A 57671-nucleotide genomic window follows, 5' to 3' on the forward strand; every position below is an offset into this window, starting at 1 on the left:
TAAAGAGCGGTTGGTTAAGCAATTTCGTCTCAACCGAGGCGCGCATTCTACAGCAGCCTCATTTGCTGTCAAGCGGTTATTTTTCGAAGTTTTCAAAGTTTCCTCTGCAACTTCAACCACTTGCGCTGTCGATCTCTCGTCAGCGGGAGGCGAATTCTACAGCGTTACTCGCTGCTGTCAACACCTCTTTTTCAACTTCCTTCGGCTTCGATGACCTGAAGCAACCTGCTGCCGAAAACTACGTAACTCATTGTTTACCAAGGAGTTTTCCGTTTCGACTGCGCCGGAAGTGGGGCGAATTATAGGCTTCTAAAATTCGCCGTCAACCCTTTATTTCAGGTTTATTCGGATTTGAGCGTAATGCGCGCAAATGCCTTCTTCCCCGCCTGGCAAACATGGGTCGCCCCAAGCTTATATATAAAGTAGCGATCAACAACCTCACCATCTATACGCACACCACCAGAACCCAGAAGATCTCGTGCAACGGCCGAATTCTTCACCAGCCCCGCCTTATTAAGAACGGCAGCGATTGGCATATCTTCGGCAGCGGACAATTCGATCTCAGGCAGATCATCCGGCAGCTCGCCATCTTTCATGCGATTACCTGCCGCACGATGAGCATTGGCAGCAGCCTCTTCACCATGGAAACGCGCAACAATCTCTTCAGCCAGCTTGATCTTGATGTCACGCGGATTGGCACCCGCCTCCACATCAGCACGCAGGGCATTGATTTCATCCATGGAGCGGAAACTGAGCAATTCGAAGTAGCGCCACATCAACGCATCAGGGATGGAAACCAGTTTGCCGTACATCACGCCCGGCGCTTCCTGGATACCTACGTAGTTGCCCAAGGACTTGGACATCTTCTTCACGCCATCCAGACCTTCAAGCAATGGCATCGTCAGAATGCATTGAGCTTCCTGACCATAACTGCGCTGCAGCTCGCGCCCCATCAGCAGGTTGAACTTCTGATCGGTACCGCCTAACTCGACATCAGCACGCAAGGCGACCGAGTCATACCCCTGAACCAGCGGATAGAGGAACTCGTGAATGGCGATTGGCTGATTGGTCGTGTAGCGCTTGTCGAAGTCATCGCGCTCGAGCATGCGTGCGACCGTGTACTGCGAGGTCAGCCGAATGAAGTCGGCCGGCCCCATCTGGTCCATCCAGGTGGAGTTGAAAGCAACTTCGGTTTTAGCCGGATCAAGAATCTTGAAAACCTGAGTCTTGTAGGTCTCGGCATTCTCAAGAACCTGCTCGCGAGTCAATGGAGGACGCGTCGCACTCTTGCCACTCGGATCACCGATCATCCCGGTGAAGTCGCCAATCAGGAAGATCACCTGATGACCCAGCTCCTGGAACTGACGCAGCTTGTTAATAAGCACGGTATGGCCCAGGTGCAAATCCGGCGCAGTCGGATCGAAGCCCGCCTTAATACGCAGCGGTTGGCCGCGCTTGAGCTTCTCAATCAGCTCGGACTCGACCAACAGTTCTTCCGCACCACGTTTGATCAGCGCTAGCTGCTCTTCAACCGACTTCATAACAGACCCGCAAGGCTCGAATTCAAAGGGAAACAACCATACAAGATCGCACGTCAAATACAAGGTTTGCCCGGCACACGGACACCAATCCGCAGACCGAGTATCCACAGACTTGCTTCAGAGATGATTTGGTTATATTTTATACAGTTATTTCATATTCATCATGTCATTCATCTTTTCCAATTCATCTTTTTCAAAGTCAAAATTACTTATGACCAAAGAATCGTCTAAAGCGCCGCCGCTTTACCCGAAGACCCACCTGCTCGCTGCAAGTGGCATCGCCGCTCTTCTGAGCCTGGCGCTTCTGGTATTTCCTTCCAGTGATGTTGAAGCAAAAAAGACGACACTGAGTCTCGAACTGGAAAGCCCTGTTGAACAACTGACACAAGATCAAGACGCTGCCGAGGCCGTCCAAGCCACAAATGAACCCGCAGCGTCTCCTTTCGCGCAGATCGATAACAGTGCAGAAGTCACTCAGGAAACCGCTCAAGCCGCACCCGCGCCGGTTGCCGAACAAAAGAAGGCGCCAAACCACAGGGAAGTGATCGTCACCAAGGGCGATACGCTCTCCACGCTGTTCGCGAAGGTTGGTCTTCCGACCACTTCGGTGCATGAAGTGCTGGCCAGCGACAAGCAGGCCAAGCAGTTCAGCCAGCTCAAGCACGGACAGAAACTCGAATTCGAACTGAACCCGGATGGACAGCTGACAAACCTGCACAGCAAGGTCAGCGACCTCGAAACCATCACGCTGACCAAGAATGACAAGGGCTACACGTTCAACCGCGTTACCGCAAAGCCGACCGTGCGCTCCGCCTATGTTCACGGCGTGATCAACAGTTCGCTGTCGCAATCTGCCGCTCGTGCCGGCCTGTCCCACAGCCTGACCATGGATATGGCCAGCGTATTCGGCTATGACGTCGACTTCGCCCAGGATATTCGCCAGGGTGACGAGTTCGACGTGATCTACGAACAGAAAGTCGTCAACGGCAAGGCGGTCGGCAACGGTCCGATCCTGTCCGCGCGCTTCACCAACCGCGGCAAGACTTATACCGCCGTGCGCTACACCAACAAACAAGGCAACAGCAGTTACTACACGGCTGACGGCAACAGCATGCGCAAGGCGTTCATTCGCACCCCGGTAGACTTCGCCCGCATCAGCTCGAAGTTCTCCATGGGCCGCAAACACCCGATCCTGAACAAGATCCGCGCCCATAAAGGCGTCGACTACGCAGCGCCACGCGGCACTCCCATCAAGGCGGCCGGTGACGGCAAAGTATTGCTGGCTGGCCGTCGCGGCGGTTACGGCAACACCGTCATCATCCAGCACGGCAATACATATCGCACGCTGTACGGCCACATGCAGGGCTTCGCCAAAGGCGTCCAGACCGGTAGCAATGTCAAACAGGGCCAGGTGATTGGCTACATTGGCACCACCGGCCTGTCTACCGGCCCGCACTTGCACTATGAGTTCCAGGTCAACGGCGTGCACGTCGACCCGCTGGGGCAGAAAGTGGCAATGGCCGATCCGATCTCGAAGGCAGAACGCTCGCGCTTCCTCGCGCAGAGCCAGCCATTGATGGCGCGCATGGACCAAGAGAAAGCCACCATGCTGGCTTCGAAGCGCTAAGCCATGACGCTCTATATAGGTGTGATGTCCGGAACCAGCCTCGATGGCCTGGACATTGCGCTGATCGAACTGGCCCCGGCGATCAGACTGATCGCGACGCACTACATCCCCATGCCCGAATCCCTGCGCGCCGAGCTGCTTGGCTTGTGCGCCAGCGGTCCGGATGAGATAGCCCGCTCCGCCATCGCCCAGCAGAACTGGGTGAAACTGGCCGCACAGGGCATTCACGCCCTTCTCGCAAAACAGCAACTCACACCTGACGACATTCGCGCGATTGGCAGCCATGGGCAGACTATTCGCCACGAACCGGCGCGCGGTTTTACGGTGCAGATCGGCAACCCGGCCTTGCTAACCGAGTTGACTGGCATCTCAGTCGTCAGCGACTTCCGCAGTCGCGACGTTGCTGCTGGCGGACAAGGCGCGCCTCTGGTCCCGGCTTTTCACGAAGCCTTGTTCGAAGAACAGGCCGGCAACCGAGCCGTACTGAACGTCGGCGGCTTCAGCAATCTGAGCCTGATCGAACCCGGCCAGCCTGTCGCCGGCTTTGACTGCGGCCCGGGAAATGTATTGCTCGACGCGTGGATTCACCAGCAACGCGGCGACAACTTTGACCGCGATGGCCAATGGGCTGCCAGTGGCAAGGTTGAACCGGTACTGCTGAAGGCACTGCTCAGCGATCCGTTTTTCATGACCCAAGGCCCGAAAAGTACCGGTCGCGAAGTATTCAACCTGCCGTGGCTGATGCAGCACCTGACCCGGCTACCGACCTTTGCCGCCGAAAACGTACAGGCAACGCTACTTGAATTGACCGCACTGACTATCGTCGAATCACTGCAAAGTGCTCAGTCGAATACTCAGGAAGTGCTGGTCTGTGGTGGTGGCGCGCACAACACAACACTAATGAATCGCCTGGCCAGCCTGCTGCCGAAGGCAAACGTCAGCAGCACATCCGCGTACGGTGTAGACCCGGACTGGGTCGAAGCCATGGCCTTCGCCTGGCTGGCCTACTGCTGCCTCGAGGGCATTGCAGCCAATCGCCCAAGCGTCACTGGCGCCCGTGGCTTGCGTGTACTCGGCGCCATCTACCCCGCTTGATTGCTCCAGACAGCAAAACGCCGCAGGGCCTTGAAGCCACGCGGCGCTTTGATGATACCGGCGCGCTGATCAGATCGAGAACGACGAACCACAGCCACAGGTAGTGGTCGCGTTCGGGTTCTTGATGACGAAACGCGAACCCTCCAGACCTTCCTGGTAATCCACCTCCGCACCTGCCAGATACTGGAAGCTCATCGGATCGACAACCAGACTCACACCTTCGCGCTCGACGATGGTGTCGTCATCGGCCACTTCTTCATCGAAGGTAAAGCCGTACTGAAAACCTGAACAACCGCCGCCCGTAACGAATACGCGCAGCTTCAAGCGATCATTCCCCTCTTCATCGACCAGGCTCTTCACCTTGTGCGCGGCACCGTGGGTGAATTGCAAAGCCGTGGGGGTGAAGGATTCGACGCTCATGCTGACTATCTCCCGGCGTTACGCCGCCATAATGCGTGATGACGCGCATTATCCGCTTGTCCTAGAAAATCGGTCAACTATTGTTATGGTATATCAACCATCCCAATCGTCAGCCCGGAATGCAAAAAGGCCCGTTCAACGGGCCTTTTCACTGTGTGCAGTAAAGTCTTACGGCAACATGCCGGCGTGGGACAGGCCCAGACGCTCATCCAGCCCGAACAGGATGTTCATGTTCTGTACCGCCTGGCCCGACGCACCTTTGACCAGGTTGTCGATCACCGACAACACAACCACCAGATCACCGTCCTGTGGACGATGAACCGCGATACGGCACACGTTGGCACCCCGTACACTACGGGTTTCCGGATGGCTGCCGGCCGGCATGACGTCGACGAACGGCTCATTGGCGTAACGCTTTTCAAACAGCGCTTGAAGATCGACCGAGCGATCCACAACGGTTGCGTAGAGCGTCGAGTGAATGCCACGGATCATCGGTGTCAGATGTGGAACGAAGGTAAGACCAACGTCCTTACCTGCGGCACGACGCAGACCCTGGCGGATTTCCGGCAAGTGACGGTGTCCTTTGACGGCATAGGCCTTCATGCTTTCCGACGTTTCGGAGTACAACGACCCTACAGATGCGCCGCGACCAGCACCGCTGACGCCGGATTTGCAGTCAGCGATCAGGCGCGAAGCATCGGCCAGACCAGCCTCAAGCAATGGCAGAAAACCCAACTGCGTTGCGGTCGGGTAGCAACCCGGCACAGCAATCAGGCTCGCCTGTTTGATCTGCTCGCGGTTGACTTCCGGCAGACCGTAGACAGCCTCCTCCAGCAACTGCGGCGCACCATGCGGCTGGCCGTACCATTTGGCCCATTCATCGGCATCCTGCAGACGGAAGTCCGCAGACAGGTCGATGACCTTGGTTCCGGCCGCCAGCAGTTCACCCGCCAGGGCATGCGCAACGCCATGAGGTGTTGCAAAGAACACCACATCGCAAGCGCCCAGGGTTTTGATGTCCGGAACGCTGAATGCCAGGCCGTCGTAGTGGCCTCGCAGGTTCGGATACATGTCGGCAACGGCGAGGCCGGCCTCGGATCGGGAAGTGATGACGACCACTTCTGCTTGCGGATGCTGTGCCAACAGACGCAGCAGTTCGACACCGGTGTAACCCGTGCCGCCGACGATACCGACCTTGACCATAAACCTGCCCTCAACGAACCCACTGGAAAGCCGTCGATAATAGGGGCCGCGCGCCCCTGCGACAACCGGCAAGGTGACGATCGGAGGCTCAAGCCTCTACTATCCGGGCTACCGTGAACCTGGGAATAACCAAAATGCTTTATCTGTGGCTCAAAGCTTTTCACATCATCAGCGTCGTATGCTGGTTTGCCGGCCTGTTTTACCTGCCGCGCCTGTTCGTTTATCACGCCCAAAGCGAGGACACTGTCAGCAAGGAACGCTTCAGCATCATGGAGCGAAAGTTGTATCGCGGCATCATGGGCCCGGCGATGATCGCTACGCTGATTTTCGGTGGCTGGCTGATCAGTCTTAATCCGGGAGCCTACTTCAGCCAGGGTGGCTGGATGCACGCCAAGCTGACCCTGGTGGTGTTGCTGATCGGCTACCACCACATGTGCGGTGCTCAGGTGAAGCGTTTTGCCCGTGGCGAAAACACCCGCAGCCATGTCTTTTATCGCTGGTTCAATGAAGTGCCGGTTCTGATATTGCTGGCAATCGTCATTCTGGTCGTCGTTCGGCCGTTCTAAACCAACAGGAATAACTCACCGGGGGTCATCCTATGTCACTGCCCGCTTTGCTTGAACAATGTTTACGTCTGCCCGTGGTGGCAGCGCCAATGTTCCTGATTTCCAATCCGCAACTGGTGCTTGCCTGCTGCCGAAATGGCGTGGTGGGCAGCTTTCCGGCGCTGAACCAGCGCGAGAGCAGCGGCTTCAAGGCATGGCTGGAAGAAATCGAAGCCGGACTGGCGACACTGGAGAATCCCGCGCCGTACGCGGTCAACCTGATTGTCCACAAAAGCAATCCACGATTGCAGGCGGACCTGGAAATCTGCATCGAGCACAAAGTGCCGATCGTGATCACCAGCCTTGGCGCCGTGAAAGAAGTGGTCGATGCCGTCCACAGCTATGGCGGCCTGGTGTTTCATGACGTGACGACACGCCGCCATGCCGAGAAGGCCGCCGAAGCCGGTGTGGATGGTTTGATCGCGGTCGCTGCAGGTGCCGGCGGGCATGCCGGGACCTGGAGCCCATTCTCGCTAATCGCCGAGATCCGCCAATTCTTCGACAAGACGCTGCTGCTGGCCGGGTGCCTGAACCATGGTCACGAAATACTCGCAGCGCAACTGCTCGGTGCGGATCTGGCCTACTTCGGCACGCGATTTATCGGCACCACCGAAAGTCACGCGCCTGAGGCCTACAAAGAGATGCTGCTGACATCCAGAGCGGCAGACATCATCCATACTCCTGCTGTATCGGGCGTACCGGCGAGCTTCATGCGCCAGAGCCTTGAGGCCGCCGGTTTCGATATGGCCGCACTGCAAAACAAGGGTGAAGTCAATTTCGGCTCGAAACTCAAGCCGTTGAGCGACGAAGCCAAAGCCTGGAAAACCGTTTGGTCCGCGGGCCAGGGTGTGGGTGAAATCGATGATTTGCCGAGCGTCGATCAACTGGTAGCACGCCTCGACGCCGAATACCGCAAGGCACTGGAACAGTCCGGGCAACTGCGGCAACGCTGGCCACGCTGAAAAATCAGGGCCGGCCATCCTTGGTCGGCCTTACACTGAATCTACTCAAACACGCGCGACAAGGATGCCTCGGCAATGAGCGAGAACCGGTACAAGATCGTATTCGACGGCACGCTACTGCCCGGTGTTGATATCACCACTGCGAAGCACAATCTCGCCGCACTGTACAAAAGCGAAGTAGCCGCCATCGAGCGCCTGTTCAACGGCCAACCGGTCACGCTCAAGCGCGAACTGTCACAGGCCGAGGCGCAGGCCTATCTGCAAGCCCTGAAGAATACCGGCATCGACGCCCGAATCGAGCTCGAGCCTTCAATCGAAATGCACCTGTCTGACATTCACCCTCACACCCCGGTGGACACTCCAGCAGAACCCGAATCCCCTTACGCCCCACCGCGAGCCAGTGTTGGCGAACGCGTACCCGAGTTCTCAGACCTCAAGCCGTTCAGTGTCGATGGGCGGATCGGCCGCCTGCGCTTTCTCGCCTGGACCATGGTGCTGAGCCTGATCACCCTGCCGATTGTCGGCGTGTTCGCGCTCATCGGCCTCGGGCTTGTCAGTGGTGACTCCACCGCAGGCCTGATCATCGGCGGCATTTTTGCGTTCTTCCTGTTCCTCGCGTTCGTGATTGTCAGCGCTCTGTTCAGCGTGCAGCGCCTGCACGATATTGGCTGGTCTGGGTGGCTCTGGTTGCTGAACTTCGTCCCCTTCGTGGGCAGTTTCTTCCCGCTGGTGATCATGGTCATGCCAGGCAACGCAGGTGCCAATCGTTATGGCCCGCCTCCCCCACCCAACAGCACGGCGGTCAAAGTGCTGTGCTCATTGTGGATCGTATTTATTGGTCTGGTTTTTGTCGGTGCAATGCTCGGAGGGATCTCTGCAATCCAGCAGGAATACGAAAGCAGCCTGGAAAGCAGCTACGAAAGTGGTTCGGGGATCACCGATGAAATCGACGTTGAGACCCAATCACCTGCAAATTCAACCGACGATGCAGCCGAAGAAGCCCAGCCCCCTGTAGACTCTGCGCAAGAATGAACAGCGCTCCCTGCGCGCGACACCTGCGTCGCGGCGCGGAGCTGTTGCGATGGAGAACTGCATGACCCGTTACGCTCTGATCACCGGCGCTTCCAGCGGCATCGGCCTGGCGATGGCCGAAGCGCTGGCCCGGCGAGGCCGCAGCCTGATACTGGTGGCCCGACAGCGTGATCAGCTGGAAAGTATTGCGATTGAACTGACTCAACGTTTTGGCGTGGAAGTGTTGTTCCGTGCCTGCGACCTGGGTGAACCGCTTCGGCTTTCAGGGTTTCTGCTGGAGCTGGAGGAAGGCGACCGACAGATCGACCTGCTGGTCAATTGTGCCGGCATAGGTACTTGCGGACCGTTCCTGGCGCAGGACTGGATGACGGAGCAGGACCTGATTGAAGTAAATATTCTGGCGCTCACCCGTCTGTGCCACGCCATTGGCAACAGCATGGCATTGCAAGGCGGCGGACAGATTCTGAACGTCGCGTCCGTAGCAGCCTTCCATCCTGGTCCATGGATGAGCACTTATTACGCGAGCAAGGCCTATGTGCTGCACTTTTCCGAAGGTTTGCGCGTCGAGCTGAAAAAATGTGCGGTCAAGGTTTCGGTGCTCTGCCCCGGCCCGACCCGCACAGCGTTTTTCCGCACCGCGCAGTTGAACGCAGACAAACTGGCCGGCAGCAAACTGCTGATGAGTCCGGAGGAGGTCGCGCTCTATACCGTTCGGGCCCTGGAGAAAAATCGCGCAATCATTATTCCCGGGCGGCGCAACCGCTGGTTCGCCGCCCTGCCCCGGTTCGGCTCGCGCTGGCTGATCCGGACCATCACCGGCATGGTCAACAAGGCTTACTGCCCACGCTGACCGGCCTGGTAAAAAGCTGGGCTCGGGCATAAGCCCTGAGTACACTCAGGCCAGCCCAAACAACGGAGAAAACAGCTGTGGATACTCTGTTCACCAAGATCATCAACCGGGAAATCCCGGCGAAGATCATCTACGAGGACGACCAGGTACTGGCCTTCCACGACATCGCCCCACAGGCGCCAGTGCATTTTCTGGTGGTACCGAAAAAACCGGTGCGCACCTTGAACGACCTGACCGAGGACGACAAGGCATTGGCTGGACATATTCTGTTCACCGCCCAGCGCCTGGCCCTGGAATTGGGTTGCGAAAAAGGCTTCCGCGTCGTCATGAACTGCAATGAAGAAGGTGGACAGACCGTCTATCACATTCATATGCACGTACTTGGGCAACGTCAGATGCACTGGCCGCCGGGCTGATTTGAACAAACCCTGCGGGAGCGGCGCAACGCCGTTCCCACAAAGGCATCACGGCATTGTCATGGCAACGGCTGCACAATGACCCAGCGCAAACCTTCCCCGGCCGATTGGGTTAAACTGGCCGCCGAGATTCCTCCGGAGGTCAACATGACTACCCAACGTCACTACTCGCCGATTGACCGTCTTCTGCTGCAAGCCGATGCGGCGATGCGTACCTTGTTGCCCTTCAGTGGTCAGCCGTACCGTCCGTCGCCGGCCATCGTGCAGCCGGATGCAAAAATGAGCGACGAAGACACCCGCCACGTTGCCGGCCTGATGCGCATCAACCACACCGGTGAAGTCTGCGCCCAGGCGCTCTACCAGGGCCAGGCCCTGACCGCAAAGTTGCCCCAAGTCCGGGCTGCCATGGAACATGCCGCCGAAGAAGAAATCGACCATCTGGTCTGGTGCGAGCAACGCATCCATCAGTTGGGCAGCCATACCAGCATTCTCAATCCGCTGTTCTACGGCATGTCGTTCGGGATTGGCGCGGTTGCCGGGCTGATCAGCGACAAAGTCAGCCTGGGGTTTGTCGCGGCAACGGAAGATCAGGTGTGCAAACACCTGAACGAACACCTTGAGCAACTGCCGGCGGAGGATGAAAAGTCCCGGGCGATCCTTGAGCAGATGCGTATTGATGAAGAGCAACATGCCGAAAGTGCACTGGAGGCTGGCGGTTTCCGTTTTCCTGCGCCGGTGAAGTTCGGGATGAGTTTGATGGCCAAGGTGATGACCAAGAGTACTTATCGGATCTGATAAAGCGCTCTTGTGGGAGCATGGCTTGCCCGCGATGGCGATCTCCAGGACGCTATCGCGGGCAAGCCTTGCTCCTACAGGGGTTCTGTGTTGGCAATAAAAAAGGCGACTGCCGTGAGGTAGTCGCCTTTTTTTGTTCGAAAATCTTAGTTCGACATGTTGCGTGCGTAGAAGATTTCGAGCATTTCGTGTTTCACACGCTCGGTCACCTGAGCACGTTGCTCGGCAGACAGGTTGCTGGTGGCATCACCGAACAGGTAGTTATCCAGTTCGAAGTTCTTCAGCAGCATTTTGGTGTGGAACAGGTTTTCCTGGTACACGTTCACGTCGGTCATCTGGTACGCGTCGTAAGTGTCTTCGGAGAGGTAGTTCTGAATCGAGTTGATCTCGTGGTCGATGAAGTGCTTCTTGCCTTCGACGTCACGGGTGAAGCCGCGCACACGGTAATCCACGGTCACGATGTCCGAATCGAACTGGTGAATCAGGAAGTTGAGCGCTTTGAGCGGTGAAATGACCCCGCACGTCGACACGTCGATATCCACACGGAAGGTGGCAATACCGTCATCCGGATGGATTTCCGGGTAGGTGTGCACCGTGATGTGGCTCTTGTCGAGGTGGGCCAGGATGATTTCGGGCAATGGACCCGGGGACTCTTCGATCTGGCTGTCAGTCGGGGTCACCGGCTCTTCCGAGATCAGAATCGTGACGCTGGCGCCCTGCGGCTCGTAGTCCTGACTGGCGATGTTCAGGATGTTGGCACCAATGATATCGACAACTTCTGTGAGGATCTGCGTCAGGCGCTTGGCGTTGTACTCTTTATTGATGTACTCGACGTAAGCCTGTTGGTCTTGCGGGGTTTCCGCATAGCAGATGTCATAGATGTTGAAGCTCAAGGTCTTTGTCAGGTTATTGAACCCGTGGAGCTTGAGTTTGCTTTTCACCGTTAAAAACTCTCTATGTATTGCGGCCCGGCCGCGTGATCAAGCATGCCCGTCAGATGCGAACGACGCACCTGCGTAGGACGGTTAACACCTCTTCGCGATGGCGATTTTGGTTGTCTGTTCGGGTATGCGGCCTGTCGGCTGACGGGCCACTACCCTGAAAAAAGTGGCGCATTATGCAGACGTCAGCTGGGGATCGCCAGAGTCTGCACTGCTTTTATGATAGTTGAATGTCGATTCAACCGAGTTCGATGATTTCGTAGTCGTGGGTGATCTCGACACCGGCGGCGCCAAGCATGATCGACGCCGAGCAATACTTTTCGGCAGACAGCTCGATGGCGCGCTTGACCTGGGCTTCTTTCAGCCCACGTCCCTTGACCACGAAGTGCATGTGGATCTTGGTGAATACCTTCGGATCTTCGGTTGCACGTTCGGCTTCGAGGAAGGCTTCGCAGCTCTCGACTGCCTGCCGGGATTTCTTGAGGATGCTGACCACATCGAAATTGCTGCAACCGCCTACACCCAGCAGGAGCATTTCCATCGGCCGGACACCCAGGTTACGACCACCGGCATCGGGCGGACCGTCCATGACCACGACATGACCGCTGCCGGATTCGCCGAGGAACATGGCTTCGCCAGCCCATTGGATGCGTGCCTTCATCGCCAAGACTCCACTGTCTAAAAAAGGGTCGCCAGCTTAGCACAGGCCTCTTGATTGACAGCGCTCGCCTTCCTGGGACTTAACCATCCGCCTCGTAGGTAAATGCTCGAATGTTGCAGGAAGTGTCTGTTAAGCTGACGCCAATTCGCTGGCGCATAGCCAGCTTTGCCGCCGCTACCGCAATTCATAAAAAAACCAAACATACCGTGCAGTCTTTTCGGGATACAACCATGGTTGCTATTGCCCCCACACCCAAAATCAAGAACCTCGACAAGCTGCTGATGCATTGCCAACGCCGTCGCTATCAGGCCAAGAGCAACATCATTTGTGCCGGCGACCGCTCGGAAACGCTGTTCTTCATCATCAAAGGTTCGGTCACGATCCTGATCGAGGACGACGACGGTCGGGAAATGATCATCGCCTACCTGAACGCCGGGGATTTTTTCGGCGAGCTGGGTCTGTTTGAGCAAGCAGGCCTGGAACAGGAGCGCAGCGCCTGGGTGCGCGCCAAGGTCGAATGCGAAGTCGCGGAAATCAGCTACGCGAAGTTCCGCGAACTGTCGCAGCAGGATCCAGACATTCTTTACGTGTTAAGCGGACAAATCGCACAACGCCTGCGCAACACCACCCGCAAAGTCGGTGACCTGGCGTTTTTCGACGTGACCGGTCGCGTGGCCCGCTGCCTGTTGGAACTGTGCAAGCAGCCCGATGCGATGACCCACCCCGACGGCATGCAGATCAAGGTTACCCGTCAGGAAATCGGGCGAATTGTCGGCTGTTCGCGGGAGATGGTCGGTCGCGTGCTCAAGGATCTGGAGGAGCGCAACTTGGTGAATGTCAAAGGCAAGACCATGGTGGTCTTCGGTACGCGCTAGGTTCGAAGGCTCATGCGCCGAACATCAGCGCGAGCATTTGTCGGTAGAGTTCGTCGAGACGTGCCAATGCGTCTGGCGCCGTGAACTTCTCATGCAGGGCGATGTGGCTTTCGGCACGCACCCGTTGCTCCAGGCCGCAAGCCTCGTTGAAGCGATTGACCGCGGCAACCATCGAATCGCGCTCGTTATCCAGCAGCATTGCACCGTGCACCAGCCCCACCGGGCGCTGACCGCCCTGACTCTGGCGCCAGCGCTGGGCGGTGCCGACCATCTTGCGTCCATCCAGATTGACGTTGAATCGGCCATCGCAAAACGCGCCTTCGATTTCACCCAGCGACGAAGTACCACCCAATTCGTCCAGCAGCTCACAGATCGGATCGCACAAACGCCGGTAACCGGACTCGATGCGGTTCAGATCACCCTCGCTGCGCGGCGGTGCGTAAACCAGTGCGATGTTGATTGTCGAAGCAGATTGCGGCACCGGCTCGCCACCGGTTTCGCGTAGAAGCACTGGCCAACCGGCAGCGGCCGACACTTCACAGGCGTGATCGAATCCGGGCAGACGATTTAAACGGCGCGGCATGACCAGAGCCCGATCGCTCGGCTGCCAGAACAGCAGGCCGAATTCAGCGTGGCCGGCACAGACTGACGCCAACAAATCCTGTTCGGCTTGCAGGCCGGCTTCGATGGTCAGTGAGGTTGGCAGCGACATGGACTACTCCGGCAGACTCAAGGTCATTGGGAAATTTGAGGGCCTCATCGCGGGCAAGCCCGCTCCCACAGGGAATCGGGTTGCCTGCAAACAGGTTTTCAGTCGAGGGTTGAGCCGCTGACAGGAACGCCACGCTCAGGGAAGAACAACCGCTGCAACTCGGTACCCGGGCTCTCGGCGCGCATGAACGCTTCGCCAACCAGGAACGCATAAACGTCGCTGATTTCCATCAGCTCGACATCGGCACGATTGAGAATGCCGCTTTCAGTGATCACCAGGCGATCACGAGGAATGCGCGGCAACAGGTCGAGGGTGGTTTCCAGACTGACATCGAAGGTGTGCAGGTTGCGGTTGTTCACGCCGACCAATGGCGTGTCGAGGGTTTTCAAGGCCCGCTCCAGCTCGTCACCATCGTGGACTTCCACCAGCACATCAAGACCGACGCCTTTGGCCACCGACGCCAGTTCGGCCATTTTCACGTCGTCCAGGGCGGAGACGATCAGCAGCACGCAGTCGGCTCCCAGGGCGCGGGCTTCGACGATCTGGTATGGATCGATCATGAAGTCCTTGCGGATCACCGGCAGTTTGCACGCTGCGCGGGCCTGTTGCAGGTACGCGTCGGCACCCTGAAAGTAATCGACATCGGTCAGTACCGACAGGCAGGTCGCGCCGCCCTTCTCGTAGCTTTTGGCGATGTCGGCGGGAATGAAGTTCTCGCGGATCACACCTTTGCTCGGCGAAGCTTTCTTGATCTCGGCAATGACTGCCGGCTGCTTCAGTTTGGCCTGAGCCAGCAAGGCCTTGGCAAAACCACGGGGCGCATCGGCCGCCTTGGCCAGACTTTCCAGCTCGGCAAGGCTTACGCGAGCGCTACGCTCGGCAACTTCCTCGACTTTGCGCGCCAGAATTTTTTCCAGAACCGTCGGTACACTCATCCCTCATTCTCCACTTTGAATACCGCGGTAAAGGCACCCAATTCTTCGAGCTTTTCCCGAGCCAGGCCGGTGTGCAGCGCATCATGTGCCAGGGCAACGCCTTCTTTAAGGCTGCTGGCATGGTCAGCGGCGTACAGTGCGGCACCGGCATTGAGCATAATCATTTCGGCAGCTTTCTGACCGTTTTCAGTCTTGCGCTTACCCAAGGCATCGCGAATCAATTCGAGGGACGCCGCCGGACTTTCCACCGCCAGGCCATGCAGGCTCTGGCTCTTCATGCCCAGGTCTTCCGGCTCGACCCAGTACTCGGTGATCTGGTCGTTTTTCAGTTCTGCCACAAAAGTCGGCGCGGCCAGGCTGAACTCGTCCAGGCCATCCTTCGAATGCACCACCAGCACATGCTTGCTGCCCAGCCGCTGCAGAACCTCGGCCAACGGCCGGCACAATGCCTGGGTGAACACGCCCACCACCTGATGTTTCACGCCAGCCGGATTCGTAAGCGGGCCGAGCATGTTGAACAAGGTACGCAAGCCAAGATCCTTGCGTGGGCCAGCGGCGTATTTCATGGCACTGTGATGGGTCTGGGCAAACATGAATCCGATGCCGACGTTGTCAATGCAACGCGCCACTTGAACCGGGGTCAGGTTCAGATAGATACCAGCCGCCTCCAGCAAGTCGGCACTGCCGCTCTTGCCCGAGACCGCGCGGTTGCCGTGCTTGGCCACGGTGCAACCGGCCGCCGAAACCACGAAGGCCGAAGCGGTCGACACGTTGAAAATATTGGCACCGTCACCACCGGTGCCCACCACGTCAACTACACCGTCGAGGGTCTTGAGTTCGACCTTGTCCGCCAGTTCGCGCATGACAGAGACGGCGCCGACGATTTCATCGATGCTTTCGCTTTTCATACGCATGGCCATCATGAACGCGCCGATCTGCGCGTCCGTGCATTGCCCGGTCATGATTTCGCGCATCACATCGCGCATTTCATCGGTGCTGAGGTCGAGCTGGTCGACGATACGGCTCAGGGCTGTCTTGATATTCATGAAAGGTCCTTAGCGCGTGCCGCCGGTTTGTTTGAGGAAGTTCGCGAACAGTTCGTGCCCCTGCTCGGTCAGGATCGACTCGGGGTGGAACTGCACACCTTCGATGTTCAGGGTCTTGTGGCGAAGGCCCATGATCTCGTCGACCGAGCCGTCTTCGAGCTGGGTCCAGGCGGTCAGTTCGAGGCAATCAGGCAGAGTTTCACGCTTAACGATCAATGAATGATAGCGAGTAACCGTCAGCGGATTATTCAGACCTTCAAAAACACCCTTGTCCTCATGGAAAACCGGGCTGGTCTTGCCGTGCATGACCTGGCGAGCGCGGACTACATCGCCGCCAAAGGCCTGGCCGATGGACTGATGGCCAAGGCACACGCCGAGAATCGGCAGTTTGCCGGCGAAGTGCTTGATGACGTCAATCGAGACGCCGGCTTCGGTCGGGGTGCAAGGACCGGGAGAAACAACGATGCGCTCAGGGTTGAGGGCTTCGATTTCGGCAACGGTCAATTCATCGTTGCGCACGACTTTAACCTGGGAGCCCAGCTCACCAAGGTACTGCACAACGTTGTAGGTAAAAGAGTCGTAGTTATCGATCATCAGCAACATGGCGTTAAGAACCTCTTGAATTCACTGACTTCTAATGCAGCCTTCGAACGAACATCCCGCCGCGGCCTGCGCTTGATCGATCAAGGCGGCCTGCAGGCGGGTCAGTTCATGGCTCAGCCTTGTGGAGTTTGTTCAGCCAAGGCAACGGCGCGGAACATTGCACGGCGTTTGTTCAGGGTTTCTTCCCATTCCAGCGCCGGCACCGAGTCGGCGACGATGCCGCCACCGGCCTGCACGTGCAGTTCGCCGTTCTTGATCACCGCCGTGCGGATCGCAATGGCGGTGTCCATGTTGCCGTTCCAGGCGAAGTAGCCGACGGCGCCGCCGTAGACACCCCGCTTGACCGGTTCCAGTTCGTCGATGATTTCCATTGCACGAATTTTCGGTGCGCCGGACAACGTGCCCGCCGGCAGAATCGCCCGCAGTGCATCCATCGCCGTCAGGCCGGCCTTCAATTGGCCGGTGACGTTGGACACGATGTGCATCACGTTTGAATAGCGCTCGATGACCATTTTTTCGGTGAGCTTCACCGAACCGACTTCCGACACTCGACCGGTATCGTTGCGGCCCAGGTCAATCAGCATCAAGTGTTCGGCGATTTCCTTGGCGTCCGACAGCAGGTCTTTTTCCAGCGCCAGGTCAGCCTCTTCGTTGGCCCCGCGTGGGCGGGTGCCGGCGATCGGGCGTACGGTGATCAGGTTGTCCTCGACCCGCACCAGCACTTCCGGCGAGCTGCCGACGACGTGGAAGTCACCGAAGTTGAAGAAGTACATGTACGGCGTCGGGTTGAAGCAGCGCAGCGCACGGTACAGATCGATGGGCGCAGCCTTGAAGTCGATCGACATGCGCTGGGACGGCACGACCTGCATGCAGTCACCGGCCAGGATGTACTCCTTGATGGTGTCGACGGCTTTTTCGTAATCGTCCTGGGTAAAACTGGAGCGGAACACCGGATCAGCCGATTGCTGCCGGCTGAAATCCAGGCCACGGCGCGGGGTGATCGGCTGGCGGAGCTTTTCCAAAAGCTCCTCCAGACGTGCGCGACCTTGTTCGAAGGCGTCTTCCTGCGCCGGGTCGGCCAGGACGATTGCATGCATCTTGCCGGCGAGGTTGTCGAACACCACCACGGCGTCGGACACCATCAGCAGAATGTCGGGCACGCCCAACGGGTCCGGGTTCGGGCACTTGCCCAGGCGCTTTTCCACATAACGCACGCAGTCGTAACCGAAGTAACCCACCAGGCCGCCGTTGAAACGCGGCAGGCCGGCGATGGTCGGCACGTTGTAACGGGCCTTGAAGGCTTCGACGAAAGCCAGCGGATCTTCAACGTCATGGCTCTCGGTTTCGACGCCATCGACGGTCACGCTGACGTGGTGATCGTGAACCCGCATCACGGTGCGGCACGGCAGGCCGATGATCGAGTAACGGCCCCATTTTTCGCCACCCTGCACCGATTCCAGCAGGTAAGAGTTGGGCTCGTCGGCCAGTTTCAGGTAGATCGACAGCGGCGTGTCGAAGTCGGCCAGGGTTTCGCAGGCAAGCGGGATGCGGTTGTAGCCGGCAGCGGCCAAACGCAGGAATTCTTCGCGGATCATGATGTGCCTCGTGGCTTGAGGGTCTAACAGTCAGGTAAGCAAACGCGCCGGATAACCGGCCAGGAACAAGTCAGGCGCGCCAACGCCAGCGGGCCAGGGCCTTGATGACTTTCATCCAGAGTTTGCGAGTGACCACCACGATGGAGTTTCCAGGAGGGGATTGAACAGCGTCGGGCAACGTTATCTCAGCGGCAAGATCCAGGCAACCGGGAATTAGCTTGCGCAGATCGTCGATGACCAGTGACGGCGACTCTTCGGCAATCGGCCGGCCATGGTTGTAGCCATAGCTCAACGCCACGCACTTGACCCCCGCCGCTTTAGCCGCCAGCACATCGCTGCGCGAATCGCCGACGAACAAGGATTGCGAGGCCGGGATGTTGGCCATTTTCATCACGAAAAACAGCGCGGCCGGATCGGGTTTTTTCTGTGGCAGGGTGTCACCGCCGATAATCCATTTGAAATAGCGGCCGATTTTCATCTGATCCAGCAGTGGCGCGACAAACCGCTCCGGCTTATTGGTAATCAGCGCCATTTCCACGCCTTGTTTGTTCAGCCACTTGAGGGTGTCACGCACACCGGGGTAAACCACCGTCAGCGCGTGACCGTCCTCATAAAAGCCGTTGAACAGCGTCAGGGCATGCTCAGCTTCGGCCTCGTCGACACCCTCGGCATCGATGTCGTTGGCCAATGCGCGGCGTACCAACATGTGCACGCCATTGCCTACCCAGTCACGTACCGACTCGATGCCAGCAGGTTGGCGCCCGAGTTTGAGCAGCATGTTGTCGACAGCCGCGGCGAGATCGGGGACCGAATCGACCAGCGTGCCATCCAGATCGAACATCACCAGCCGTGGCAGACGCCCCGGGAACAGCTGCTCAAAACCACTCATGGACGGGCCAGCGCCAGTTCGGAACGCATCTTCTCGATCACTTCCTGGTAGTTCGGTGCATTGAAGATCGCTGAACCGGCGACGAAGGTGTCGGCACCTGCCGCTGCGATTTCACGAATGTTGTTCACATTCACGCCGCCGTCGATTTCCAGGCGTATGTCACGACCAGAGGCATCGATCAGGGCACGCGCTTCGCGCAATTTGTCGAGGGTGCCGGGAATGAACTTCTGACCGCCGAACCCCGGGTTCACGCTCATCAGCAGGATCATGTCGACCTTGTCCATCACGTACTTGAGCACGTCCAGCGGGGTCGCCGGGTTGAACACCAGGCCGGATTTGCAGCCGCCTTCGCGGATCAGTTGCAGGGAGCGGTCGACGTGCTGGGTGGCTTCCGGGTGGAAGGTGATGTAGGTCGCGCCGGCTTCGATGAAGTCACCGACGATGCGGTCCACCGGGCTGACCATCAGGTGCGCGTCGATCGGTGCGGTCACGCCATACTTGCGCAGTGCTGCACAGACCATCGGGCCGATGGTCAGGTTGGGCACATAGTGGTTGTCCATGACATCGAAGTGCACGAAATCGGCGCCAGCGGCCAGGACATTGTCCACTTCCTCACCCAGGCGGGCGAAGTCGGCGGATAGAATCGATGGAGCAATTACGAAGGGCTGCATGACGCACCTTTTCTGAGCTAAATCACGATGGCGCGCATTGTATACCTCATGCTTTGGCGCGCGCACCGTGGGCGCGATGATTGGGCTTTGCCATCAGTCATCAACGGCAGAGGCTCTAGTACGCCGCGCGGTAGATTTTCTCGATATCGACAGCACTCAGTTTGCGCGGATTATTGCGCATCAGACGCTCGATCCCCGCGGCTTCCACGGCCATGTCCGGGATCGCATCCTCGGGAACCCCGAAACTGCGCAGTCCTGACGGAATTTCCACCGCGGCGCACAACGCACTCATGGCTTCCACGGCTTTATCGGCCGCTTCACTGGCACTCAGATGAGCGGTCTTCACCCCCATGGCTTCTGCAATATCCTGCATGCGTTCGACGCAGGCCATCTTGTTCCAGGTCATGACATAGGGCAGCAGCAGGGCATTGCTCACACCATGGGCAATGTTGAAGCGCCCGCCCAGCGGATACGCCAGCGCATGCACCGCGCCGACCCCGGCATTGCCGAACGCCATGCCGGCCATCAGGCTGGCGGTGGCCATGTCTTCTCGGGCTTGCAGGTTGGATGGATTGGCGTAGGCCTTGGGCAGCGCCTTGGCGATCAACTTGATCGCGCCGATGGCCAGGGCGTCGGTAATCGGCGATGCATTGACCGACAGATAGGATTCGATGGCATGCACCAGCGCATCGACACCACTGGCGGCCGTGACGCTGCGCGGGCAAGTCAGGGTCATTTGTGGGCTGACCAGCGCCACATCCGGTAACAGGTAGTCGCTGACGATGCCTTTCTTCAATTGCGCGACCTTGTCGGAGAGGATCGCCACATTGGTCACTTCCGAACCGGTGCCAGCGGTGGTGGGAATCGCGATCAGCGGCGGGCCTTTGCGCGGCACCTGTTCGATGCCGAACAAATCCTCCAGCGCGCCGTGGTATCCGGCATAGGCGGCAACACTCTTGGCGATATCGATGGCACTGCCGCCACCCAGACCAATCAACCCGTCGTGCCCACCCTCGCGGTACACGCGCATGCAGTCTTCGACGATGGCGATTTCCGGGTCGGGCAGCACCCGGTCGAAAATCTCGTAGCTGCGGCCCCCGAGCTGCGCCAGCGCCAGTTCTACGGTGCCGGATTTCACCAGGGCGGCGTCGGTGACGATCAGCGGATTGTCGATGTCCAGCCGGGTCAGTTCCGCCGCGAGTTGCTCAATGGCCCCCGCACCGGTGATCAGTTTGTGAGCAATTTTGAAGGAGGAAAGACTCATGTGCGCAGCCTCTTATAGATAGGGGAGCTGGGCACAAGAGTAGCTGGGGATTTGGGGTTGGCTGGTATTCAGCTTATGAATGTAGAACGTCCAGACGCCCCTTGTAGGAGCTGGCTTGCCAGCGAAAGCGGTGTACCAGGTACACCGCGTTGCACCATTCGCCAGCAAGCCGGCTCCTACAGGGGCCGGCGTCAGATACAAGGACCGTGTCAGACCTGTGCAGTACGCAGTTTCTCGCTACGACCCCGCAGCCATTCCAGGGTCAGCAGCAGAATCACCGAGAAGGCAATCAGCAGCGTCGCGGCGGCGGCGATGGTCGGGCTGAGGTTTTCGCGGATGCCACTGAACATCTGCCGAGGCAGCGTCGCTTGCTCGGGGCCGGCGAGGAACAGCGTCACCACCACTTCATCGAACGAAGTGGCGAAGGCGAACAACGCACCGGAGATCACGCCGGGCGCAATCAATGGCAAGGTCACCCGACGGAACGCCACCAGTGGCGAGGCACCAAGGCTTGCAGCGGCGCGCACCAGGTTCTGGTTGAACCCCTGCAAGGTCGCCGACACGGTGATGATCACAAACGGCACACCGAGCACGGCATGCACGACGATCAGCGAGGTATAGCTGTTGCCAAATCCCAATGGGGCGAAGGTCAGGTAGCTGGCCACACCAATGATGACTACCGGCACCACCATCGGCGAAATCACCAGCGCCATCACCAGCGGCTTGCCCGGAAAATCACCCCGGGTCAGGCCGATCGCCGCCAGCGTGCCGAAGATCATCGCCAGCACCGTCGCTGCCGGGGCCACGATGATGCTGTTCTTCAACGAACGCATCCATTCCGCCGAGGCGAAGAAGTCCTGGTACCAGTGCAGCGAAAAGCCTTGCAGCGGATAGACCAGAAAACTCCCCGAGTTGAACGACAGAGGAATGATCACCAGCACCGGCAGGATCAGGAACAACAAAATCAGGCCGCAGAGAATCCGCAAGCTGTAGAACCACACCCGCTCGATGGGCGACATATAAGGACTCAGCATTTCATTCTCCCCTTAGCTCAAGCGCAGGCGGCTCGCGCCCACCAGCCAGCTGTAAATCAGATAAAGCACCACGGTCGCCAAGAGCAGCAACCCGCCGAGAGCGGTCGCCATGCCCCAGTTGATGCTGGTGTTGGTGTAGAAAGCGACGAAGTAGCTGACCATCTGATCGTTCGGACTGCCCAGCAACGCCGGGGTGATGTAGTAGCCGATGGCGAGGATGAACACCAACAGGCAACCGGCGCCGACACCGGCATAGGTTTGCGGGAAATACACCCGCCAGAAGCTGGCGAATGGATGGCAGCCCAGGGAAATGGCCGCCCGCATGTAGGTCGGCGAAATGCCTTTCATCACGCTGTAGATCGGCAGGATCATGAACGGCAGCAGGATGTGCACCATGGAGATGTAGACACCGATGCGGTTGAACACCAACTCCACCGGTTTATCGATGATGCCCAGGGCCATCAAGCCGCTGTTGATCAACCCACCCGATTGCAGCAAGACGATCCACGCCGCGACTCGCACCAGGATCGAGGTCCAGAACGGCAACAGCACCAGAATCATCAGCAGGTTGCTTTGCCGCGACGGCAGGTTCGCCAGCAGATAAGCCAGAGGATAGGCCAGCACCAGACAGATCACGGTGATGATCAGCCCCATCCAGAAGGTGCGGGTGAAAATGTCGAGGTAGATCGCCTGGTCAGGCGTGGCCGGAGCCAGTTCACCGAGGTCGTCGATACGATGATCGACGGCGGCCAGCAGGTAGTACGGCGTGATGCTGCTGGTGTTGCGGCGTACGGCTTGCCAGTAGGCCGGATCGCCCCAGCGCTCGTCGAGACCTTCCAGTGCTTCTTTATAGGAGGCCGGCTCTGTGGCGAACGGCAAGGCGCGTGCAGTTTTGGTCAACAGGCTGCGGTAGCCGGCCAACTCCATGTTCAAGCGCTTGGACAGGTCGCCCAAGGTCTGGTTCTTGCGGGCTTCGGCGAGGTCTTCGCTGGCGGCCTTGTAAACCGGTTCGGCGGGCAATCCACGACCGTCCCAGCTGGCGATAGCCGTCACGGTGCGTGGCATGCCACCGACCACTTCCGGATTACCGACGCTTTTGTAGAGTAGCGCCGCGATCGGCACCAGGAACACCAGCAACAGAAACAGCACCAGCGGCGCGATCAACGCCTGGGCCTTCCAGCGGTTGACCCGCTCGGCGTGCTTGAGCCGCTGCTTCAAGGTGGGGTCAGTGCCCGCGTTCAGGGGAACGGCGATAGCCATGGCGTACTCCGGAAATCTTTGATCATTGCAGAGGCGGGAAACCACCTCGATCGTTTAATGCACACAACCCTAATGTGGGAGCGGGCTCGCTCGCGAAAGCGGAGTGTCAGTCAACAATGATGCTGAATGTGCTGACGCCTTCGCGAGCAGGCTCGCTCCTACAGCGTAAGCCCGCGGTGCGGTCTTACTTGGCAGCCCAGGAATTGAAACGCTGTTCCAGCTGCTCGCCGTTGTCAGCCCAGAAGCTGACGTCGATCTGCACCTGGTTGGCGATGTTTTCCGGAGTGGTCGGCATGTCTTTCAGGACATCCTTGGCCAGCAACGGTACGGCCTGGGTGTTGGCCGGACCGTAAGCGATGTTTTCCGAGTAGGTCTTCTGCTGCTGAGGCTGTACCGAGAACGCGATGAATTTCTTCGCCGCTTCAGCGCGAGCCTTATCCAGACCTTTCGGAATGGCCCAGGCATCGAAGTCGTAGATGCCGCCGTTCCACACCACTTTCAGGTTGCTTTCTTTCTGCACGGCAGCGATACGGCCGTTGTAGGCCGAGCTCATGACCACGTCACCGGAAGCGAGGTATTGAGGCGGTTGTGCACCGGCTTCCCACCACTGAATGTTCGGCTTGAGCTCATCGAGCTTCTTGAACGCGCGGTCCTGACCGTCCTTGCCGGCCAGCACTTTGTAGACGTCTTTCGGCGCCACGCCATCGGCCATCAGGGCGAATTCCAGGGTGTACTTGGCGCCCTTACGCAGGCCGCGCTTGCCCGGGAATTGTTTCACGTCCCAGAAGTCTGCCCAGCTGGTCGGCGCGGTTTTCAGCTTGTCGGCGTTGTAGGCCAGCACGGTCGACCACACGAAGAAGCCCACGCCGCATGGCTGAATGGCGCCCTTGACGTAGTCTTCGTTCTTGCCGAACAGCGCCGGATCGAGTTGCTCGAACATGTCTTCGTCGCAACCACGGGACAATTCTGGCGATTCAACCTCTACCAGATCCCAGGACACGCTCTTGGTGTCGACCATGGCCTTGACCTTGGCCATTTCACCGTTGTACTCGCCCGCCACGATCTTGCCGTTGCCTGCCGCTTCCCACGGTGCGTAGAAGGCTTTGACCTGCGCCGCCTTGTTCGCCCCGCCAAAGGACACCACGGTCAGGTCCGGGCCAGCGGCCATTGCGCCCGCAGCCCCCATCATGCCCAGTGCCAGAGCGGTGAATTTCAGGGATCTCAACATTTATTGTTCTCTCCACGTGCAGGGTTGGTGTTGTTGAAGCCAGGGCGATCAGTTCGCCTCTAGAAGTGGGTCGAGCGCACGTACGTGCTCGACCTGCCAGCCAAGCGGAACCACGTCACCGACTGCGAGGCCGGGATCGAGCTCGGCAATCGGTTGCTTCACGAAGAAGTCGGTCTTGCCACAGACTTCCAGGCGAACCCGGACGTGGTCGCCCAGATAGATGAATTCCTCCACCCGTCCCGAGAAACGGTTGCTGCAAGACTCGCTGGAACCATTGAGGCTCACGCGTTCCGGGCGAATGGACAAGGTCACCGGCTCACCGGTCTTGCCGACATTCACCGCCAGCGCTTCAACTTTTTCACCACGACCCAGTTCGACAATGCAGCGGTCGCCGGTCTGGCTGTGCAGGCGGCCATTGAGGCGGTTGTTCTCGCCGATGAAGTTGGCGACGAAGGTGTTTTTCGGCTCTTCATAGAGCGTGCGCGGCGGCGCAATCTGCTGGATCTCGCCTTGATGGAACACCGCAACACGATCGGACATGGTCAGGGCTTCGCCCTGGTCGTGGGTCACGTACACCACGGTCACGCCCAGACGCTGGTGCAGGTGTTTGATTTCCATCTGCATGTGTTCACGCAGTTGCTTGTCGAGTGCGCCGAGGGGTTCGTCCATCAGCACCAGTTGCGGCTCGAACACCAATGCGCGGGCCAGGGCCACACGCTGCTGCTGACCGCCGGACAGTTGCGCCGGATAACGCTGAGCAAACGCGTCGAGCTGCACCATGCTCAGCACGCGCTTGACCTTGTCGCTGACGTCGCTCTTGTTCATGCCGCGCACGGTGAGCGGGAACGCCAGGTTCTCGGCGACCGTCATGTGCGGAAACAACGCATAGTTCTGGAACACCATGCCGATGTCACGTTTGTGCGGCGGCACGTTGTTGATGGAGCGACCGGCCAGCAGGATTTCGCCTGCGGTCGGGGTTTCGAAACCGGCGAGCATCATCAGACTCGTGGTTTTGCCCGAACCGGACGGCCCGAGCAAGGTGAGGAATTCGCCCTTGCGAATGTCCAGGTTGAGGTCTTTGACGATCAGGTTCTCGCCGTCGTAGCTCTTCTGCACTCCACGAAAGCTGACCAGAACATCATTGGCCCCTGCGCTTGAATCGACCTGGCTCATACCCACACCTTTGTTGTTGTTGACTGCTGTGGACTAAGCCTAGTGGACGCTGGGGACCGCGCAAATCGGGACGCAGGAGAGAATCGCCTCAGCCGGATGGAAGGTTGGGGGTAGGGATTGCCCTACAAGGATGGCGCGTTTTGGCAAATGCAGCGCAATTGCGGCGGCAAGCGGTCAGCTACAAGCCGCAAGAGCAAGCAAAAACGGTAATTCATGAATGTCGCAAATGGATATGGCGACGCGAATCCCTGTAGGAGCACAGCTTGCTGGCGATGGCGTACTTGAAATCGCCATCGCCAGCAAGCTGTGCTCCTACAGGGGGGCGGTGCATTCAGAGAAGTTTGTGCTCCATCGCATACTTCACCAGTTCAGCCAGCGAGGTGATGTTGAGTTTCTGCATCAACCGCGCCTTGTGGGTGCTGATGGTCTTGCTGCTCAACGCCAATTGCTGGGCGATGTCATTGACGTTGGCGCCCTGGGCCAAGCGCTCGAATACGGAAAACTCACGCTCAGAGAGCAACGAGTGCAGCGGCCGCGAGTCGGTGAGACCGACTTCGAAGACCATGCGGTCGGCCAGGTCCGGGTCGATATAGCGACCACCCGCCGCAACCCGGCGGATGGCCGTCAGCAACAGGGCCGGATCGCTGTCCTTGGTCGCGTAGCCGGCAGCGCCAATCTTCAGCGCGCGAGCCGCCATCTGCGCCTCGTCGTGCATCGACAACACTAGGATCACCGGCGGGTTGTTCAGCGCGCGAATTCGCGGAATCGCTTCCAGGCCGTTCACACCCGGCATGGAAATATCGAGCAACACCACTTCACAGGGCACATGCCGCAAGGTTTCAAGCAATTGCTCGCCATTGCTCGCCTCCCCCACCACCAACAAGTCCTTGGCCAGGCCGATCAATTGCTTGATGCCTTCGCGGACGATGGTGTGGTCTTCGGCTACCAGTACACGGATCACTTACTTATCCTCTTCCAATGGCACTCGCACGATCAAAGTCGTGCCCTCTCCGGGCTCACTCTCAAGCGATAATTCACCGCCCATGATCAACACCCGCTCACGCATGCCCACAATCCCGAAGGATGACGGTCTACCCGTAGTGGGGACAAACCCTACGCCATCATCGCTGACGGTCAGACACAACTCGTCGCCTTCAAGCACCAGTGTCAGTTCGACAGTATGCGCCTGGGCGTGACGCATGACATTGGTCAGCGCCTCCTGAAGGATTCGAAACAGACCAATCGCCTTGGCGTCGCTGAGCACCGGCAAGTTATCCGGCACTTGCACCAGGCACGGGATCTGCGTACGCGCCTCGAAGCGACGAGCTTGCCACTCGATGGCCGACGCGATCCCCGCATCGAGAATCGGTGGACGCAACGCTGTCGCCACATCGCGCACTAACTGAAACAATTGGGCAATCAAGCGTTTCATGCTGTTCAAGCGCTCGTGTAGCCCGGGATCGAGTTGCGCATAGGCCAGTTCGCACATGGACGTTTCCAGCTTGAGCACGGTCAGCATCTGACCCAGCTCGTCGTGAACTTCCCGGGCAATGCGGGCCTTCTCCTCTTCACGCACACTCTCAAGGTGCGCGGACAATTCCCGCAATTGCTCCCGTGAGCTGGCCAGCTCCAGTTCGATGCGCTTGCTTTCGCTGATGTCCCAGACAATGCCGTCCCAGACGTAGGCACCGTCTTCAAGACGACGGGTAATGGCCTTGATTTCCGCCCAGCGCTGTTCACCCTGTCGCGTAAGAATTCGCCCTTGCCACGACCAGTCGCTGTCGGTGTCCAGGGCATGGTCCTGGGTCTGGTGGTAGCTGGCCTTGTCGTCCGGATGCACCAGGCTGCGCAGGCCTTTGTCCCGATGGGCCAGGGTGACCGGCGAGTAACCCACCAGGCTTTCACTTCCCTCACTGATGTAGGCAAAGTCGATCTGCCCTGTCACCGGCGCCCGCTCCAGGCGAAAGACAAGACCAGGCACATTCGCCGCGATCCCTTGCAACCGCGCCTCACTTTCCTGCAACGCGGCAAGGGCGCGACGGCGTTCGGTGACGTCGGTGAGGTAGACCACCAGATACTCGCCGTCGCGAAAGCGCAGGAAGCTCAGCGAAACATCGGTTGGCAGGATGCTGCCATCCGCCCGCAGACAATTGGTTTCGAAACTTTGCGGCGCATCATCGCTGGCCCTGGCGCGTTTCCACAGGTTCAACCAGCGGTCCATATGCAGGCCGGGTTCGAAGTCGATCAATGGCCGATCGATGATTCCGCCCGGCGAATAGCCCAGCATGGTTTCAGCCGCGCGGTTGGCATAACGCACATGACTGTCCCAGTTGACCCAAAGGATGCCGACAGTGCTTTGATCGATGGAAAACTGCGTCAGCCGCAAGGCCTCTTCGCTGGCAGCGCGCAAGGCGATGTCGGCCTGTGCCGCCGCCAATCGCTGCTCCAGACTGTGCTGCTGGCGGCGCTGCCAAAACACGATGGCCATGCAACTCAGAGCCAGCACCAGCAAAAGCAGGCAGAGGTTTTTCCAGAAACCCGGTGATTCGGTGAGTCTTGGATACTTGGGTTGCAGCCATTGATTGTGCAGATTTTCCAGATCCTTGGCGGGGATCGCGCGCAGTGCGCTTTCGACAATGCCCGCCAGCTCCGGTTTGTCGCGCCGGGTGGCCACCCGCAGCAATTGCGGCAAGCCGATGTCACCCACCACCACCAGCTCGGCAAACTCCGGCTCGATGGACAGACGCCCCAATTGCGCTTCATCGACCACCGCGTAACCGGCCTGCTGGCTCAACAACAACTGCAACGCCTGACGCTCGATCGGAACCCCCTGGAGATTCAGGTGCGGATAGTTGCCGCGCAAATAATCGGCGGTGGCACTGGGCATGCGTACGGCGACGCGGGTCTGGCTGTCGAGTTTTTCCAGCTCCACCGCACCCGTGCTTTTCTGGTCGCTGACGACCAGTTGCGGCACTCGCATGTAAGGATCGGAAAACTGCCAGAGGCGCAGACCTGCGGGGGTTTGGGTCAACCCTGGAGCGATGTCGATTTCACCCGCGCGTGCCGCGGCCTCCAGTTGCTCAAGGTCGGGAAAGTTACGCCAGCTCAGCTCGACATTGAGTGCCTTGGCGAGCCATTTCATCAGCTCGACGTTGGCCCCGGACAGGCGTTGCAACCGTCGATCGTATTGCGCATAGGGCGCTTGCAACACCAGCCCCACCCGCAATTCGTCCTGCTGCGCCAGCCATTGCTGTTGCCAGGGCGACAAGACGGCCGCGTGCACCGCAGGCGCGGCCGCCGCCCAGCCCATCAAGGGAAACCACAAACAGCCGATAACCCACAGGCAGCGAAAACGCATCATCGAACTCTCACACACTGACAAATACTGACCAACCCATTAGGCTGCCGGAATAATTTCTGGCCTGGAATATCCGATGCCCCCTGACTACCGCCTGGCACTGCCAGCATTGTGCCTGTCGCTGATCCTGCCATGCGCTTTTTCCGTCGAGGCCGCCGACCCGGCACCTGCCGCCACGGCTAATGTCACGCAAAGGGCCGCCGAAGAAAAACCGGTGGAACGTCAGCCGCTGCCTGAGCGTAGCCAGGAAGAAGCCGCAGCACTGGAGCGGAAAATCCCCGCCCAGGAACAGCAGCAACTGCAAGCGGGCAGCGATACCTTCCTGGCTTTGTGGAAGCCGGCCAATGCCGCCGACCCGAAAGGTGCGGTGATTATCATCCCGGGCGCTGGCGAAACCGCTGACTGGCCGCAAGCAATTGGCCCGTTGCGGCGCAATTTGCCGAATGTAAAGTGGAGCAGCCTGAGTATCACCTTGCCAGATTTGCAAAGCGATGCCATTGCGCCACGCGTTATCGAAGTGCCGCCAGCGCCCAAGACACCGGACGCCGGCAGCAAGGACTCGACCACCGCAGCCCCCATCGAACAGGCAGCCGGCGGTGAAGCCGAAGTGGCTGACAAGCCTGTCGTCGAAACCAGTGAAGAACAAGGCAAGGTGGATGCCGAGCGGATTTACGCCCGCATCGATGCAGCCATCGCTTTCGCGGAGCAGCAAAGTGCTCGCAGCATCGTCGTGCTGGGGCATGGCACAGGCGCTTACTGGGCTGCACGCTATTTGAGCGAGAAACAGCCATCGCAAGTCGAGCGGTTCGTCATGGTTGCCCCGCAGACACCCGCTCAGGCAAAACCGGGGCTGGACGAACTCACGCCGACCTTGAAGCTGCCGACCGCAGATATCTTCTATATGGACAAACCGCTGGACCGCAACGCGGCGCTGGCCCGATTGCAAGCCAGCAAACGCTTGAAGACCTCGGCATTCAGCCAGGTCTCACTCAAGGCGTTGCCGGGTGATGCCAATGCACAACAGGAGCAGTTGGTTCGGCGGGTGCGGGGTTGGTTGAATCCGCAGAATGCGGCGGACTGATAGACCGAGTCGCCACTATCGCGAGCAGGCTCGCTCCCACATTGATCTTCAGTGTAAGAAGATCCAGTGTGGGAGCGAGCCTGCTCGCGATGGCGGCATCACAAACAACACCTGCCTGCCCTCGCTAACGAAAATCCCGCCGCTGACGTATCAACGTATAAGCATTGTGCAATTCCCGCGTTTTCTCGGTCGCCTCACGCACCTGCAATGCCGTCGCCCCACTGCCGGCAATCTTGTCAGGATGATGACGGCTGAGCAGGCGCCGATATGCGCGCTTGATCTGCGCCGGTTCACTGGTGGCGGACACGCCCAACAGTCGCAAGGCATCCTGATAAGTCACGGCGCTGCTGACCTGAGGACGTTTATGCGGCTCATAGTCAATCGCCAATGCCTGCACCTGATACGGCGTCCAACCTAGCCATTTGCCCCATTGAGCGATCAGCGCCCGCTCGCCGGGACCCGCGCGCCCATCGGCCCAGACCATCCGCCAACAAGCACGCAACACCCCTTCCGCCGCATGGGGCTGAGCGCTCAGGCGACGCAGATAACCACGCAACCGGTCGTTGCCCGACTTGCCGCGATTGAACGCTGCAATCGCCCGACGCTGGGCTGATTCGTTCATGTCCAGCGAGCGCATTTCTTGTCGCGCCTGCTGAATGTGACCATCCACAACCCGTCCGTCGCACTTGGCCAGTCGTCCCAGCAGGACGAACAGCAATTCATCGTTGCGCAGCACCGAACGGCCGCCAAGTTTTTCACGCAGATGCGCCCAACTCTGCAAGTGCAGGCGCCGATCCAGGGCCTGCCCCAACAAAGCACCAAGCATGGCCCCCGGAATGCTTGCAATGGCAAACCCCACCCCGGCTCCAATCAGAGTCCCTGGCCATAACATGTCAGCGTCTCGCTTCAATCAGGGCGTCAGCTTCAGCCAGGCGTTCATGGGTGCCGACATCCACCCAATGCCCGCTCAGGCGTTCGCCGGACACTTGTCCTTTCGCCATCGCGGCACGCAGCAACGGTGCGAGCTTGAACGCCCCGCCAGAGCAACCTTCGAAGAGCCGCGGATGCAGCACCGCAATGCCGCTGTACGTCAGGGTGGTGGCTCCAGGATGGCCATCGCGAACCTGCCCATCGATCAGTTGAAAATCCCCGGCCGGGTGATGGGCCGGGTTGCTGGCCAACACCAGATGGGCAAGACCGACAATCGGCTGATGCAGCACACTGAAGTCGTAATCGGTCCAGATGTCGCCATTGACCACGACAAAGGCCTCATCGCCCAGCAACGGCAATGCACGGAAAATCCCGCCACCGGTCTCCAGCGGCTCCCCTTCCGGCGAGTACTGGATGCTCACGCCATAGCGCGATCCATCGCCCAGATAGTCTTCGATCTGCTGACCGAGCCAGGCATGATTGATCACAATCTCGGTAAAACCCGCACTGGCCAGCGCACGCAGGTGATACTCGATCAGTGGCACCCCGCCTGCACGTACCAGCGGTTTTGGCGTGGTCAGGGTCAACGGGCGCATGCGCTCGCCTTTGCCTGCCGCCAGAATCATCGCCTTCATGCCGTCACTCCGGCACGCAGACTGGCCAGCAACACATCCAGTCCGGCCAGTTCAGGACGGCGAGCGATCACGGCTTCTATATAAGAAAAGAACCGCGGCACGTCGCCCAGGTAACGCGGCTTGCCGTCGCGATGACAGATGCGGGCGAAGATCCCGATCACTTTCAGGTGACGCTGCACACCCATCAAGTCACTGGCACGCAGGAAGTCTTCAAAGTCCGGCTGCACCGGAATATTCAACGCAACGGCCTGCTGCCAATAACTTTCCAGCCAACCGCGCACGCGCTCTTCGGGCCAACTGAGGAAGGCATCTTTGAACAGGCACGTCACGTCGTAGGTCACTGGACCGTAAACCGCATCCTGGAAATCCAGCACACCGGGATTCGGCTCGCTGAGCATCAGATTGCGCGGCATGTAATCGCGATGCACCAGGACCTTCGGCTGGGCCAAAGCGCTGTCGATCAACAAGTCGCTGACTTGCTGCCAGAGCACTTGTTGCGCCGCGTCGAACTCGACGCCCAGCTCACGCTTCACATACCACTCGGGGAACAATTCCAGTTCCCGACGCAGTAACGCCACGTCATAACTCGGCAGCGGAGCAACCATCGGTAATTGTTGAAAAGCCAACAGCGCTTGCAGAGCATCCTTGAATAAATCGTCGGCGTTTTCGCTGTCGATTACGTCGAGGTACGTCTTGTTGCCCAAGTCATTAAGCAAAAGAAAACCGCGCTCGAGGTCTTCGGCATAAATTTTCGGCACATTAATTCCGGATTTCGCCAGCAGAAAAGCGATATCCACGAATGGTTTGCAGTTTTCCTGGGGCGGCGGCGCATCCATTACGATGAAACTTTTACCCGCGCCCTCCCAACGGAAATAACGCCGAAAACTCGCGTCGCTACTGGCCGCAGTCAACGTGGCCGGAGGTATGGCACCCCAACCCTGTTCTGCAAAAAGAATCGCCAACTGTTCATCGAGCCAAACTTTCAGGTGTTGCAAACGTACATCTTGTTCAGGCATTGCTAGGGTCTCCGACGGCGCTAGCCGTCAAGCGGGTCATGCTTTATTATCCAGCATCTTTTTCAGACCATCGAGAGGCGTGCGGCCCACACCGCGGGCAGATGGCACGCAGGAAGCCCGGACTAATAAGATGGCATTGAAATCCCCCGCGTTTCGTAAAAAATTTCCGTTGTTGGTAACCGGCAGTCTGCTGGCCTTGCAACCCTTGGCCACTTCCTTCGTGGTTGCCGCGGAACAGTATGACTGCTCAGTCTCTGCTTCGGGTGCCTGGGACTGTGCGCCAAAATCACCGGCGGCTGCCTTGCCTCCGCGTCCCGTCCATGAAGGCAGCGCAGTCTCCGCAACCGGCGAGGTCCCGGCCGAGAGCGGTTCCAGCGAAGAGACTGGCACCAAGACCGCACTGGTTACCGAGTCCGAGGGCCGCGGCCTGAAGTCGCGTAGCGAAGACTACAGCCACCTCGACTGGGTTCCCCGCGAGCAACTCACTGCGGCACAACTGGCCGAAACCGGTCCTTACTGCTCTGGTTCCTATATCGAACCGATTCGTCCTGGCATGAATGACAAGACGAGCAAAAGTGACGCGCCAACCTTTATCGGTGCGAAAGCCTCGCGCTATAAGCAGGATGAGCAAGTCGCCACCCTTGCCGGTGACGTGGTCATGCGCCAGGGCAGCATGCAGGTTGAAGCCGACGAAGCCAACCTGTACCAGGCCGAGAGCCGGGGCGAACTGGCCGGCAACGTGCGCATTCGCGACAACGGCGCGCTGATCGTGGGCGACCATGCCGACGTGCAGCTCGATACCGGTGAGGCCAAGGTCGACAACGCCGAATACGTGATGCACAAATCCCGCATCCGTGGCAACGCGCTGTATGCCAAACGTGCAGAGAACGCGATCATCCGCCTCAAGGATGGTACGTACACCACGTGCGAACCGAACAGCAACGCCTGGCAGCTCAAGGGCAACAACATCACCTTGAACCCGGCTACCGGCTTCGGTACCGCGACCAACGTGACGCTGCGGGTCAAGGACATTCCGGTCCTGTACACGCCGTACATTTATTTCCCGATCGACGACCGTCGTCAGTCCGGCTTCCTGCCGCCGACCATCGGCACCGGCAGCGATACCGGCTTCATGCTGGTGACTCCGTATTACTTCAACCTGGCACCGAACTACGATGCCACGTTGTATCCGCGCTACATGGACAAGCACGGCTTGTTGATGGAAGGTGAGTTCCGTTACCTGACCAAGTCCAGCGAAGGTCAGTTCGGTGCCGCGTACCTCAACGACGAAGACACTGAACGCAAGCTACAGTCCGACTACGAAAAAAACCGCTACATGTATAACTGGCAGCACAAGGGTGGCCTGGATTCGCGCGTATTCACGCAAGTCGACTACACCAAGCTCAGTGACCCTTACTACTTCCAGGATCTGCAGACTGACCAGATCGGTGTAAAAAGCGCCGACTACGTGAACCAGCAAGGCTCTGTGACCTATCGCGGCGACAGCTATACCGCCCGTGTGAACGCGCAGGCATACCAGTTGGCAACCGTGTCGAACATCACGCCGTATGACCGTTTGCCGCAAATCACCTTTGATGGTGCTCTGCCGTATCATCCAAGCGGCCTGGACTTCACCTACAACACCGAAGTCGTGCGGTTCGACCGGGATCTGAAAAACGGCAACTTCACCGATGAAGATGGCAACGTTTCGCCGCGCCTCGACACCAACGTTACGGGCCTGGCGCGCGCCACCGGTGATCGCCTGAACCTTGCGCCAGCCGTCAGTCTGCCGCTGAACTGGACTTATGGTTTCCTGAAACCGACGCTCAAGTACCAGTACACCCAATATCAATTGGATCTGGACAGCATCGGTAAGGCTCAGATTGCCGCGCAAACCCCGGAGCAGGACAATCTCAACGGTACTTTTGGCAGCAACCAGAACCGTGGCGTGCCGATCGCGAGCATCGACAGCGGCCTGTACTTCGATCGCAATACCCAATGGTTCGGCAAGAACTATCGCCAGACGCTTGAGCCACGCCTGTACTATCTCTATGTTCCCGAGAAAGACCAGACGGACATTCCGGTTTTCGACACCGGCGAATACACCTTCAACTATGCATCGCTGTTCCGCGACAACCGTTTCTCGGGCTCCGACCGTGTCGGCGACGAGAACAAACTGTCGCTGGGCGTGACCAACCGCTGGATTGAAGACAACGGGTTCGAGCGTCAACGCATCAGTGTCGGCCAGGCCTTGTACTTCAAGGATCGTGAAGTCCAGTTGCCGGGCATCGATGCTTCAACCCGACAAGACGCCCACTCCAACGTGTCCCCGTATGCGCTGGAATACGAATATCGCTGGAACCGCGACTGGCGCACGACTGCCGACTACAACTGGGATCCGGACAGCCGCAGCCCACGTTCGGGCAGCGCGATGTTCCACTACCAGCCTGAAGACAATCCGAACAAGGTCATCAACGCCGGCTATCGCTATCGCAATGACCAGATCCGCTATGACCAGACCACCGGTAAATGGACCGTGGGCGGCGGTGACTATGGCACCCCTGGCACTCCTGGCTTCGTGAAGGATTACTACAAGATCGAACAGCACGACTTCTCGGTGATCTGGCCGGTCGTGCCGCAATGGAATGCCATCAGCCGCTGGCAGTACGATTACAACCGCAACCGTACCCTGGAAGCCTTCGGTGGCTTCGAGTACGACAACTGCTGCTGGAAACTGCGCCTGATCAACCGTTACTGGGTTTCCTATGACGAATTCAGTCAGGAAGCACCGCAAAACGAAAAAGGCGACCATGGCGTCTTCCTCCAAATTGTTCTGAAGGGACTCGGCGGCCTCACCGGCGCCAAGGTAGAGAGTTTCCTCGACAAAGGCATTCAAGGTTATCGTGAACGTGAAGACCAAGCTTTCTGATTGTCTGCGCCCGCTGTTGCTGGGCGCGCTGTTCCTGGGTACCGCGGCCAACGCCGCGGTACAGTCCATCGATAAGGTGGTGGCCATTGTCGACAACGACGTGGTCATGCAGAGCCAACTGGACCAGCGCGTTCATGAAGTTCAGCAAACCATCGCCAAGCGCGGCTCTGCCGTGCCGCCGGCCAGTGTGCTGGAGCAACAGGTGCTTGAGCGCCTGATCGTCGAGAACCTGCAACTGCAGATCGGTGAACGTTCCGGCATCCGCATTACCGATGAAGAACTGAACCAGGCTGTTGGCACCATCGCCCAGCGCAACAACATGTCGTTTGAACAATTCCGTGCCGCCCTGACTCACGACGGCCTGTCTTACGACGACGCCCGTGACCAGATCCGTCGCGAGATGGTTATCAGCCGTGTACGCCAGCGTCGTGTGGCCGAGCGCATCCAGGTGTCGGAGCAGGAAGTGAAAAACTTCCTGGCTTCCGACCTTGGCAAAATGCAGCTGTCCGAAGAGTTCCGCCTGGCCAACATCCTGATTCCTACGCCGGAAAGCGCCAACTCTGAAGCGATTCAGAACGCCGCCAAGCAGGCTGACGCGATTTACCAGCAGATCAAGCAAGGTGCGGACTTCGGTCAGTTGGCCATTGCCAAATCCGCCAGCGAAACCGCACTGGAAGGTGGCGACATGGGCTGGCGTAAAGCCGCTCAACTGCCACCGCCGTTCGATCGCCTGCTGAGCACCATGGCCGTTGGTGATGTCACCCAGCCGATGCGTACACCGGGCGGTTTTATCATCCTGAAAATCACCGACAAGCGTGGCGGTGGGGCTCAGGTACGTGACGAAGTGCATGTGCGACACATCCTCGTCAAACCGAGCCCGATCCGCGACGAAGCAAAAACCAAGGCGCTGGCTCAGTCGCTCTACACCCGAATCGAAGCGGGCGAAGACTTCGGCGAATTGGCGAAAAGCTACTCGGAAGATCCGGGTTCTGCCCTCAACGGCGGCGACCTGAACTGGATCGACCCGAATGCACTGGTTCCCGAGTTCCGCGAAGTGATGGCCAAAACGCCACAAGGTCAGCTGTCCAAGCCGTTCCAGACGCAATATGGCTGGCACGTACTGGAAGTCCTTGGTCGTCGCGCCACTGACAGCACCACTCAGGCTCGTGAGCAGCAAGCCATGACCGTATTGCGCAACCGCAAGTACGATGAAGAGCTGCAAACCTGGCTGCGTCAGATCCGTGACGAAGCGTACGTAGAAATCAAACTCCCTGGCGCCGACCAGGCAGCGCAGTGAAACCTAAACGTTTCGCGCTGACACCCGGCGAACCGGCCGGCATAGGTCCCGACCTGTGCCTGCTGCTCGCCGCGCAAGCCCAGCCACACCCCCTGATAGCCATTACCAGCCGCAGCCTGCTCCTTGAGCGGGCCGCGCAGCTGGGTGTGGTTGTCGACTTGCTGCCGGTTGCACCGGACAACTGGCCGGACGTACCTGCACCCGCCAACAGCCTGTATGTCTGGGATACACCGCTCAATACCAAAGTCGTCGCCGGGCAACTGGACAAGGCTAACGCTGCCTTCGTTCTGGAAACCCTGACCCGCGCCGGCCAAGGCTGTCTGGACGGGCATTTTGCCGGGATGATCACCGCCCCCGTGCACAAGGGTGTGATCAATGAATCCGGGATTGCCTTTTCCGGGCACACGGAATTTCTTGCCGACCTGACCCATACCGCACAAGTGGTGATGATGCTCGCCACTCGCGGGTTGCGCGTGGCTCTGGTCACCACCCACCTGCCCCTGCGTGAGATTGCCGATGCGATCACGCCAGAGCGTCTGGAACGGGTCACTCGAATCCTGCATGCCGACCTGCAGGAAAAATTCGGCATCGCCCAACCACGCATTCTGGTCTGTGGGCTCAACCCCCATGCCGGTGAAGGCGGACACCTGGGCCATGAAGAAATCGATATCATCGAACCCACATTGGAGCGCCTGCGCGGCGAAGGCATGGACCTGCGTGGCCCCCTGCCCGCCGACACTCTGTTTACCCCAAAATATCTGGAGCACTGTGATGCAGTGCTGGCGATGTACCACGACCAGGGCCTGCCTGTGCTGAAGTACAAAGGCTTCGGCGCGGCAGTCAACGTGACCCTCGGCTTGCCGATCATCCGCACGTCGGTCGACCACGGCACTGCCCTGGATCTGGCCGGCAGCGGCAAGATCGATACCGGCAGCCTGCAAGTCGCCCTGGAAACCGCCTACCAGATGGCCGAGACCCGTTTATGACCGAGCAATACCAACACCGGGCGCGCAAGCGTTTCGGCCAGAACTTTCTGCACGATGCCGGCGTTATCGACCGCATCCTGCGCTCCATTCACGCCAAACCCGACGACCGGATGCTGGAAATCGGTCCGGGCCAGGGTGCGCTCACCAAGGGCTTGCTCAACAGCGGCGCCCAGCTCGACGTGGTGGAACTGGATAAAGACCTGATCCCGATCCTCAACCAGCAGTTCGCCGGCAAGAGCAACTTCAACCTGCACCAGGGAGATGCGTTGAAGTTCGACTTCAACAGCCTGAATGCCGCGCCGAACAGCCTGCGGGTGGTCGGCAACCTGCCTTACAACATCTCGACACCGCTGATTTTTCACCTGCTGCACAACGCCCACCTGATTCGCGACATGCACTTCATGCTGCAAAAGGAAGTGGTTGAGCGCCTGGCGGCAGGACCTGGCGGCGGTGACTGGGGCCGGTTATCGATCATGGTCCAATACCACTGCCGGGTTGAGCATCTGTTCAATGTCGGTCCGGGCGCGTTCAACCCGCCGCCGAAAGTCGACTCGGCTATCGTGCGCCTGGTGCCTCACGCCGTGCTGCCGCACCCGGCCAAGGACCACCGGTTGCTGGAGCGCGTCGTGCGCGAAGCCTTCAACCAGCGTCGCAAGACCCTGCGCAATACCCTCAAGTTGCTACTGAGCAATGCCGAAATCGAAGCCGCCGGTGTCGACGGCAGTTTGCGTCCCGAGCAACTCGATCTGGCCGCCTTCGTGCGCCTGGCTGACAAACTCAGCGAACAATCCCTACAGACGCCTGCGCAGGCCTGACAAGGCCGAAGCGTTATCGGGTAGGACACCAGCGCTCATGTCTGGTTTACTACCCGATACTTGGCCTAGACTGAACTCAATCAGCTACGCCCCGCGTCCCGCTTCGTTTTTAAGGCCTCTTGCATGTCCGATCCTCGTTATCAGGTCGACGTCAGCGTCGTCACCCGCTATCTGGCAGAACAATCGCAACCCGAACACGACCGCTTTGCCTTTGCCTACACCATCACCGTGCACAACAATGGCCTGATACCGGCCAAACTCTTGTCACGGCACTGGGTAATCACCGATGGCGACGGGCATGTCGAAGAGGTTCGAGGTGCGGGCGTGGTTGGCCAGCAACCGCTGATCGAAGCAGGCAAGAGTCACACCTACAGCAGTGGCACGGTCATGAGCACCAAGGTGGGCACCATGCAAGGCAGCTATCAGATGATCGCCAACGACGGTAAGCAATTCGACGCCATAATTGCGCCATTCCGCCTCGCGGTGCCCGGAGCCTTGCACTGATGGCGACGTATGCCGTCGGCGATCTGCAGGGCTGCCTGGAGGCCCTGCAATGCCTGCTTAAGCAAGTTGCATTCGATCCCGCAAAAGATCGCCTGTGGCTGGTCGGCGACCTGGTCAACCGAGGCCCGCAATCGCTCGATACCTTGCGCTTCCTCTATAGCATCCGCGAATCGCTGGTTTGCGTACTCGGTAATCACGACCTGCACTTGCTGGCCGCCGGGCAGAACATCGAACGTCTGAAGAAAGCCGACACCCTGCGCGAAATCATCGAAGCACCGGACTGCGCCGAGCTGCTGGACTGGCTGCGCCAGCAAAAACTCATGCACTACGACGAACAACGTAACGTGGCGCTGGTGCATGCCGGCATTCCGCCGCAATGGTCGCTGCGCAAAGCCCTGAAGTGCGCAGCCGAAGTCGAGACAGCCCTGCGTGACGACAATCTGTTTCCGCCCTACCTTGACGGTATGTACGGCAACGACCCGGCGAAATGGGACAACGACCTCAAAGGCATCACACGCCTGCGGGTGATCACCAACTATTTCACCCGGATGCGTTTCTGTACGGCCGAAGGCAAGCTTGACCTCAAGAGCAAGGAAGGTCTCGACAGCGCGCCACCGGGTTATAAGCCCTGGTTCCAACACAAGGAACGCAAGACCAAGGATGTGAAGATCATCTTTGGTCACTGGGCCGCACTGGAAGGCAAAGTACTTGAGCCGGATATTTCTGCCCTCGACACCGGCTGCGTGTGGGGCGGCGCCCTGACGTTGATGAATGTCGACAGCGGTGAGCGTCTGTCCTGCAAATGCAACGAAAACGGCCATGCCGCCGAGCCACCAGTCCTCCCACCAACTTCCGTACCATCGTCAGCCAGCGCCCCGCGCTAGACTGCGCTTTCAGCCGAGCCACAGGAGCCCGCCATGAGCGAATTCAAACGTATCCCCCCGGAACAGGCCCAGGCCCTGCGCGAGCAAGGTGCCGTGGTGGTCGACATCCGCGATCCGGCCACCTATGCCACGCTGCACATCAGCGGCTCAAAGCACCTGGATAACCATTCGATTTCGGACTTCATCCGCGCCGCAGACCTCGACGCTCCCATCGTGGTGGTCTGCTACCACGGCAACTCCAGCCAGAGCGCAGCCGCCTACCTGATCAGCCAGGGCTTCTCGGATGTCTACAGCATGGATGGCGGTTTTGAGCTGTGGCGTACGACTTATCCTTCGGAAACCGCGCAAGGCACCTCCGAATAATTTTTTTGTAACACGTAAGCCCGCGGCTTGCGCGGGCTAGCGCGGTGGCAGACGAACGGTCTGCCACACATAATTACGTATCTCGCCTTTACCTCCCGATAAAGCAACTATCCTTAAGCGCAGGCCATCCAAAACAGGGGAGAGCCGGTACACCGGCGCACGGATCATCGGGAGTAGCTTTCGGAGTCGTTAGTTCCGAAAGAGTTCTGGGGGGTAAACAGCGACCGCCTGTTCGGTTGCTGCCAGCATCGACTGAATGATCCGGCGTCGGCTCCACGTATCGAGCGAGGTGACGTCATGAGTATCTTTAGCCACTTCCAACAACGCTTCGAGTCCACACGCCAGGAAGAACTCACGCTGCAAGAGTATCTGGAACTGTGCAAAAAGGACCGTAGCGCCTACGTTTCCGCCGCAGAGCGCCTGCTCCTGGCCATCGGTGAACCAGAGCTGCTCGACACCTCGACCAACTCGAGGCTGTCGCGAATCTTTTCCAACAAGGTGATCCGTCGCTATCCGGCCTTTGAAGACTTCCACGGGATGGAAGAATGCATTGACCAGATCGTTTCGTATTTCCGCCATGCCGCTCAAGGCCTGGAAGAGAAGAAACAGATCCTCTACCTGCTCGGCCCCGTCGGTGGCGGCAAATCATCCCTGGCCGAAAAGCTCAAGCAGCTGATGGAAAAAGTGCCCTTCTACGCCATCAAGGGCTCGCCGGTTTTCGAATCACCTCTGGGTCTGTTCAACGCCACTGAAGATGGCGCGATCCTCGAGGAAGACTTCGGTATTCCACGGCGCTACCTCAACACCATCATGTCGCCTTGGGCAACCAAGCGCCTGGCCGAATTCGGCGGCGACATCAGCCAGTTCCGCGTGGTCAAACTGTACCCGTCGATCCTCAACCAGATCGCCGTGGCCAAAACCGAGCCGGGAGATGAAAACAACCAGGACATCTCGGCACTGGTGGGCAAGGTCGATATCCGCAAACTGGAGGAATTCCCGCAAAACGACGCCGACGCCTATAGCTACTCGGGGGCACTGTGCCGGGCCAACCAGGGCCTCATGGAATTCGTCGAAATGTTCAAGGCGCCGATCAAGGTGCTGCACCCATTGCTGACCGCCACCCAGGAAGGCAACTACAACAGTACCGAGGGCCTGGGCGCGATTCCGTTCACCGGGATCCTGCTGGCCCACTCCAACGAATCGGAATGGCATACCTTCCGCAATAACAAGAACAACGAAGCATTCATCGACCGGATCTACATCGTCAAGGTACCGTACTGCCTGCGGGTCAGCGACGAAGTGAAGATCTACGACAAATTGCTGTTCAACAGTTCGCTGGCAAAAGCCCATTGCGCACCCGACACGCTGAAAATGCTCGCCCAGTTCACCGTGCTTTCCCGCCTGAAGGAGCCGGAAAACTCCAACATCTACTCCAAGATGCGCGTGTATGACGGCGAAAACCTCAAGGACACCGATCCGAAGGCCAAGTCGATCCAGGAATACCGCGACAATGCAGGTGTCGATGAAGGCATGAACGGCCTGTCGACCCGCTTCGCATTCAAGATCCTGTCGAAGGTCTTCAACTTCGATCCGCACGAAATCGCCGCGAACCCGGTGCACTTGCTCTACGTGCTGGAACAACAGATCGAACAGGAACAGTTCCAGGCAGAAACCCGTGAACGCTACCTGCGCTTCCTCAAGGAGTACCTGGCGCCGCGTTATATCGAATTCATCGGCAAGGAAATCCAGACCGCCTATCTCGAGTCTTACAGCGAATATGGCCAGAACATCTTCGATCGCTATGTGCTGTACGCCGACTTCTGGATTCAGGACCAGGAATACCGCGATCCGGAAACCGGAGAAATTCTCAACCGCGTGGCACTGAACGAGGAACTGGAGAAAATCGAAAAACCGGCGGGCATCAGCAATCCGAAGGATTTCCGCAACGAGATCGTCAACTTCGTATTGCGCGCCCGTGCCAACAACAACGGCAAGAACCCGACCTGGCTCAGCTACGAAAAACTGCGGGTGGTCATCGAGAAGAAAATGTTCTCCAACACCGAAGACCTGCTGCCGGTCATCAGCTTCAACGCCAAGGCCAGCAAAGAAGACCAGCAGAAGCACAACGACTTCGTCACACGGATGGTCGAGCGGGGCTACACCGACAAACAGGTACGACTGCTGTCCGAGTGGTATCTGCGAGTCAGAAAATCACAGTAACCCGCTGCCGGTCAGACCGGTTGTCGTCAGCCAGAGGCCTGTGTACGCGTTTTCTGATACACAGACCTCTGGAAGGTGTTCGAAAGTCGGTAGCGAGGTACAGGCAGCATCCAAAAGCGCTTGGGGGAGCGTGAACATCCCTTGGCACCGATCCGATGCTGCATAACCGCTCGCCCCTTTCAGGACAGCTTCTAAGGAGCAGTCATGAGCTATGTGATCGACCGACGTCTCAATGGCAAAAACAAGAGCACGGTGAACCGTCAGCGGTTCCTGCGGCGTTACCGTGACCACATCAAGAAGGCTGTCGAAGAGGCGGTCAGCCGGCGCTCCATTACCGATATGGAACACGGCGAGCAAATCAGCATTCCCGGCCGCGACATCGACGAGCCGGTGCTTCACCACGGTCGCGGTGGCAAACAGACCGTGGTTCACCCCGGCAACAAGGAATTCACCGCTGGCGAACACATTGCCCGCCCGCCGGGAGGCGGCGGCGGCAGAGGGCCTGGCAAGGCTGGTAACTCGGGCGAAGGGATGGACGAGTTCGTCTTCCAGATCACCCAGGAAGAGTTCCTGGAGTTCATGTTCGAAGACCTTGAACTGCCAAACCTGGTAAAGCGCAACCTGACCGGTACCGACACGTTCAAGACTGTTCGAGCCGGGATCAGCAACGAGGGCAATCCGTCACGGATCAACATCATCCGTACCCTGCGTTCGGCCCATGCACGGCGAATCGCCCTGTCGGGCAGCAGTCGGGCGAAACTGCGCGAAGCCAAGGAAGAACTTCTGCGATTGAAGCAGGAAGAACCGGATAACTTCGGCGATATTCAAAAACTCGAAGCAGAAATCGAAAAACTCAGCGCGCGCATTCACCGCGTGCCGTTTCTCGATACGTTCGACCTCAAGTACAACCTGCTCATCAAGCAACCCAACCCCAGCTCGAAGGCCGTGATGTTCTGCCTGATGGACGTGTCCGGTTCCATGACCCAGGCTACCAAGGATATCGCCAAGCGCTTTTTCATCTTGCTGTACCTGTTTCTCAAGCGTAATTACGACAAGATCGACGTCGTGTTCATCCGCCACCACACCAGCGCCCGCGAGGTGGACGAAGAGGAGTTCTTCTATTCCCGCGAAACCGGTGGGACCATCGTGTCCAGCGCCTTGAAATTGATGCAGGAAATCATGGCCGAGCGCTATCCGGCCAACGAATGGAACATCTACGCCGCCCAAGCCTCCGACGGCGATAACTGGAACGACGACTCGCCGATTTGCCGCGACATCCTGATCAACCAGATCATGCCATTCGTCCAGTACTACACTTACGTTGAGATAACCCCACGCGAACATCAGGCTCTGTGGTTCGAATACGAGCGCATCGCCGAAGCCTTTTCTGACACTTTTGCCCAGCAACAACTGGTCTCGGCCGGAGATATCTACCCGGTCTTCCGTGAACTCTTCCAGCGCAGGTTAGTGACATGACCGCCAAAGAGCTGAAGCGCCAACCCATTTCCACCGGCTCCGAGTGGACGTTCGAGCTGATTCAGGCCTACGACCGCGAAATCAGTCGTCTGGCGGCTCGCTACGCGCTCGACACGTATCCCAACCAGATTGAAGTGATCACCGCCGAACAGATGATGGATGCTTACGCCTCCGTCGGCATGCCGCTGGGTTATCACCATTGGTCCTATGGCAAACACTTCCTCAGCACGGAAAAATCCTATTCACGTGGCCAGATGGGGCTGGCCTACGAGATCGTAATCAACTCAGACCCGTGCATCGCCTACCTGATGGAAGAAAACACCATCTGCATGCAGGCACTGGTCGTGGCGCATGCCTGCTACGGACACAACAGCTTTTTCAAGGGCAATTACCTGTTCCGAACCTGGACCGACGCCAGCTCGATCATCGACTACCTGGTGTTCGCCAAGCAGTACATCATGCAGTGTGAAGAGCGCCATGGTATCGACGCGGTCGAGGACCTGCTCGATTCTTGCCATGCGCTGATGAACTACGGGGTCGACCGTTACAAACGCCCCTATCCGATTTCCGCCGAAGAGGAGCGTCGCCGGCAGAAGGATCGGGAGGAGCATCTGCAGAAACAAATCAATGATTTGTGGCGGACCATTCCAAAGGGCGCAGACAAGTACAGCGACAAGGACAATGCGCGCTTCCCCGCCGAACCGCAGGAAAACATCCTCTATTTCATAGAAAAACACGCGCCGCTGCTGGAACCGTGGCAGCGGGAAATCGTGCGCATCGTGCGCAAGATCGCGCAGTATTTTTATCCACAGCGCCAGACTCAGGTCATGAACGAAGGCTGGGCCACCTTCTGGCACTACACATTGATGAATGACCTGTATGACGAAGGCCTCGTCACCGATGGCTTCATGATGGAGTTCCTGACCTCCCATACGAGCGTTGTCTTTCAGCCCGGGTTCGACAGCCCCTATTACAGTGGTATCAACCCTTACACCCTGGGATTCGCCATGTACCGCGATATCCGTCGCATGTGCGAAGAACCCACCGAAGAAGATCGCCGCTGGTTCCCGGAAATTGCCGGTACTGACTGGCTGTCGACCATTAAATTCGCCATGAGCAGCTTCAAGGACGAGAGCTTCATCCTGCAGTACCTGTCACCCAAAGTGATCCGCGACCTGAAACTGTTCAGTATTCTCGATGACGACCAGAAAGATGATTTGCTGGTCCCGGCCATTCACGATGAAGGGGGCTATCGGATCATCCGTGAAACGCTGGCCGCGCAGTACAACCTGGGCAATCGCGAGCCCAACATTCAGATCTACAGCATCGATCGTCGCGGCGACCGCTCCCTGACGCTGCGCCATCAGCAACACGACCGCAAGCCGCTGGGGGACTCCACCGAGGAAGTGCTCAAGCACCTGCACCGCCTCTGGGGCTTCGACATACACCTGGAGACCCTGCAAGGGGACCAGGTGATGAAAACCCACCACGTTCCGCCCAGAAGCGAGCACAGCGAAGGCGATTACGGCCGGCTGGATTTGGCCGTCATCCATCTTTGATACCGTCAGTACCTCCGAAAGCTCGACGCAACGGTTATCCTGTCGAGCTAACGGAGGTTTTTTATGCAGATTTATAAAGTCGGCGGCGCGGTACGCGATCGCCTGCTGGGCATACCTGTCACGGACATCGACCGGGTCGTGGTCGGCGCCACTACCGAAGAGATGCTTGCCCAGGGCTTTCGGCCGGTAGGCGCAGATTTCCCGGTGTTCCTTCACCCCAAAACCGGTGAGGAGTACGCCCTCGCCAGGACCGAACGCAAAAGCGGACGCGGTTATGGCGGCTTCACTTTTCACGCCAGCCCTGACGTGACGCTCGAAGAAGACCTGATTCGCCGTGATCTGACAATCAACGCCATGGCCGAGGACGATCAACAGAACCTGACCGACCCCTACCACGGCCAACGTGACCTTGAAGCGCGCATTCTTCGTCACGTTTCCCCCGCGTTTGCTGAAGATCCGCTCAGAGTTCTGCGTGTTGCCCGCTTTGCCGCGCGTTATGCCGAGTTGGGTTTCACCGTTGCCCAAGAAACGCTGGAGCTGATGCGTCAACTCAGCGAGTCCGGCGAGCTTCAAGCCCTCACGGCGGAACGGAGCTGGAAGGAAATCTCCCGCGCATTGATGGAAAACCGGCCAGAGGTGTTCATTGAAGTGCTGCGCGCGTGCGGCGCACTCAAGGAATTGATGCCGGAAATCGATGCGCTGTTTGGGGTGCCACAACCAGAGGCTCATCACCCGGAAATCGACACCGGCGCGCATATCCTGAGCGTGCTTGCACAAGCGGCTCGGCACAAACAGCCGCTGACGGTGCGCTGGGCCTGCCTGCTGCATGACCTGGGCAAAGCGCTGACGCCACAGGAAGAATGGCCACGGCACATTGCCCACGAGTTCAAGGGACTCAAGCTGATCAAAGCGGTCAACGACCGCTTCAAGGCGCCCAGGGATTGTCAGGAATTGGCACTGCTGGTGGGCGAGTATCACACCCACGGTCATCGCGCCCTGGAATTGAAGCCCTCGACTTTGCTGGAACTGCTGCAAAGTTTCGACATTTACCGACGACCGCAACGGTTCGAGGAATTCATCGCAGCGTGCGAAATGGACGCTCGTGGACGCGAAGGCCTGGAGCAACGAAGTTATCCACAAGCGGATTATTTGCGCGGGGCGGCCAATGCGGCGCGGGGCGTGGCGGTTCAGCCGTTGCTGGAGAAAGGATTCAAGGGGCCAGAACTGGGCGAGGCGATCAAGCGTGAACGACTCAAAGCATTGAAGGCCTACAAAGAAGCGGTGTCTACCTGAAAAGCATCGCGGGCAAGCCTTGCTCCCACAGACACAGCGCGCATCCTGTGGGAGCAAGGCTTGCCCGCGATGGCGGCAGCAGGGTTACAGCAAATTCGAAGGCGTCAGTTGTTGCCCGCGCCATTCAAACGCCACCGGCGCCAGCACCTGATCGATCTGTGCCTCACCCCAAAGCGTCGCAAAGCTTTTTCCTACACCCAGATGCACTCGATCTGGCGCAATCAACGACAGCGGCCACAACACAAAGGCATTTTTCAGAATTTCTGCCCGCGGCAGAATCAAGCCATCGAAGTTACCCACCAGATCGCCGTACAACAGCACATCGATATCCAGCGGCAAACCCTTGCGATCCGGCGCATAGCGCCCATTGTCGGCTTCGATGAATTTCAGTCGGCGATCGAGCTCCATCAACGGCAGATCGGTGAAGGCCGACACCACGAAATTGAAGAATGGCCCGCTCTTGATCCCTACCGGCTGGCTTTCGAAGACCGGCGAGCAATGGATGTCCACCAGAAAACCTGCCAAGGCATCCAGTCCGGCCCGCAAATGGGATTCGCGCTCGATATTGCTACCGAGCCCAAGATACACCTGAGTCAGCGACATCCGCGCTCGATCTCCACGCCCACGCCACCGGTAGCGGCAGGAACCGCGCCTGGCTTGGTCAGCTTGAGGCGCATCCAGGTGATCTTGAATTCGCTCATCAGCACTTCAACCAGGCGCTCGGCAAAGGTCTCGACCAGCTGGAACTGCGCCTGCTCGGCAAAGGCCTGGATCCGCGACGAAACACTGGCGTAATCGAGCGCCAGGGTCAGGTCGTCGCCGGCGGCAGCCGGACGATTATCCCAGGCGAAACTCAGATCAAGACGCAAGCACTGTCGGATGCCTCGTTCCCAGTCGTAGGCCCCGATCACAGTGTTGACTTCCAGGCCCTCGATAAACACTCTGTCCAAGCACTTTTCTCCGCTACACGACAAGGGCGCATTGCGCCGTTAGAATCAGGGCGTCCTCGCCCGGAATAGTTAGCATGTTTTGGTTATTGGCGATCCTCGCCTACCTGCTCGGCTCTCTGTCCTTTGCCATTTTGCTCAGCCGCCTGACCGGCAACCCCGATCCACGCTCGAGTGGCTCGGGCAATGCCGGTGCCACCAACATGTTGCGCCTGGCCGGTAAAAAACTCGCCATCCTGACGTTGCTCGGCGATCTCTGCAAAGGACTGCTGCCCGTGCTGATCGCCGGTGTTGCAGGCCTTTCGCTGCAGGATCAGGCCTGGATCGGCGTCTGCGCCGTCATCGGACACCTGTTCCCGCTGTATTTCCGCTTTCGCGGGGGCAAGGGTGTCGCCACCGCTGCCGGGATGTTGCTGGGCTTGTATCCACCCGCTGCACTGATGGCGGTCTGCGCCTGGCTGCTGACGTTCTACCTGACCCGCACCAGCTCGCTGGCCGCCCTGATTGCCACGCCGTTGACCCTACCACTGCTGGCCTGGCAAGAACCGGCGGCATTGCTGCCCATGAGCACGCTCACAGGACTGATCGTCTGGCGTCATCGCGGCAATCTACGCGACCTGTTTGCCGGGCGCGAACGGCATTTTTAGATACCGTACATGAGTGCCACTCATTACAACGCCGACAACTGCTCCATCGGCCAGCGCGCCTGCACGCTGATCGCCAGGCTTTCCTGCTGGCCGGCCTGCAAACGCTGGCAGCCGGCGAACGCGATCATTGCGCCGTTATCGGTACAGAACTGCGGGCGGGCATAAAAAACATCGCCCTTCATGTCGCCGAGCATTTTTTCCAAAGAAGAACGCAGCGCCTTGTTGGCGCTCACGCCTCCTGCGATCACCAGTCGCTTCATGCCAGCCGCCTTCAGGGCACGCTTGCACTTGATGGTCAAAGTCTCCACCACGGCCTGCTGGAACGCCAGCGAGATGTCGCAACGGGCTTGCTCACCGTCGTCCCCGGCGCTCACGCACTGCTGCCAAGTGTTCAATGCGAAGGTTTTCAAGCCGCTGAAGCTGAAATCCAGGCCAGGGCGGTCACACATCGGGCGCGGGAACACGAAACGCCCTGCAACGCCTTGCTCCGCCAGACGCGCGATTTCCGGGCCACCCGGATAATTGAGGCCCATCATCTTCGCAGTCTTGTCGAAAGCTTCGCCCGCGGCGTCGTCCAGGGTCTCGCCCAACAGCGTGTATTGACCGATTCCGTCGACCTGAACCAGCTGCGTATGACCGCCGGACACCAACAAAGCGACGAACGGAAATTCCGGTGGCTGCGACTCCAGCATAGGCGCCAGCAAATGGCCTTCCATGTGGTGCACGCCCAGTGCCGGAATGCCCCAGGCAAAGGCCAGCGCCTGAGCGCAGGAAGCCCCCACCAACAACGCTCCCACGAGGCCAGGACCGGCAGTGTAGGCAATGGCGTCGATCTCGGTCGGCACACAGCCGGCTTCGGCCAACACCTGACGAATCAAGGGCAGCATGCGCTTTACGTGATCGCGCGAGGCCAGTTCCGGCACCACGCCTCCGTAAGCACGGTGCAGGTCAATTTGACTGAACAGTGCGTCGGCCAGCAGGCCACGTTCACTGTCGTAAAGTGCGACACCGGTTTCGTCGCAGGAGGTTTCTAATCCCAGTACTAGCATGGGTTTGCGCCTTGTTTAGGCTGAATTCGAAGGCGCGCATAATAGTCGTCGCGTGATGCCCCGACCAGCGGTTTTCGATCAGAGGCTTTGCATTCCGAGCGATGAGGGGTTAACATCCGCAACCCTTAAAAACCGACGTCTTCAAGTGCTCTTTTGCCGCGAGGATGTTGACCCCGGTAATGAATGAAGGTAGCTCTGGATGCCAGCCGTCAAAGTAAAAGAGAACGAACCCTTCGACGTAGCTCTGCGTCGTTTCAAGCGCTCCTGCGAAAAAGCCGGTGTACTGGCTGAAGTTCGTAGCCGCGAATTTTACGAGAAGCCAACTTCTGAGCGTAAGCGCAAAGCAGCAGCCGCTGTTAAGCGTCACGCCAAGAAAGTTCAGCGCGAACAGCGCCGCGCCGTTCGTCTGTACTAATACACAGACGATCGTAGCAAGCTTCTGCCAAGCCCGGCCCTCAGCCGGGCTTATGGCATTTGCGTAAAACGCTTGATGCTTCACCGTCGAAGCCGCAGATGCGACCGAGACAAATCTGCTTCATCGCGTCAGACCTGGCTTTTTGCCAGCGGTGCACGTCTTTTCTGACGAGCCTTTCAAGGCTACTGACGAGCACACCCACTGATTCCTCTCACGACGATCAGCCCAGGCATCTATTGCGTGCCAAACTATGAGCTATCCGAGACCATTGACTGGTCGCAGCCGGATTCAGCGCAACACTTTCAAATAGTCGAATACTGACAAGCATTAACGTCGGTGGATTTTCGGCAGATACACTTCCCGACAGCGATTATGCAGACGACACCGGTCGAGCCGCACACCTTGCGCGCTTCATACAACGACCCGCGCTCGCCGCCATTCGTTTCGGACCCCTTTCAGCGCAGATGACGAGAACGCCATGGCCGGGCTAATTCCCCAGAGCTTCATTGACGACCTTCTGAACCGCACCGACATCGTCGATGTGGTCAGCTCGCGCCTGCAACTGAAAAAAGCCGGCAAGAATCACACCGCCTGCTGCCCGTTTCACAAAGAGAAAACTCCGTCATTCAGCGTCAGCCCCGACAAACAGTTCTATTACTGTTTCGGCTGCGGCGCTGGCGGCAATGCCCTCGGCTTCATCATGGACCACGACAACCTGGACTTCCCCCAGGCTGTCGAGGAACTGGCCAAAGCCGCCGGCATGGAAATCCCCCGCGAAGAAAGCGGTCGTCCACACAAACCACGCCAACCGACCGATTCTCCGCTCTACCCACTGCTCACAGCTGCCGCCGACTTTTACCGGCAGGCCCTGAAAAGCCATCCAGCGCGCAAAGCCGCGGTGGATTACTTGAAGGGACGCGGCCTGACCGGTGAAATCGCCCGGGACTTCGGCCTCGGCTTTGCACCACCCGGCTGGGACAACCTGTTCAAACACTTGAGCAGCGACACCCTGCAACAAAAAGCCATGATCGATGCCGGCCTGCTGGTCGAGAACGCAGAAACCGGCAAGCGTTACGACCGCTTCCGTGACCGGGTGATGTTCCCGATCCGAGACAGCCGCGGGCGCATCATCGCCTTCGGCGGCCGGGTATTGGGTGATGACAAGCCGAAATACCTGAACTCACCTGAAACCCCGGTGTTCCATAAAGGCCAGGAACTCTACGGCCTCTATGAGGCGCGCAAGAACAACCGCAACCTCGATGAAATCATCGTCGTCGAAGGCTACATGGACGTCATTGCCCTCGCCCAACAAGGCCTGCGCAATGCCGTCGCGACGCTGGGTACCGCCACCAGCGAAGAACACTTGAAACGACTGTTTCGCGTCGTGCCAAGCGTCTTGTTTTGCTTCGACGGTGACCAGGCTGGCCGCAACGCCGCATGGCGAGCGCTGGAGGCAACACTGTCGAGCCTGCAGGACGGCCGTCGCGCACGGTTTCTGTTTCTGCCCGAAGGCGAAGACCCGGACACCTTGATCCGCTCCGAAGGCACCGATGCCTTCCGCGCGCGTATCAACCAGCACGCCCAGCCATTGGCGGACTATTTCTTCCAGCAATTGACTGAAGAAGCCGATCCCCGCTCCCTCGAAGGCAAGGCCCATATGGCCACCCTGGCGGCGCCGCTGATCGACAAGGTCCCGGGCGCCAACCTGCGCACCCTGATGCGCCAGCGCCTGCTGGAAATCACAGGCTTGAGCGGTGAAGCGGTCAGCCAGCTGGTGCACAGCGCACCTCAGGACATGCCGCCTGCCTATGACCCGGGCATGGACTACGACGCCATGCCGGACTACGCCGACTTTCACCAACCCCAGGAAGCCTACGCGCCCCAGCAGGAGTGGACGCCGAAAAAACCGGGTGCCGGCGGCAAGAAATGGGACAAGAAACGCTGGAGCAAAAACGGCAAGCGCGGCGATCGTGATGAATCCTATGCCCCACGCACGCCAGTGGCGGTAGAAGCCCCGACGCTGATCGCGTTGCGCACGCTTATCCACCACCCACAACTGGCCGGCAAGGTTGAGAGTGCCGATCACTTTGCCAACGAGAGCAATACGTACGCTCAGGTACTAATCGCCTTGATCGAAGCTGTGCAGAAAAATCCTAAGCTAAACTCTATTCAGTTGATGGCCCGTTGGCACGGCACAGAGCAAGGGCGCCTCTTGAAAGCACTCGCCGAAAAGGAGTGGCTAATTGACGGCGACAACCTTGAACAACAGTTTTTAGACACCATTACTAGATTATCCGCGGGTCAGCATACGCAGACCCTCGACGAACTCATCAAGAAAGCGAAGCAGCCGGGTTTATCGGCTGAAGAGCAAATTCAGATAGCAAAACAGATGCGCGACCTCTTAAAACAGAATGTTTCCGCATCAAACCCGACCTCAACTGGCGCGTGAGGTCATAGCTCAGGTATAATCCTCGGCTTGTTTTTTGCCCGCCAAGACCTTCAGTGGATAGGGTGTTATGTCCGGAAAAGCGCAACAGCAGTCTCGTATTATTGAGTTGATCAAACTGGGTCGTGAGCAGAAATATCTGACTTACGCCGAGGTCAACGACCACCTGCCCGAGGATATTTCAGATCCGGAGCAGGTGGAAGACATCATCCGCATGATTAACGACATGGGGATCCCCGTACACGAGAGTGCTCCGGATGCGGACGCCCTTATGTTGGCCGACGCCGATACCGACGAGGCCGCTGCGGAAGAAGCAGCCGCTGCGTTGGCAGCGGTGGAGACCGATATCGGTCGCACCACTGACCCGGTGCGCATGTACATGCGCGAAATGGGTACGGTCGAGCTTCTGACTCGTGAAGGCGAAATCGAAATCGCCAAGCGTATCGAGGAAGGCATCCGTGAAGTGATGAGCGCCATTGCGCACTTCCCTGGCACGGTCGAGCATATTCTCTCCGAGTACACTCGCGTCACCACCGAAGGTGGCCGCCTGTCCGACGTCCTGAGCGGTTATATCGACCCGGACGACGGCATTGCGCCACCTGCTGCAGAAGTGCCGCCGCCGATTGACGCGAAGGCCGCGAAAGCGGACGACGACTCAGACGACGAAGACGCCGAAGCCTCGGATGACGAAGAAGAAGCCGAAAGCGGTCCGGATCCGATCATCGCTGCGCAGCGTTTTGGCGCTGTGGCCGATCAGATGGAAATCACCCGCAAGGCCCTGAAAAAGCACGGACGCCACAACAAGGCGGCGCTTGCCGAACTGTTGGCCCTGGCCGAACTGTTCATGCCGATCAAACTGGTGCCGAAGCAATTCGAAGGCCTGGTCGAGCGTGTTCGCAGTGCCCTGGATCGCCTGCGTCAGCAAGAGCGCGCAATCATGCAGCTCTGCGTTCGTGATGCGCGCATGCCGCGTGCCGATTTCCTGCGCCAGTTCCCGGGCAATGAAATCGACGAAAGCTGGACCGATGCCCTGGCCAAAGGCAAAGCCAAATACGCTGAAGCCATTGGTCGCCTGCAACCGGACATCATTCGTTGCCAGCAAAAGCTGACCGCGCTGGAAACCGAAACCGGTTTGACCATCGCCGAGATCAAGGACATCAACCGTCGCATGTCGATCGGTGAGGCCAAGGCCCGCCGCGCGAAGAAGGAGATGGTTGAAGCGAACTTGCGTCTGGTGATCTCCATCGCCAAGAAGTACACCAACCGTGGCCTGCAATTCCTCGATCTGATCCAGGAAGGCAACATCGGTTTGATGAAAGCGGTAGACAAGTTCGAATACCGCCGCGGCTACAAATTCTCGACTTATGCCACCTGGTGGATCCGTCAGGCGATCACTCGCTCGATCGCCGACCAGGCCCGCACCATCCGTATTCCGGTGCACATGATCGAGACGATCAACAAGCTCAACCGCATTTCCCGTCAGATGTTGCAGGAAATGGGTCGCGAACCAACCCCGGAAGAGCTGGGCGAGCGCATGGAAATGCCTGAGGACAAGATCCGCAAGGTATTGAAGATCGCAAAAGAGCCGATCTCCATGGAAACCCCGATCGGTGATGACGAAGACTCCCATCTGGGCGACTTCATCGAAGACTCGACCATGCAGTCGCCAATCGATGTTGCCACCGTAGAGAGCCTTAAAGAAGCGACTCGCGAAGTACTGTCCGGCCTCACTGCCCGTGAAGCCAAGGTGCTGCGCATGCGCTTCGGTATCGACATGAATACCGACCACACGCTTGAAGAGGTTGGTAAGCAGTTCGACGTGACCCGTGAACGGATTCGTCAGATCGAAGCCAAGGCGTTGCGCAAGCTGCGCCACCCGACGAGAAGCGAGCATTTGCGCTCCTTCCTCGACGAGTGATCACAAAACCCCCGGCCCAGGCCGGGGGTTTTGCTTTATGGCGATAAAATCCCCCTGCTACGCCCCTCCCGCCGATTTGCCCGTCTACACTCGAAACATTCCCCCGAGCCATAACGAGACCGTTATGCCCAGACTGCCGACCGTGCTTTTTTTGCTGTCGCTGATGACCTGGACCGCAACGGCTGGCGCGCTGACTCTAACCGACGAAGAACGTAGCTGGCTTGCGGCCCACCCGGACTTGCGACTGGGTGTCGATGCCTCCTGGCCACCTTTTGAATTTCGCGACGATCAGGGGCGTTACCAGGGTCTTGCGGCAGACTATATCAACCTGATCCGTCAACGATTGGCCATCAAGCTCACGCCTATCGAGCCAGTCAGCTGGACGGTTGTGCTGGAGCAGGCCAGGCAAGGCAAGCTCGACCTCTTGCCGGGCATCATGTCGACCCCGGAGCGCCAGGCTTATCTGTCGTTCACCCGTCCTTATCTGGATTTCCCGATCGTCATCCTGGCCCATGTCGGGGGCCCCCAACCGCGCAAGATCGAGGACCTGTACGGGTTGAAAATCGCCGTGGTGGAAAACTACGCGCCCCATGAATTGCTACGCACCCACAACCCCGACCTGAATCTGGTGGCCATGCCCAACGTCAGTTCGGCTTTGCAGGCGTTGGCCACTGATGAAGTGGATGCGGTCGTAGGCGATCTCGCTTCCAGCGTCTGGAGCCTGCGCCAGCTCAAGCTGGACGGTCTGTATGTCAGCGGCGAAACTCCCTATCGCTATCAACTGGCCATGGGCGTCCCCCCGAACAACAAGATGCTGGTCAGCATCCTGGATAAAGTCCTGGCGGACATGACCCCGGCAGAAATCAGCGCCATCCAGGAGCATTGGGTCGGCAACGTCCTCGATCACCGGACTTTCTGGTCCGATCTGCTGGTTTACGGGTTGCCCGGGCTGCTACTGCTGGTCACCGTGCTGGCGACGGTCATCCGCATCAACCGCCGCCTGAGTTCGGAAATTGCCCGCCGGATCGATCTGGAGCAGGAACTGCGCAGCAGCGAATATCACTATCGCGGGCTGGTGGAGAGCCTCTCGGCCATCGCCTGGGAAGCGCGAATGAGCGACTTCACCTACAGCTACGTTTCACCCCATGCCGAGGATCTGCTGGGTTATCCCCTGTCCCACTGGCTGATTCCGGGTTTCTGGCGCAACATCATCCACCCCGCCGACCTCACCCGCGCGCAGAATTTCTGCGATCACGAAGTGCTGGCCGGACGTGATCACAGCCTGGATTATCGGGTCATCACCGCTGACGGGCGCTGCTTGTGGGTCCGCGATATCGTCAGCCTGATCGAACACGGCCATGAACCGGTGATGCGCGGGCTGATGATCGACATCAGCGAGACCAAGCGCACAGAAGAAGCGCTGCGTCTGTCGGAACAGAAGTTTGCATCTGTCTTCCAGCAATGCCCGGACATTCTGGTCATCGCGCGGCTCTCCGACGGCTGCCTGCTGGAGGTCAACGAAGCGTTCGAAGAACAGATCGGCCTCAGGGCCGAAGACGTCATCGGCCAGACCGCCACCGACCTCAATATCTGGGGGGTTCCCGGTGTGGGGCCGGGATTATTGCAGCGCCTGCAGGCCGGTAGCATCCGCAATCTGGAGATGCCCTTTCGCCGCAGCAATGGCCAGGTGTTTACCGGCCTGATCTCCGCCGAACCCTTCGACCTCGACACAACCCCGGCACTGGTGGTGGTCGTGCGCGACATCACCCAGCTCAAGGAAACCCAGCAACAACTGCAAACCTCCGAAGAGAAATTTGCCAAGGCCTTCCATGCCTCCCCGGACGGCTTGCTGCTGTCTCGGCAGAGTGATGGGTTGCTGCTGGAAGTCAACGAAGGCTTCAGCCGTATCACCGGGTTCAACAGCGCAATGTCGGTGGATCGCTCGGCCCTGGATCTGGGGATCTGGGTCAACCTCAACGAACGCAAACAGATGCTCGACCTGCTGCACCGCGATGGCTTCGTCCGTGATTTCAGTTGCCATATCCGCCGCAGCGACGGGCAGATCCGCCTCTGCGAAGTGTCCAGCCGCCCGCTGCCGATCGGCGACGAGGACTGCATGCTGACCATCGCCCGGGACATCACCGAGCGCCACCTCATGCAGGAAAAGCTGCAACAGGCCGCCACAGTGTTTGAGAGCACCGCCGAAGGCGTGCTGATCACCGACACCCAGCAGCACATCAGCGCCGTCAACCGCGCATTCACCGAAATCACCGGCTACAGCGAAAGCGAAGCGCTGGGCCATACCCCGCGCCTGCTTGCCTCGGGCCTGCATGACAGCGCGTTCTATGCCGCCATGTGGCACCAGCTGACCGCCGAAGGGCACTGGCAAGGCGAGATTTCCAACCGGCGCAAGAACGGCGAGCTCTACCCGAGCTGGCTCACCATCAGCGCGGTGCGCAATCGGGACAAGTTCATCACCCACTTCGTGGCGGTGTTCGCCGACATTTCCAGCCTCAAGCACGCCCAGGCCAAACTCGACTACCAAGCCCACCACGACCCGCTGACCGGCCTGCCCAACCGCACGCTGTTCGAAAGCCGTTTGTTGACCGCACTCAACACCCAGAGGGAAAACGGTGGTCAAGGTGCGGTGCTGTTCCTCGATCTGGACCGTTTCAAACACATCAACGATAGCCTCGGCCACCCGGTTGGCGATTTGTTGCTCAAGGGCATTGCCGTGCGCCTCAAGGAACAGTTGCGCGACATCGATACCGTGGCACGCCTGGGTGGCGATGAGTTCATCATCCTGCTGCCCGGCCTGCAGCAGCCCAGTGATGCCGACAACATCGCCACCAAACTGCTCAATTGCTTCACCGCACCGTTCCAGGCCGGTGAGCACGAGTTCTTCATCAGCTCCAGCATCGGCACCAGTCTTTATCCACAGGACGGTTGCGATGTCGCCACACTGATCAAGAACGCCGACGCGGCGATGTACCGCTCCAAAGCCAAGGGCCGCAACCGGGTCGAAAGCTATACCTGCGACCTCACAGCGCAAGCCAGCGAACGCGTAGCGCTGGAACATGAACTGCGACGCGCCATCGAGCGCAATGAGCTGCACCTCTACTATCAACCTAAAATCAGCCTCGACGACTATCGCCTGGTAGGGGCCGAAGCACTGATTCGCTGGCGCCACCCGACCTTTGGCGATGTGCCGCCGGAGCACTTCATTTCCCTGGCCGAAGAAAATGGCATGATCCTGCAAATCGGCGACTGGGTGCTCGAGACCGCCTGCCGGCAAATGCACGAGTGGAACAAAACCTACATGGACCTTGGCCCGCTGTCGGTCAATCTCGCAGGCGCCCAGTTACGCCAGCCGAACCTGCTCAGCCGCATCGAGCAATTGCTCAAGGACTACCGCCTCAAACCCGGGTTCCTGCAACTGGAAATCACCGAAAACTTCATCATGAGCCAGG

51 protein-coding genes and 1 pseudogene (1 of these 52 running past the window's edge) are annotated in these 57671 nt (G+C 58.8%); 27 read left to right on the plus strand and 25 right to left on the minus strand.

Going from position 1 to position 57671, the window contains the following annotated elements:
* A pseudogene (locus GPL81_RS31240) lies at window positions 1-305 on the plus strand (hypothetical protein); the annotation flags it as partial.
* 36 nt (window positions 306-341) lie between these two features.
* Here the strand turns inward: GPL81_RS31240 and tyrS are convergent.
* Window positions 342-1541 carry a tyrosine--tRNA ligase gene (tyrS, locus tag GPL81_RS19670; RefSeq protein ID WP_160108066.1) on the minus strand — a complete coding sequence of 400 codons (1200 nt, stop codon included), beginning with the start codon at window positions 1539-1541 and terminating at the stop codon, window positions 342-344.
* A gap of 211 nt (window positions 1542-1752) precedes the next feature.
* Here tyrS and GPL81_RS19675 point away from each other — a divergent pair, with 211 nt between their 5' ends.
* Together GPL81_RS19675 and GPL81_RS19680 are read left to right on the plus strand one after the other, a co-directional pair.
* Entirely contained in the window at window positions 1753-3168 is a 1416-nt protein-coding gene (locus GPL81_RS19675; RefSeq protein ID WP_160108067.1) for a peptidoglycan DD-metalloendopeptidase family protein, read from the plus strand.
* 3 nt (window positions 3169-3171) lie between these two features.
* The gene (locus GPL81_RS19680; RefSeq protein ID WP_160108068.1) at window positions 3172-4263 is read left to right on the plus strand and encodes an anhydro-N-acetylmuramic acid kinase; all 1092 of its coding nucleotides are present in this window, start codon (window positions 3172-3174) and stop codon (window positions 4261-4263) included.
* 69 nt (window positions 4264-4332) lie between these two features.
* On the opposite strand, the gene erpA is transcribed toward GPL81_RS19680, so the two are convergent.
* Both erpA and argC read right to left on the minus strand, forming a co-directional pair.
* Window positions 4333-4683 carry an iron-sulfur cluster insertion protein ErpA gene (erpA, locus tag GPL81_RS19685; protein ID WP_007906865.1) on the minus strand — a complete coding sequence of 117 codons (351 nt, stop codon included), beginning with the start codon at window positions 4681-4683 and terminating at the stop codon, window positions 4333-4335.
* Window positions 4684-4851: 168 nt separating this feature from the next.
* Window positions 4852-5886, minus strand: coding sequence for an N-acetyl-gamma-glutamyl-phosphate reductase (argC, locus tag GPL81_RS19690; protein WP_160108069.1), 1035 nt, complete (start codon window positions 5884-5886; stop codon window positions 4852-4854).
* Between the two features lie 134 nt (window positions 5887-6020).
* Here argC and hemJ point away from each other — a divergent pair, with 134 nt between their 5' ends.
* The 6 genes from hemJ to coq7 all read left to right on the plus strand — a co-directional run bounded on the left by hemJ (window position 6021) and on the right by coq7 (window position 10546).
* On the plus strand, window positions 6021-6452 hold the full coding sequence (gene hemJ, locus GPL81_RS19695; RefSeq protein ID WP_096514740.1) for a protoporphyrinogen oxidase HemJ: 432 nt from the start codon (window positions 6021-6023) through the stop codon (window positions 6450-6452).
* 32 nt (window positions 6453-6484) lie between these two features.
* On the plus strand, window positions 6485-7453 hold the full coding sequence (locus tag GPL81_RS19700) for an NAD(P)H-dependent flavin oxidoreductase (RefSeq protein WP_160108070.1): 969 nt from the start codon (window positions 6485-6487) through the stop codon (window positions 7451-7453).
* A gap of 75 nt (window positions 7454-7528) precedes the next feature.
* Window positions 7529-8485, plus strand: a complete 957-nt coding sequence (locus GPL81_RS19705) for a DUF805 domain-containing protein (protein ID WP_160108071.1) — start codon at window positions 7529-7531, stop codon at window positions 8483-8485.
* A gap of 61 nt (window positions 8486-8546) precedes the next feature.
* Window positions 8547-9335, plus strand: coding sequence for an SDR family NAD(P)-dependent oxidoreductase (locus GPL81_RS19710; protein ID WP_160108072.1), 789 nt, complete (start codon window positions 8547-8549; stop codon window positions 9333-9335).
* Window positions 9336-9412: 77 nt separating this feature from the next.
* The gene (locus GPL81_RS19715) at window positions 9413-9751 is read left to right on the plus strand and encodes a histidine triad nucleotide-binding protein (protein WP_007986008.1); all 339 of its coding nucleotides are present in this window, start codon (window positions 9413-9415) and stop codon (window positions 9749-9751) included.
* 147 nt (window positions 9752-9898) lie between these two features.
* The gene (coq7, locus tag GPL81_RS19720; protein ID WP_096515638.1) at window positions 9899-10546 is read left to right on the plus strand and encodes a 2-polyprenyl-3-methyl-6-methoxy-1,4-benzoquinone monooxygenase; all 648 of its coding nucleotides are present in this window, start codon (window positions 9899-9901) and stop codon (window positions 10544-10546) included.
* A gap of 146 nt (window positions 10547-10692) precedes the next feature.
* On the opposite strand, the gene speD is transcribed toward coq7, so the two are convergent.
* A complete protein-coding gene (speD, locus tag GPL81_RS19725; RefSeq protein WP_096514732.1) occupies window positions 10693-11487 on the minus strand; it encodes an adenosylmethionine decarboxylase in 795 nt (264 codons plus the stop codon).
* Window positions 11488-11725: 238 nt separating this feature from the next.
* On the minus strand, window positions 11726-12148 hold the full coding sequence (locus tag GPL81_RS19730) for an OsmC family protein (protein ID WP_008061600.1): 423 nt from the start codon (window positions 12146-12148) through the stop codon (window positions 11726-11728).
* Window positions 12149-12378: 230 nt separating this feature from the next.
* Between GPL81_RS19730 and crp the strand changes: the two genes are divergently transcribed.
* Window positions 12379-13023 (plus strand): cAMP-activated global transcriptional regulator CRP, encoded by a 645-nt coding sequence (crp, locus tag GPL81_RS19735; RefSeq protein WP_096514730.1) that lies wholly within the window; start codon window positions 12379-12381, stop codon window positions 13021-13023.
* 10 nt (window positions 13024-13033) lie between these two features.
* Here crp and GPL81_RS19740 read toward each other — a convergent pair whose 3' ends face one another.
* From GPL81_RS19740 to GPL81_RS19805, 14 genes are all read right to left on the minus strand, one after another.
* A complete protein-coding gene (locus tag GPL81_RS19740) occupies window positions 13034-13735 on the minus strand; it encodes a lipoate--protein ligase family protein (protein ID WP_160108073.1) in 702 nt (233 codons plus the stop codon).
* A 98-nt stretch (window positions 13736-13833) separates the two neighbouring features.
* Window positions 13834-14670 (minus strand): indole-3-glycerol phosphate synthase TrpC, encoded by an 837-nt coding sequence (trpC, locus tag GPL81_RS19745; protein ID WP_160108074.1) that lies wholly within the window; start codon window positions 14668-14670, stop codon window positions 13834-13836.
* Complete coding sequence (trpD, locus tag GPL81_RS19750) at window positions 14667-15716, minus strand: anthranilate phosphoribosyltransferase (RefSeq protein ID WP_096514724.1); 1050 nt, start codon at window positions 15714-15716, stop codon at window positions 14667-14669. Before trpD ends, trpC begins: the two co-directional genes overlap by 4 nt.
* 9 nt (window positions 15717-15725) lie before the next feature.
* Window positions 15726-16319, minus strand: a complete 594-nt coding sequence (locus GPL81_RS19755; protein WP_096514722.1) for an aminodeoxychorismate/anthranilate synthase component II — start codon at window positions 16317-16319, stop codon at window positions 15726-15728.
* Window positions 16320-16432: 113 nt separating this feature from the next.
* Window positions 16433-17914 (minus strand): anthranilate synthase component I, encoded by a 1482-nt coding sequence (gene trpE / locus GPL81_RS19760; protein WP_160108075.1) that lies wholly within the window; start codon window positions 17912-17914, stop codon window positions 16433-16435.
* A 70-nt stretch (window positions 17915-17984) separates the two neighbouring features.
* Window positions 17985-18803, minus strand: a complete 819-nt coding sequence (locus GPL81_RS19765; RefSeq protein ID WP_160108076.1) for a phosphoglycolate phosphatase — start codon at window positions 18801-18803, stop codon at window positions 17985-17987.
* Window positions 18800-19474 carry a ribulose-phosphate 3-epimerase gene (gene rpe, locus GPL81_RS19770; protein WP_008035979.1) on the minus strand — a complete coding sequence of 225 codons (675 nt, stop codon included), beginning with the start codon at window positions 19472-19474 and terminating at the stop codon, window positions 18800-18802. Before rpe ends, GPL81_RS19765 begins: the two co-directional genes overlap by 4 nt.
* Window positions 19475-19589: 115 nt before the next feature.
* Window positions 19590-20738, minus strand: a complete 1149-nt coding sequence (locus GPL81_RS19775) for an iron-containing alcohol dehydrogenase (protein ID WP_160108077.1) — start codon at window positions 20736-20738, stop codon at window positions 19590-19592.
* A 209-nt stretch (window positions 20739-20947) separates the two neighbouring features.
* Window positions 20948-21772 carry an ABC transporter permease gene (locus GPL81_RS19780; RefSeq protein WP_096514714.1) on the minus strand — a complete coding sequence of 275 codons (825 nt, stop codon included), beginning with the start codon at window positions 21770-21772 and terminating at the stop codon, window positions 20948-20950.
* Window positions 21773-21784: 12 nt separating this feature from the next.
* Window positions 21785-23032 carry an ABC transporter permease gene (locus GPL81_RS19785; protein ID WP_096514712.1) on the minus strand — a complete coding sequence of 416 codons (1248 nt, stop codon included), beginning with the start codon at window positions 23030-23032 and terminating at the stop codon, window positions 21785-21787.
* A 184-nt stretch (window positions 23033-23216) separates the two neighbouring features.
* On the minus strand, window positions 23217-24260 hold the full coding sequence (locus GPL81_RS19790; protein WP_160108078.1) for an ABC transporter substrate-binding protein: 1044 nt from the start codon (window positions 24258-24260) through the stop codon (window positions 23217-23219).
* 48 nt (window positions 24261-24308) lie between these two features.
* Window positions 24309-25433: an ABC transporter ATP-binding protein gene (locus tag GPL81_RS19795; RefSeq protein WP_160108079.1), complete on the minus strand. Its 1125-nt coding sequence runs from the start codon at window positions 25431-25433 to the stop codon at window positions 24309-24311.
* Between the two features lie 331 nt (window positions 25434-25764).
* A complete protein-coding gene (locus GPL81_RS19800) occupies window positions 25765-26394 on the minus strand; it encodes a response regulator (RefSeq protein WP_096514706.1) in 630 nt (209 codons plus the stop codon).
* Window positions 26395-28794, minus strand: a complete 2400-nt coding sequence (locus GPL81_RS19805) for a PAS domain-containing sensor histidine kinase (RefSeq protein ID WP_160108080.1) — start codon at window positions 28792-28794, stop codon at window positions 26395-26397.
* A 73-nt stretch (window positions 28795-28867) separates the two neighbouring features.
* On the opposite strand from GPL81_RS19805, the gene GPL81_RS19810 reads away from it, so the two are divergent.
* Complete coding sequence (locus GPL81_RS19810) at window positions 28868-29872, plus strand: alpha/beta hydrolase family protein (RefSeq protein ID WP_160108081.1); 1005 nt, start codon at window positions 28868-28870, stop codon at window positions 29870-29872.
* Between the two features lie 124 nt (window positions 29873-29996).
* Here GPL81_RS19810 and GPL81_RS19815 read toward each other — a convergent pair whose 3' ends face one another.
* The 3 genes from GPL81_RS19815 to GPL81_RS19825 are packed head-to-tail and all read right to left on the minus strand — an operon-like array spanning window position 29997 to window position 32453.
* Entirely contained in the window at window positions 29997-30764 is a 768-nt protein-coding gene (locus GPL81_RS19815; protein ID WP_160108082.1) for a TerB family tellurite resistance protein, read from the minus strand.
* A 1-nt stretch (window position 30765) separates the two neighbouring features.
* Window positions 30766-31437, minus strand: coding sequence for an N-acetylmuramate alpha-1-phosphate uridylyltransferase MurU (gene murU, locus GPL81_RS19820; protein ID WP_160108083.1), 672 nt, complete (start codon window positions 31435-31437; stop codon window positions 30766-30768).
* Complete coding sequence (locus GPL81_RS19825) at window positions 31434-32453, minus strand: aminoglycoside phosphotransferase family protein (RefSeq protein WP_160108084.1); 1020 nt, start codon at window positions 32451-32453, stop codon at window positions 31434-31436. The genes murU and GPL81_RS19825 overlap by 4 nt, the downstream gene beginning before the upstream one ends.
* A 130-nt stretch (window positions 32454-32583) precedes the next feature.
* Here GPL81_RS19825 and GPL81_RS19830 point away from each other — a divergent pair, with 130 nt between their 5' ends.
* From GPL81_RS19830 to GPL81_RS19880, 11 genes are all read left to right on the plus strand, one after another.
* Complete coding sequence (locus GPL81_RS19830; protein WP_160108085.1) at window positions 32584-35382, plus strand: LPS-assembly protein LptD; 2799 nt, start codon at window positions 32584-32586, stop codon at window positions 35380-35382.
* Window positions 35363-36679: a peptidylprolyl isomerase SurA gene (gene surA / locus GPL81_RS19835; RefSeq protein WP_160108086.1), complete on the plus strand. Its 1317-nt coding sequence runs from the start codon at window positions 35363-35365 to the stop codon at window positions 36677-36679. Before GPL81_RS19830 ends, surA begins: the two co-directional genes overlap by 20 nt.
* The gene (pdxA, locus tag GPL81_RS19840; RefSeq protein ID WP_160108087.1) at window positions 36676-37665 is read left to right on the plus strand and encodes a 4-hydroxythreonine-4-phosphate dehydrogenase PdxA; all 990 of its coding nucleotides are present in this window, start codon (window positions 36676-36678) and stop codon (window positions 37663-37665) included. The genes surA and pdxA overlap by 4 nt, the downstream gene beginning before the upstream one ends.
* Window positions 37662-38480: a 16S rRNA (adenine(1518)-N(6)/adenine(1519)-N(6))-dimethyltransferase RsmA gene (gene rsmA, locus GPL81_RS19845; RefSeq protein ID WP_096514688.1), complete on the plus strand. Its 819-nt coding sequence runs from the start codon at window positions 37662-37664 to the stop codon at window positions 38478-38480. The genes pdxA and rsmA overlap by 4 nt, the downstream gene beginning before the upstream one ends.
* A gap of 123 nt (window positions 38481-38603) precedes the next feature.
* A complete protein-coding gene (apaG, locus tag GPL81_RS19850; protein ID WP_160108088.1) occupies window positions 38604-38984 on the plus strand; it encodes a Co2+/Mg2+ efflux protein ApaG in 381 nt (126 codons plus the stop codon).
* Entirely contained in the window at window positions 38984-39868 is an 885-nt protein-coding gene (locus GPL81_RS19855; RefSeq protein WP_160108089.1) for a symmetrical bis(5'-nucleosyl)-tetraphosphatase, read from the plus strand. The genes apaG and GPL81_RS19855 overlap by 1 nt, the downstream gene beginning before the upstream one ends.
* 33 nt (window positions 39869-39901) lie before the next feature.
* Window positions 39902-40231, plus strand: a complete 330-nt coding sequence (glpE, locus tag GPL81_RS19860) for a thiosulfate sulfurtransferase GlpE (RefSeq protein ID WP_160108090.1) — start codon at window positions 39902-39904, stop codon at window positions 40229-40231.
* Between the two features lie 297 nt (window positions 40232-40528).
* The gene (locus GPL81_RS19865) at window positions 40529-42451 is read left to right on the plus strand and encodes a PrkA family serine protein kinase (RefSeq protein WP_096514680.1); all 1923 of its coding nucleotides are present in this window, start codon (window positions 40529-40531) and stop codon (window positions 42449-42451) included.
* A gap of 204 nt (window positions 42452-42655) precedes the next feature.
* Window positions 42656-43927 (plus strand): YeaH/YhbH family protein, encoded by a 1272-nt coding sequence (locus GPL81_RS19870; RefSeq protein WP_096514678.1) that lies wholly within the window; start codon window positions 42656-42658, stop codon window positions 43925-43927.
* Window positions 43924-45486, plus strand: a complete 1563-nt coding sequence (locus GPL81_RS19875; RefSeq protein WP_096514676.1) for a SpoVR family protein — start codon at window positions 43924-43926, stop codon at window positions 45484-45486. The genes GPL81_RS19870 and GPL81_RS19875 overlap by 4 nt, the downstream gene beginning before the upstream one ends.
* A gap of 63 nt (window positions 45487-45549) precedes the next feature.
* The gene (locus tag GPL81_RS19880) at window positions 45550-46779 is read left to right on the plus strand and encodes a multifunctional CCA addition/repair protein (RefSeq protein WP_160108091.1); all 1230 of its coding nucleotides are present in this window, start codon (window positions 45550-45552) and stop codon (window positions 46777-46779) included.
* 84 nt (window positions 46780-46863) lie between these two features.
* Here GPL81_RS19880 and folK read toward each other — a convergent pair whose 3' ends face one another.
* A complete protein-coding gene (gene folK, locus GPL81_RS19885; RefSeq protein ID WP_160108092.1) occupies window positions 46864-47382 on the minus strand; it encodes a 2-amino-4-hydroxy-6-hydroxymethyldihydropteridine diphosphokinase in 519 nt (172 codons plus the stop codon).
* On the minus strand, window positions 47373-47729 hold the full coding sequence (folB, locus tag GPL81_RS19890) for a dihydroneopterin aldolase (RefSeq protein ID WP_160108093.1): 357 nt from the start codon (window positions 47727-47729) through the stop codon (window positions 47373-47375). The genes folK and folB overlap by 10 nt, the downstream gene beginning before the upstream one ends.
* Before the next feature lie 74 nt (window positions 47730-47803).
* On the opposite strand from folB, the gene plsY reads away from it, so the two are divergent.
* Complete coding sequence (plsY, locus tag GPL81_RS19895; RefSeq protein WP_096514670.1) at window positions 47804-48373, plus strand: glycerol-3-phosphate 1-O-acyltransferase PlsY; 570 nt, start codon at window positions 47804-47806, stop codon at window positions 48371-48373.
* A gap of 23 nt (window positions 48374-48396) precedes the next feature.
* Here plsY and tsaD read toward each other — a convergent pair whose 3' ends face one another.
* Entirely contained in the window at window positions 48397-49422 is a 1026-nt protein-coding gene (gene tsaD, locus GPL81_RS19900; protein WP_160108094.1) for a tRNA (adenosine(37)-N6)-threonylcarbamoyltransferase complex transferase subunit TsaD, read from the minus strand.
* Window positions 49423-49621: 199 nt separating this feature from the next.
* Here tsaD and rpsU point away from each other — a divergent pair, with 199 nt between their 5' ends.
* The 4 genes from rpsU to GPL81_RS19920 all read left to right on the plus strand — a co-directional run.
* A complete protein-coding gene (gene rpsU / locus GPL81_RS19905; protein ID WP_002551877.1) occupies window positions 49622-49837 on the plus strand; it encodes a 30S ribosomal protein S21 in 216 nt (71 codons plus the stop codon).
* 478 nt (window positions 49838-50315) lie between these two features.
* A complete protein-coding gene (dnaG, locus tag GPL81_RS19910; RefSeq protein ID WP_160108095.1) occupies window positions 50316-52286 on the plus strand; it encodes a DNA primase in 1971 nt (656 codons plus the stop codon).
* A 67-nt stretch (window positions 52287-52353) separates the two neighbouring features.
* Window positions 52354-54201 carry an RNA polymerase sigma factor RpoD gene (gene rpoD / locus GPL81_RS19915; RefSeq protein WP_096514664.1) on the plus strand — a complete coding sequence of 616 codons (1848 nt, stop codon included), beginning with the start codon at window positions 52354-52356 and terminating at the stop codon, window positions 54199-54201.
* Between the two features lie 124 nt (window positions 54202-54325).
* Window positions 54326-57671, plus strand: the 5' portion of a protein-coding gene (locus tag GPL81_RS19920) for a bifunctional diguanylate cyclase/phosphodiesterase (protein WP_160108096.1). 401 nt of this gene lie beyond the right edge of the window; 3346 of the gene's 3747 nt are visible here — the first part of the coding sequence; the start codon lies at window positions 54326-54328; its stop codon lies off the right edge, out of view.

It is taken from the genome of Pseudomonas izuensis (assembly GCF_009861505.1).
GTDB lineage: Bacteria > Pseudomonadota > Gammaproteobacteria > Pseudomonadales > Pseudomonadaceae > Aquipseudomonas > Aquipseudomonas izuensis.

Excerpts from the sequence above, each read along its gene's own strand:
- tyrS (WP_160108066.1), bottom strand. The coding sequence starts at position 1,541 with ATGAAGTCGGTTGAAGAGCAGCTAGCGCTGATCAAACGTGGTGCGGAA.
- GPL81_RS19675 (WP_160108067.1), top strand. The coding sequence starts at position 1,753 with ATGACCAAAGAATCGTCTAAAGCGCCGCCGCTTTACCCGAAGACCCAC.
- GPL81_RS19680 (WP_160108068.1), top strand. The coding sequence starts at position 3,172 with ATGACGCTCTATATAGGTGTGATGTCCGGAACCAGCCTCGATGGCCTG.
- erpA (WP_007906865.1), bottom strand. The coding sequence starts at position 4,683 with ATGAGCGTCGAATCCTTCACCCCCACGGCTTTGCAATTCACCCACGGT.
- argC (WP_160108069.1), bottom strand. The coding sequence starts at position 5,886 with ATGGTCAAGGTCGGTATCGTCGGCGGCACGGGTTACACCGGTGTCGAA.
- hemJ (WP_096514740.1), top strand. The coding sequence starts at position 6,021 with ATGCTTTATCTGTGGCTCAAAGCTTTTCACATCATCAGCGTCGTATGC.
- GPL81_RS19700 (WP_160108070.1), top strand. The coding sequence starts at position 6,485 with ATGTCACTGCCCGCTTTGCTTGAACAATGTTTACGTCTGCCCGTGGTG.
- GPL81_RS19705 (WP_160108071.1), top strand. The coding sequence starts at position 7,529 with ATGAGCGAGAACCGGTACAAGATCGTATTCGACGGCACGCTACTGCCC.
- GPL81_RS19710 (WP_160108072.1), top strand. The coding sequence starts at position 8,547 with ATGACCCGTTACGCTCTGATCACCGGCGCTTCCAGCGGCATCGGCCTG.
- coq7 (WP_096515638.1), top strand. The coding sequence starts at position 9,899 with ATGACTACCCAACGTCACTACTCGCCGATTGACCGTCTTCTGCTGCAA.
- GPL81_RS19730 (WP_008061600.1), bottom strand. The coding sequence starts at position 12,148 with ATGAAGGCACGCATCCAATGGGCTGGCGAAGCCATGTTCCTCGGCGAA.
- crp (WP_096514730.1), top strand. The coding sequence starts at position 12,379 with ATGGTTGCTATTGCCCCCACACCCAAAATCAAGAACCTCGACAAGCTG.
- GPL81_RS19740 (WP_160108073.1), bottom strand. The coding sequence starts at position 13,735 with ATGTCGCTGCCAACCTCACTGACCATCGAAGCCGGCCTGCAAGCCGAA.
- trpC (WP_160108074.1), bottom strand. The coding sequence starts at position 14,670 with ATGAGTGTACCGACGGTTCTGGAAAAAATTCTGGCGCGCAAAGTCGAG.
- trpD (WP_096514724.1), bottom strand. The coding sequence starts at position 15,716 with ATGAATATCAAGACAGCCCTGAGCCGTATCGTCGACCAGCTCGACCTC.
- GPL81_RS19755 (WP_096514722.1), bottom strand. The coding sequence starts at position 16,319 with ATGTTGCTGATGATCGATAACTACGACTCTTTTACCTACAACGTTGTG.
- trpE (WP_160108075.1), bottom strand. The coding sequence starts at position 17,914 with ATGATCCGCGAAGAATTCCTGCGTTTGGCCGCTGCCGGCTACAACCGC.
- GPL81_RS19765 (WP_160108076.1), bottom strand. The coding sequence starts at position 18,803 with ATGAGTGGTTTTGAGCAGCTGTTCCCGGGGCGTCTGCCACGGCTGGTG.
- rpe (WP_008035979.1), bottom strand. The coding sequence starts at position 19,474 with ATGCAGCCCTTCGTAATTGCTCCATCGATTCTATCCGCCGACTTCGCC.
- GPL81_RS19775 (WP_160108077.1), bottom strand. The coding sequence starts at position 20,738 with ATGAGTCTTTCCTCCTTCAAAATTGCTCACAAACTGATCACCGGTGCG.
- GPL81_RS19780 (WP_096514714.1), bottom strand. The coding sequence starts at position 21,772 with ATGCTGAGTCCTTATATGTCGCCCATCGAGCGGGTGTGGTTCTACAGC.
- GPL81_RS19785 (WP_096514712.1), bottom strand. The coding sequence starts at position 23,032 with ATGGCTATCGCCGTTCCCCTGAACGCGGGCACTGACCCCACCTTGAAG.
- GPL81_RS19790 (WP_160108078.1), bottom strand. The coding sequence starts at position 24,260 with ATGTTGAGATCCCTGAAATTCACCGCTCTGGCACTGGGCATGATGGGG.
- GPL81_RS19795 (WP_160108079.1), bottom strand. The coding sequence starts at position 25,433 with ATGAGCCAGGTCGATTCAAGCGCAGGGGCCAATGATGTTCTGGTCAGC.
- GPL81_RS19805 (WP_160108080.1), bottom strand. The coding sequence starts at position 28,794 with ATGATGCGTTTTCGCTGCCTGTGGGTTATCGGCTGTTTGTGGTTTCCC.
- GPL81_RS19810 (WP_160108081.1), top strand. The coding sequence starts at position 28,868 with ATGCCCCCTGACTACCGCCTGGCACTGCCAGCATTGTGCCTGTCGCTG.
- GPL81_RS19815 (WP_160108082.1), bottom strand. The coding sequence starts at position 30,764 with ATGTTATGGCCAGGGACTCTGATTGGAGCCGGGGTGGGGTTTGCCATT.
- murU (WP_160108083.1), bottom strand. The coding sequence starts at position 31,437 with ATGAAGGCGATGATTCTGGCGGCAGGCAAAGGCGAGCGCATGCGCCCG.
- GPL81_RS19825 (WP_160108084.1), bottom strand. The coding sequence starts at position 32,453 with ATGCCTGAACAAGATGTACGTTTGCAACACCTGAAAGTTTGGCTCGAT.
- GPL81_RS19830 (WP_160108085.1), top strand. The coding sequence starts at position 32,584 with ATGGCATTGAAATCCCCCGCGTTTCGTAAAAAATTTCCGTTGTTGGTA.
- rsmA (WP_096514688.1), top strand. The coding sequence starts at position 37,662 with ATGACCGAGCAATACCAACACCGGGCGCGCAAGCGTTTCGGCCAGAAC.
- apaG (WP_160108088.1), top strand. The coding sequence starts at position 38,604 with ATGTCCGATCCTCGTTATCAGGTCGACGTCAGCGTCGTCACCCGCTAT.
- GPL81_RS19855 (WP_160108089.1), top strand. The coding sequence starts at position 38,984 with ATGGCGACGTATGCCGTCGGCGATCTGCAGGGCTGCCTGGAGGCCCTG.
- glpE (WP_160108090.1), top strand. The coding sequence starts at position 39,902 with ATGAGCGAATTCAAACGTATCCCCCCGGAACAGGCCCAGGCCCTGCGC.
- GPL81_RS19865 (WP_096514680.1), top strand. The coding sequence starts at position 40,529 with ATGAGTATCTTTAGCCACTTCCAACAACGCTTCGAGTCCACACGCCAG.
- GPL81_RS19870 (WP_096514678.1), top strand. The coding sequence starts at position 42,656 with ATGAGCTATGTGATCGACCGACGTCTCAATGGCAAAAACAAGAGCACG.
- GPL81_RS19875 (WP_096514676.1), top strand. The coding sequence starts at position 43,924 with ATGACCGCCAAAGAGCTGAAGCGCCAACCCATTTCCACCGGCTCCGAG.
- GPL81_RS19880 (WP_160108091.1), top strand. The coding sequence starts at position 45,550 with ATGCAGATTTATAAAGTCGGCGGCGCGGTACGCGATCGCCTGCTGGGC.
- folK (WP_160108092.1), bottom strand. The coding sequence starts at position 47,382 with ATGTCGCTGACTCAGGTGTATCTTGGGCTCGGTAGCAATATCGAGCGC.
- plsY (WP_096514670.1), top strand. The coding sequence starts at position 47,804 with ATGTTTTGGTTATTGGCGATCCTCGCCTACCTGCTCGGCTCTCTGTCC.
- tsaD (WP_160108094.1), bottom strand. The coding sequence starts at position 49,422 with ATGCTAGTACTGGGATTAGAAACCTCCTGCGACGAAACCGGTGTCGCA.
- rpsU (WP_002551877.1), top strand. The coding sequence starts at position 49,622 with ATGCCAGCCGTCAAAGTAAAAGAGAACGAACCCTTCGACGTAGCTCTG.
- dnaG (WP_160108095.1), top strand. The coding sequence starts at position 50,316 with ATGGCCGGGCTAATTCCCCAGAGCTTCATTGACGACCTTCTGAACCGC.
- rpoD (WP_096514664.1), top strand. The coding sequence starts at position 52,354 with ATGTCCGGAAAAGCGCAACAGCAGTCTCGTATTATTGAGTTGATCAAA.